Annotated in this window: 16 protein-coding genes (1 of these 16 cut by a window edge); 7 read left to right on the top strand and 9 right to left on the bottom strand. The window is 44.0% G+C overall.

Annotated elements, in window-relative coordinates:
• Window positions 1-1,478, top strand: the 3' portion of a protein-coding gene (locus tag NG796_RS16575) for an AMIN domain-containing protein (RefSeq protein ID WP_261207950.1). The gene continues 34 nt to the left of window position 1, outside the view; the window shows 1,478 of its 1,512 coding nt (coding positions 35-1,512); its start codon lies off the left edge, out of view; it ends in the stop codon at window positions 1,476-1,478.
• Window positions 1,479-1,650: 172 nt separating this feature from the next.
• Here the strand turns inward: NG796_RS16575 and NG796_RS16580 are convergent, their stop codons facing one another.
• Together NG796_RS16580 and NG796_RS16585 are read right to left on the bottom strand one after the other, a co-directional pair.
• A complete protein-coding gene (locus tag NG796_RS16580) occupies window positions 1,651-3,357 on the bottom strand; it encodes a SulP family inorganic anion transporter (RefSeq protein ID WP_261207952.1) in 1,707 nt (568 codons plus the stop codon).
• Between the two features lie 577 nt (window positions 3,358-3,934).
• Window positions 3,935-4,429, bottom strand: coding sequence for a DUF3172 domain-containing protein (locus NG796_RS16585; protein ID WP_261207953.1), 495 nt, complete (start codon window positions 4,427-4,429; stop codon window positions 3,935-3,937).
• Window positions 4,430-5,035: 606 nt separating this feature from the next.
• Between NG796_RS16585 and NG796_RS16590 the strand changes: the two genes are divergently transcribed.
• The 4 genes from NG796_RS16590 (at window position 5,036) to NG796_RS16605 (ending at window position 9,795) form a co-directional block, all read left to right on the top strand.
• Window positions 5,036-5,488, top strand: a complete 453-nt coding sequence (locus tag NG796_RS16590; RefSeq protein WP_261207954.1) for a late competence development ComFB family protein — start codon at window positions 5,036-5,038, stop codon at window positions 5,486-5,488.
• Between the two features lie 245 nt (window positions 5,489-5,733).
• On the top strand, window positions 5,734-5,943 hold the full coding sequence (locus NG796_RS16595) for a hypothetical protein (RefSeq protein WP_261207955.1): 210 nt from the start codon (window positions 5,734-5,736) through the stop codon (window positions 5,941-5,943).
• Between the two features lie 91 nt (window positions 5,944-6,034).
• Window positions 6,035-8,083 (top strand): serine/threonine-protein kinase, encoded by a 2,049-nt coding sequence (locus NG796_RS16600; RefSeq protein WP_261207956.1) that lies wholly within the window; start codon window positions 6,035-6,037, stop codon window positions 8,081-8,083.
• Between the two features lie 380 nt (window positions 8,084-8,463).
• Entirely contained in the window at window positions 8,464-9,795 is a 1,332-nt protein-coding gene (locus NG796_RS16605; protein WP_261207957.1) for a response regulator, read from the top strand.
• A gap of 34 nt (window positions 9,796-9,829) precedes the next feature.
• On the opposite strand, the gene NG796_RS16610 is transcribed toward NG796_RS16605, so the two are convergent.
• The 4 genes from NG796_RS16610 to NG796_RS16625 all read right to left on the bottom strand — a co-directional run bounded on the left by NG796_RS16610 (window position 9,830) and on the right by NG796_RS16625 (window position 33,476).
• On the bottom strand, window positions 9,830-10,903 hold the full coding sequence (locus NG796_RS16610) for an adenylate/guanylate cyclase domain-containing protein (protein WP_261207958.1): 1,074 nt from the start codon (window positions 10,901-10,903) through the stop codon (window positions 9,830-9,832).
• Entirely contained in the window at window positions 10,896-18,779 is a 7,884-nt protein-coding gene (locus tag NG796_RS16615) for a PAS domain-containing protein (protein WP_261207959.1), read from the bottom strand. The genes NG796_RS16610 and NG796_RS16615 overlap by 8 nt, the downstream gene beginning before the upstream one ends.
• A 198-nt stretch (window positions 18,780-18,977) precedes the next feature.
• Window positions 18,978-26,135 (bottom strand): PAS domain S-box protein, encoded by a 7,158-nt coding sequence (locus NG796_RS16620; protein ID WP_261207960.1) that lies wholly within the window; start codon window positions 26,133-26,135, stop codon window positions 18,978-18,980.
• 75 nt (window positions 26,136-26,210) lie between these two features.
• Window positions 26,211-33,476, bottom strand: coding sequence for an AAA family ATPase (locus NG796_RS16625; protein ID WP_261207961.1), 7,266 nt, complete (start codon window positions 33,474-33,476; stop codon window positions 26,211-26,213).
• A 696-nt stretch (window positions 33,477-34,172) separates the two neighbouring features.
• On the opposite strand from NG796_RS16625, the gene NG796_RS16630 reads away from it, so the two are divergent.
• On the top strand, window positions 34,173-35,558 hold the full coding sequence (locus NG796_RS16630; protein ID WP_261207962.1) for a DUF4157 domain-containing protein: 1,386 nt from the start codon (window positions 34,173-34,175) through the stop codon (window positions 35,556-35,558).
• 24 nt (window positions 35,559-35,582) lie between these two features.
• Window positions 35,583-35,966, top strand: a complete 384-nt coding sequence (locus NG796_RS16635) for a hypothetical protein (protein ID WP_261207964.1) — start codon at window positions 35,583-35,585, stop codon at window positions 35,964-35,966.
• 95 nt (window positions 35,967-36,061) lie between these two features.
• On the opposite strand, the gene NG796_RS16640 is transcribed toward NG796_RS16635, so the two are convergent.
• The 3 genes from NG796_RS16640 to urtA all read right to left on the bottom strand — a co-directional run bounded on the left by NG796_RS16640 (window position 36,062) and on the right by urtA (window position 44,388).
• Window positions 36,062-39,235, bottom strand: coding sequence for an EAL domain-containing protein (locus NG796_RS16640; RefSeq protein ID WP_261207966.1), 3,174 nt, complete (start codon window positions 39,233-39,235; stop codon window positions 36,062-36,064).
• A gap of 360 nt (window positions 39,236-39,595) precedes the next feature.
• Window positions 39,596-41,146: an ATP-binding protein gene (locus NG796_RS16645; protein ID WP_261207967.1), complete on the bottom strand. Its 1,551-nt coding sequence runs from the start codon at window positions 41,144-41,146 to the stop codon at window positions 39,596-39,598.
• Window positions 41,147-41,466: 320 nt separating this feature from the next.
• Window positions 41,467-44,388, bottom strand: a complete 2,922-nt coding sequence (gene urtA, locus NG796_RS16650; protein WP_261207968.1) for an urea ABC transporter substrate-binding protein — start codon at window positions 44,386-44,388, stop codon at window positions 41,467-41,469.
• Window positions 44,389-45,051: the final 663 nt, after the last annotated feature.

The raw sequence follows: 45,051 nt of genomic DNA on the forward strand, positions 1-45,051 counted from the left end.
TAATCCTGTTAGCGACAACCTTCTGTAGTTCCATGCCGAGGGCAGTCGGGGCGATCGCCTCCGAACCCCTCTCAACTTCTCCCATCCCGGCGATCTCCTCCGCGCCGGAACTGAGAATCTGGGAATTTGACCCCTATACCAACGAACTGCAAATTACCGTCCCCGAGGGCGTCACCCCAGACTATTCCATCCTCACCGACCCTCTGCGGATTGCGATCGATATCCCCAATGGCGACAATCCCGTACAATCCAGCGCCGAAAATTATCAAGGGACTGTCCGTGAAATTCGGATTGCTCAACTGGAATCGGGGATCACCCGGATTGTCATGGAATTTGCACCGGGAGTTACCCTCGACTCCAATGCCGTCACCCTCACCCCGATCGGACAAAGTAATCGCTGGGTGATTCGTCCATCAGTACAACTGGCCGAGTCCCTCCCTACTACGGTAACGGTCACGGAATCGACTGGGGACATTCGCACTCTGCCTATGTTACCGCCATCGGCAGCGAATCAGCCTCCAGCGATTTCCTTGCCCTCACCCACCCTAGAATCAGGGGAATTTAACCCCAACTCAGAACTGGAGCAAATGCCCATTCTGAATGTGCCACCCCCGCCACCGCCACCGCAACTGTCAGAATTAAACATCCCCGTTGAAGATGCCCGATCGCTGGAAGTAACCGACGCGTTAGACTTTGAATTGCCGGTGGAAACCCCAACTGTAGCCAATAGTAGCCCCACCGTCACCGTTCCTCCCGTGGAAAGTGCGTCCGTTGAGGAGGCGATCGCCCAGAGTACCCCAGTTCCGGTGACTGTGGAACCAGAAATTGCACCCCCCGCACCCTCCCCCACCCTGGAAACACCCAGGGCCCGGAATCCCGAGACGGATAGTATCCTCGCCTTTGGACAACCCCTGCCGACAACCGGGGCGATCGCGACGGGTCCCGCACCTGTAAGCGCTGAAACTCCCCCATCCCTACCCGAGGAAGTCGCCGCAAATATCCCTTCTGATGTGTTGCTCTCTTCTGGAACGGTCCTGGTTCTGAGCTATCCTGGTTCCGTGGCGATCGCCCTAGAAGATAACCTCCCCAGACAAGAAGTCTTGATTGTCTATTCCGACATTTACGATCGCACCGGCCAATTAATGGCCCCGGTTGGTACTCCAGTGATTGGCAGTTTCGTACGCGATCGGGGCAACATCCGCTTTCAAACCCAATCTATCATCCTCAAAGGTCGTGCTATCCCCTTCCTGGCGGAATCCGAACCCCTTGACGGCAATCGAGATATTTCCCAGAGAAGAACCATTAGTTATTCCGCAGTAGGGGCCGTTGCTGGTGCGGTCCTTGGGGGTTTAGCCGGAGGTCCTTTATTAGGCGGGGCCGCTGCTGGTGCCGTCACCTCACTTCTGCGTTCTGATATTGCCGCCATTGTCGAGCCCGGACAACTTCTCCCGGTGCGTTTAAGTGAACATTGGCGGTAATCCTTACAGAACAATAGGCGAACCGTTTTTACAGCTACCCCTAGATTTACTGCGATCGTCCCAAAACAGACAAGGGGAGAATCGATGCGCATCGATTCTCCCCTTGTCTGTCCATAAATATGGACAACTGACACCCAATCCCGTTCCTCAAGAACACTTGAGGCTGTTTAATTCAAGAGGGTTGCATCCTTGTTTCTGGATTACCTGGGATTAAAATATCGTTCATCTCCCGGGAATCCACTGAAATCAAAGCGACTGCTTGTTGGAGGGCCTCAACCCGAGTCGCCGTCATGTGGTGAGGGGGTAACAGTTGCACAATTCCAAACCGTTCTAATCGACGTTTAATCTGACCGGCAGCACCGACGATAAAGACATGACGACCTTTATCTATGGCATCTTTAATGGCATTTTCGATCGCCAGAGAAGAAGTCACCCCTAACATGGGCACCTCACTCAGGTCCAAAATCAGCACGTCAAAATTCTCCACTGCCGACTGTTCCCGAGCGATCGCTTTGGAGACTCCAAAAATCATCGGTCCACTGATATGGAACAGCAGAATCCGGCCATTCCCTTCTTGGAGTAACAGTTTTTCTTCATCCGTCATCCGAATTTCATCATCGGCATCGGTAATCGCTTTGACATCCTGTCCATGAAGATCGCTCATCCGTTGGATCGTCAGGATATTAGCAATAAACACCCCTACTCCAACCGCCACGATTAAATCGACAAAGACTGTCAGCGCAATCACTGCATACATAATCAGTGCTGCTTTCACCGAGACGCGGTGAGCCCGTTTGAGGAAGGCCCAATCGATAATATCAACCCCAACCTTGAGGGCGATCGCGGCCAACACTGCCATTGGAATATTTTCCGTTAGACGCGCTGCCCACAAAATCACCACCAGCAAAATCGCGGAACGGGTTAAACCAGACAAAGCACTTCGGCCACCCGCTTGGATATTCACCACCGTTCCCATTGTCGCACCGGCACCGGGAAGTCCTCCGCAGAGTCCTGAAACGATATTCCCAATCCCTTGTCCGATTAATTCTTTATCTGAATCGTGGTGAGTCCGGGTCAAACTATCAGCAATCACAGAAGTCAGCAGGGAGTCAATACAACCGAGCATCCCCAACACAATGCCATCAATCAGCATTTCCCGAAATGCCGTGACGGTAAACACCGGCATATTTAATTGGGGCAGTCCCATTGGAATGACACCAATCGTCCGAATATCCGCAGTCGAGAAAAACACCAGGGCAAAAACTGTCCCAACAATTAATGCCACCAATTGCGGGGGTACAATCCGCTTAAATTTGGAGGGCATGAAGAACAGAATCCCTAAAGTCAAAGCCGCTAAAATTGCTTCAGGTACGTCAATATTGCTCAAAAACATTGGCAGATTGCGCAGGGTTCCGAGTACCCCTCCTTTACTAGGATGACCTAAAAAAGGTCCTAGCTGCAGGATAATCATAATCAAGCCAATTCCAGACATAAAGCCCGAAATTACCGTGTAAGGCATCAGGGTAATGTATTTACCCAATTTGAAGATGCCGAAGATAATTTGAAACAGTCCCGCCAGCATGACCACGGTAAAGGCCATTGCTAATCCGTTCTCTGGATTTTTGGCAATCATGGAGGTCACGATCGCTGTCATGACCACGGTCATCGGTCCCGTGGGTTCAGACATCAGGGCAGGAGTTCCGCCAAACAAGGCCGCAAAAAAGCCTACGCAAACCGCACCATAAAGACCCGCTACGGGTCCGGCACCCGAGGAGACCCCGAATGCTAAGGCCATTGGCAGAGAGACGATCGCCGCCGTGACACCCCCAAAGGCATCCCCGCGTATGTTCTTCAAATCGATCTGATTAAAAATACTCATGATTAGACTATAAATTAGAGGCTTTAATCGCCCTGCAACGAATTGGATTGTCTAATCATATAGGAACCGGAATCCTTAGCAACAGTTTGAAAGCCTAAAAACCTTCAAAGTTTTTTATGACTATGATTACAACGACCCTTATCTAGTTCAAAAAAAGCTGCAACCTCTCTCCAGGAATCGGTTCGGGGATCAATGACTCGCGACGTATCCCGCGCGATCGCCTAGCTCTCTTGCAGTGGATTGATTGTTTTCTAGGGGGGGTATAAAGAATAATCAATGGTTAAAACTTTAACTAGCATAAATACTCAGTAGACCTCTCGCTTTCATTGTAGAGTGTTCCCTTAAAAAGAGGGTGGGGGATCAATCCGGTATTTGGTCAGATGTCTATTCCTGATGCCTACAAATAACGCTCAATAAACTCAGTTTAACTTGCCCATAACCTATCCCCGGACTCAAACCCATGAGGAGGCATCACCACAAGACCGATCAGGAACCCTAAAAATGCAAAAGGACGCGGAGGTTAATCCGCGTCCAGATATAAATGCAATATTCAAGGGGATAACGAATCCCCTGCGCCTTAAAAGCGTTCAGTTTCTGCCGGTGTGCCTCCAGATCCCTGGAAGAACAGATTTCCAGCGGCGTCATTCTGATAAATGCAACTAATGTTTGGGGTATTTTCCAAAGCGCCGGTGAATCCAAAGGTGTTCATCCGATTTTTGCAATCGCGCACTTGATCATTGGTGACCAGTTTGCGTTGCTCTAAAATATTCCAGGTATTGGTTCGCAGGACACATCCCGGCTGCATTTTCGGCTGGGATATATAGACATTGAAGGGATTAAGGGTGACGAAAATGCGAGTATCCATCACCATCGCACTGGCTCCATATTGAATGCAGAGTTCCGGGTTAGGGGCGCTGCGATCGATGACTTCCCGGGATGCCACGTTTTCTGGACTAAAGTTGGCGGTAGAGCTAAAGGCAATACCGATCCCGATTCCCAGCACGAACACCCCAGCTAAAATCGCCAGGGAGGTGTAGTTAAAGGGGGATGAGGATTTTGGTTTTCGATACATGGTCTTTGGGGGTTTTGAGACGTTGGTTTGGGAGGGGTTGGAAGATCTCTATCTATTAGTATGCCGAATCTGATTCCCAGATGGCTGTTCCTCAAGGGGGCGATCGCTAGGATATTCTTCTCTTCTCTCTGCTTCAATACGGTAATCCCACCCTTTTAGAACCTGAAATCAAGCGCCAACACCTCCCAGGAACCCCGACTCCTAAGCCGCTGTATTTTTTGACCCTAGGTCAACTCGTGGTAAAATTTTAAAGCCTGTGGGCTAATTGGAAGTCTCTTAAAAAAAGATTAAGGTTTAATGAAAAAATTGGATTAACGCTAAATTTTTATTTTATTTTTACAATTTTTCAGGGTAAATGCAAGATAAAAAATGGCAAAATAGGCTTAAGGGATTAGAGGGTTCATTTCAGGGATTTCACGGTCATCTACAAAAGAGCTGCTCCGGTGAAGCCTTGACTGGGAAAGGGTGAAAGATTTCTGAGCTTTGACTCCGCCTCGTCAATTGGGTGAGATTTGGGCTGAAGAGTTCGGAAAATCGATCAAGTTCGGTAAAATTTTAAATGAGGAAAATTACAGGCTGTCAATTGATGAATTGACAGGTTTAATTATGGAAAAACACTTGGTAAATTTAACCTTAAAATTAGTTTCTGATCGAGTTGATTACGTTTTAAAAACTTATCCTTACTCTCTTTATAAAAACGTACTCGACGACTCAGATTTTCAGTTAGAACTCATTGCCTATATTTTAAATCGAGTCCCTAGTCTGTATGTGGTCACCGGGGACGATCGCCCGGGGATTCGATTCTGCTTAGGGTCCTCCGAACAATTCCATTTGGAAGGGTTAATTCATGAAGGTATCCATGTGATTCTCCCCAAGGTCTTGAAAACCCCCCCCCAAGAATTTTGTGACCTGCTTAAACCCCGTCCCTACACCAGTACAGAAAAAGGTAAATCTCAACCAACCCCAGGGGAAGCGAGTCAGGTATCCTGTCAGTGGGATGAACTAGCAATTTATGCTCGAACCAAGTGGGTTGAACAGAATGGGATGCCTATGCAATAACCCCATCACCGTTTGATTATACTCGCATAGTCTACCGTCCTAGGGAAGACAAAAATCCCATGAAACTGGGGATGCCAGAACTTCGTCTTGACTTCAAAGACAAGGCACTGCTAATTTTGGAGGACCGGAATCAAAGATTCAGGTCAATGGGCTGATTATGCAACATTTCTTAACAAAATAAAGCAACCTCTTGCGTTTTCCCAGGCATGACCTGCGGTGAAAAGTCACCCGAATGAGGGAGGCGATTGAATAGAAACGAGCATAAAGTAACGGGATATTCCGGATGGGGCATCCGCAAAGGGCGAAGGTATTCCCTCGTCAATCGCGATCGCCCTCCCCATCACAGAAAACAGACCAACGGAAATCCCTTTTGGATGAAGTGGAGTGAAATCGCTTCCAGGGTGCATGACTTGTGGATTAAGACCGGGATCGAGGGACTCATTCCTCAAATCTAGGGATTTAATTCGAGCCCGGGCAGACACCGGAAACGCAGGTTATGCTTGGGAAGATTTATTATAGATTAAATGTGCTAAGGGCTTGCGAATTATGACTCATTGCATCAATCCCGATTGCCAAAATTCAGAAAATACCCATTACGCTGACCAGTGTTCTAGCTGTGGGCAACCATTGCTTTTAAAAAGCCGCTACCGCTGCTTGGAACTCCTGGGTCAGGGAAAATATGGCCGCACCTTCTTAGCGGTGGATGAAGACAAACCCTCAAAACCTCGTTGCGCGATTAAACAGTTTTTCTCCGGAAAAACTGACAAGGCGATCGCCCGATTCCGAGGGGCTACTCCTGGATCCCCAAAAGCATTGACCTCAGAACTCATGCTTTTGGATGAATTAACCCAGCATCCGCTCATTCCCGAACTCTATGCTTCTTTTGAAGAGAATGGCAGTCACTATTTAATCCAAGAATATGTTGAAGGCCAAAATTTAGCCGCTGAACTCGCTGAAAGCGGCCCCTTTAATGAGAAAAAAATTCGTCAAATTCTCACCGATGTTCTGCCGGTGTTGAAATTTGTTCATAGCAGTTTGTTGATTCATCGGGATATTAAACCTGAGAATCTCATTCGCCGCCGCAGGGATGACAAAATTATTCTCGTTGATTTTGGTACCATCGAACATCCCACGGGGATGAGTTCGATGACCTCTGCCACGGCCCTGGGTTCGGCAGAATATGCCGCCCCTGAACAAACCAAAGGCCAAGCGGTTCAAGGGAGTGACCTGTACAGTCTAGGTGTCACCTGCTTACATCTGTTAACTGGACTGCCGCCCTTTGATTTGTACAGCATTAAAACGGAAAGTTGGGTCTGGTCTGAGTATCTCACTCAACCTGTCAGCCAGCAGTTAAGCCGGGTTCTTGATACCCTGGTGCAGCGAGACGTCAAACAGCGCTATTCCTCCAGTGCGGAAGCCCTCAAAGCGCTAAATGCTCCCAATTTTGAAGCGGTATTACCTCCCCCTAACAAGCGGGTAGCAACCTTCGTGGGCGGGGCAGCGATCGCCGTCTTGTCCATGACCCTCGGCTATCGGGCACCGACTTCCGTCCCGGTGAGTTTCCAGCAGGAACCCTCGGAACCGCCATTGGCACCGCCTCAGATGATGTATCGGGTTAAACATCCGGAACTGTCTTACAAACTCCCAGCCTTCCGCGAAGAGTCTAGCTATCCGATTTCCACCGTTGAACCCATGCGGACCTTGGCGATCGCCTCGGGACCTGTCTGGTCTGTGGCGGTCAGTCCTGATGGCAGTACGATCGCCTCCGGCAGCACCGATGGCACCATTCAACTTTGGCAAGTTAGCACCGACAACGTTCGCGTTCCCCTCCGCATTCTCAGCGGTCATTCCGACCCGGTATGGACCCTAGCGGTCAGTCCCAATGGGAACCTCCTCGCCTCCGGCAGTGCAGATAAAACCATCAAGCTTTGGGACCTCAGAACCGGGGAATTACTCGGAACCCTGAAGGGCCATAAAGCTGGGGTCTTCTCCATTGCCTTCAGTCCCGATAGCCAAAGTCTCGCCTCTGGCAGCTTCGATAAAAGCATCAAAGTTTGGCGACTCCATGCCAATAACTACTCCGGAATCGCCGGTTCTGAAGTTCGCAGTTTCATCGGTCATTCCCAAGAGGTTCAGTCTGTCGCCTTTAGTGCTGATGGTCAAACCCTCGCCTCTGGCAGTACCGATGGCACAGTCAAACTCTGGAACTGGCAAACTGGCAAACTGATCCGCACCCTGTTGGGACATTCTGATGCCGTCTGGTCTGTCGCCTTCAGTCCCGATGGCAATACCATCGCCTCGGGAAGTTGGGATAAAACCATCAAACTCTGGGATTTCAGCAGTGGCCTCCCCATCCGGACCCTCAAGGGTCATTCGGAACAGGTCCATTCCGTCGCCTTTAACCCCGATGGACAAACCCTCGCCTCGGGAGACCTGGGTGGCACGATTAAGCTGTGGAAAATGGACACAGGTTCCCAAGTCGGAACTCTCAAAGGACATACCGATTGGGTGGGGGTCGCCTTTAGCAAAAGCGGCAAAACCCTAGTCAGTGGCAGCTTTGATGACACGATCAAACTGTGGAAAGTCAATCCGTAGTCCAATCTCAGGGCGTAGCTTCCTGTTTGAATTCTTAAAAAACGCGATCGGGTTTGTTTTGGACACCCGATCGCGTTTTTTCTCTCGGGTGTTCTCGCCAATCAAAGGGCGCAACCCAGTTTCAGGTTTTTCCAGGGAAGATAAATCCGGTTTCTGGTCCTTTGGATCTAATTTTGGAGCATTGCACAGCGCGATCGCCGGGTTACAAATCACAGCCTCCAGTCCCCAAATCCTATACAATCGATAAAACCCCATTCCGATCCGGTGAGCGCATCCCGGTTTTAGGCCGGTAAAACTCTATTGTTCAGTTTATATTGTTTTTATATTGAGTCTTGAGTTTCAACCCCAAATCACTTTGAATAGCAAGGTAGGCAAGCGTGATGACCCCTGATAAAATAGGGTTAGTGTTAGTAATTGACGATTCCTCCACTAACCTAGAATTGCTCTATGATATTTTGACTGAAGTGGGCTATGAGGTCCTTCTGGCAAAACAAGGAAAAAAAGGCATTGAACTTGCCCAAAGTCATCCGGTTGATCTGATTTTACTGGATGTCATCATGCCAGAACTGGATGGATTTCAAACTTGTAAACTTCTGCAAACTACTCCCGAAACCCATCATATTCCGATTATTTTCATGACGGGCATTTCTGATAATTTAGAAAAAGCCAAAGGATTAGGACTTGGGGCGGTAGATTATATTACTAAACCTTTTTATAAAGAGGAAGTTTTAGCTCGAATTAAAATTCATATTAAATTACGTCGATTAACCCGGGAATTAATTCATGAGAAAGAATCCCTCGAACAACGGGTTGAAGAAAGAACCGCTGAACTTTCTCAAATCTTGGCGGAACTCCAACAAACTCAACTCCAATTGGTCCGGGGGGAAAAACTTTCTTCCATCGGCCAATTAGTGGCGGGGGTGGCTCATGAAATTAAAAATCCCTTGGGGTTTATTGCTGGGAACATTGATTTAGCCACTGAAGCGGTGGATCATTTAATTGAATATGTCGAACTGTATCGATCGCAGTTTCCGAATACCGGAGAAGAAATTCAGCGCAAAGGGGTGGAAATTGATATTGAGTATCTGTTAAAAGATTTACCCAAAATGTTGGCTTCCATGAAGGTGGGGACCGATCGCATTTGTAATCTCAGCACTTCTCTGGGAACCTTTTGCCGTTCTGATACCAGTGTTAAAGTGTTGGCAGATATTCATGAAGGACTCGATAGCACCTTAATGATTTTACAGCATCGGCTCAAACCTACTCCTCACCGGAGAGAGATTAAAATCGTTAAAAACTATGGTAAAATTCCTCCAGTTCACTGTTATCTCGGCCAGCTTAATCAAGTATTTATGAATATTATTTCTAACGGAATTGATGCGTTAGAAGAGGTCCTAGGAAATTCTGCTTTCCCTGAAAATTTTGGGCCACAAATCACCATTAATACCCAACTAAGCACTGATCAGCAACAGATTATGATTCAGATTGCTGATAATGGTCAGGGAATGACTCCCGAAGTAAAATCCCAAATTTTTGATTATTTATTTACCACAAAACCTGTGGGAAAAGGGACCGGATTAGGGCTATCTATTTCCCTTCAAATTATTAAAGAAGCTCACAATGGTAATTTAATCTGCTATTCTGAATTAGGGAAAGGAACTGTATTTGAGATTCAGATTCCTATTAATGATTCCCCGGCGATCGCGGGCTGATGGATGGCATGGGCGAGCCAACATTGACCCGATTTTATGACCCTTTTCCTGTCAGCCAATAGGTAACCATTTCTCCTTTGCCTCGAATTGAAACCGTTCCCCGTTCTGTCAATACATAGTGGCTTTTTAATCGCTGGTACGTTTCGGCGGTGACTTGAATTTGACCCGGCAATCCTTGAGATTCCATGCGCGATGCAATATTCACCGTATCTCCCCAGAGATCGTAAATAAATTTTGTAGTGCCAATCACCCCGGCGACGACAGGACCTGTGGCAATCCCGCAGCGAATTTGAAACGGATCGCCGGTTTGGGTTTGAAATTGCCCGATCGCCTGCTGCATATCCAATGCCATCTCGGCGATCGCTTCAGCATGATTATATTGGGGGATGGGAACGCCACCGACTACCATATAGGAATCCCCGATGGTTTTAATTTTTTCTAATCCATGTTGAGTGGCGAGTTTATCAAATTCAGAAAAAATTTGATTGAGTAACGAGACTAATTCTGATGCTGACATTTGAGCTGACAGCGGCGTAAATCCCACTATATCCGCAAATAAAATACTAGCTTCATCAAATTGTTCAGCGATGGCAGTAGAGCTTTCTTTTAACTGCGCCGCGATCGCCTTGGGTAAAATATTCAGTAATAATCGCTCCGATTTCTCCCGTTCTAACCGCAACAAGGCATTTTGTTCTTCTAATTCTTGTTGCAATCGACAAATTTTTAAATGATTCTCAACTCGGGCCAAAACTTCTTCAAATTGAAACGGTTTGGTGATATAATCTACTGCCCCCACTCTAAAGGCATTGACTTTATCCAACACATCATCAAGGGCACTTAAAAAAATTACCGGAATATCCCGAGTTTTTTCTTCAGCTTTTAATTTTTCACAAACCTCATAGCCACTGATATCAGGCATATTAATATCTAGCAAAATTAGGTCCGGAGGCGATGCCTGAACCCCCATTAATGCCATTTGACCATTCAAAGCTTTACGAACCTTATAGCCCGAATCGGTCAACATTTTAGAGAGCAGATTCACATTGTCCAGGGTATCATCAACGACTAAAATTTTACAGTTGGGTTCATGAATAGGTTGGCTAGTCATTAGTCTGGATTAACTCAATAATTTTATCAAATCGCAGTTGAGTCACCAAATTGGTGAGGGGAGTTGCTAACGCGGTATGGGAATCGGGAATTTGGGTAATTAAGCTGGCGATCGCCTCATCATCCAATTCACTAGCCGCCTGATAGAGTTGGGTTTTCCACTCCGGCGACATTCCCTGCAAACATTCGCTGACTGTTAAGCATTCGCCTGGAACCGAGGGAGAGTGACTGCTCACATCCGCAGGCAGAATTTCTTCATAAAGATAACGCACCCCTAAATGTTCCGCCATTTTTTGAAAAATCACGTCTTCGCGAAACGGCTTACTCGCAAAATCATCGCATCCTGCCTCCAAAACCATTGCCCGATTTTCGTCAAATGCACTGGCCGTTAATCCAATAATAACCGGAATTGGTCCATTAGTCATCCGTTTAATTTGCCGCGTCGCTTCATAACCGTCCATCACCGGCATTTGCATATCCATCCAAATCAAATCGGGTTGCCAACTCCGCCACATCGTCACTCCATCTTGTCCATTCACCGCTTCGCGCACTTCAAATCCCAGGGGTGACAATAGATTCTTTAATAATAGGCGGCTTTCCCATTTATCCTCAACCACCAGAATTCGATAGGTAGGTTGATTCGGCGCTAACCCAATCACGCGCTGACGAGGTACTTCAGTCCCCTCAGTCATTGCCTCTACCGGATTAATTTGGATGTCAAATTTAAAAATTGTGCCGTTTCCTCGGGTAGAATGGACAGTAATTTCACCTCCCATTAATTGCACGAATTGACGGCTAATGGGAAGACCCAAGCCTGTCCCTGATTGCGATTTTCGGCCCGTTTCCGTTTGCACAAAGGGGTCAAATAAGCTATCTAGTTCTTCTTCACTAATTCCCGGTCCCGTATCTTCAATTTCACAGACCAAATAGGGGACTAATTCTCCCGCCACTCCTTCCGTTAACAAAGCCTGGGTTTCGAGGGTAACCCGAACGGCGATTCCCCCTTTTTCTGTAAATTTGATTGCATTTCCCAGGAGATTAATAAAAACTTGCCGCAATTTGCTTTCATCAGTTTTGATAAACGGCGGCAGATTGGAAGTCCGTTCAAAAATGAGTTGTAAGCCTTTAGATTCCGCTTTAAGCCGAAACATTTCTTCGAGGGAGTTTAATAAGCGATACAGATCGAAGCTGGTTTCATTCAGAGAAATTCGACCGGCTTCAATTTTAGACATTTCTAAGACATCATTAATCAAACTCAGTAAATGTTCTCCCGCCCGAGAGATAATACCGAGATACTCTTGCTGCTGAGGTTTGAGGGTATTATCCCGGTTCAGAATTTGGGTAAACCCGAGAATGGCATTCAGGGGCGTTCGCAATTCATGGCTCATTTTTGAAAGAAATTCCCCTTTCGCTTGACTCGCAGCATCCGCCGCTTTCTTCGCTTCTTGCAAGGCTAATTCAACTCGTTTACGCTCAGTAATTTCAAAAATAATCCCATACCAAATAATTTCTCCATTTTCTTGTTTTTCAGGTGTGGAATTTCCTTGTAACCAGTTAACTTCTCCCAATGGGTTGATAAACTTTCCTTCCCAGTTCCAAGGTTGTAAGGTTTTACCCGATTCGGCCACGGTGTCATAAAACCGCTGTAAATCGTCAGGATGAATGGTATTAATAATTAAATAAACATCATCAATAATCTCTTGGGGGTTCTTATTATAGATGGCTTTGCACCCTTCACTGACAAATGAAAAATTCATGCGGCCATCCCCTTGCAGATGAAATTGATAGACCATACCTGGTACATTGGCGGTGATTTTTTGCAGTTTTGCTTCACTTTGAAGCAGGGCTTCTTCCGCTTGCTTGCGTTTAGTGATATCGCTGGCAGTCCCCGTCGTTCCGATCATGTTTCCTTCTAAATCTCGGATGATAATTATATTAAATAGAAAATTAATCGGATTTCCAGCTTTACTAAGATGAATAGTTTCATATTGATATAAGGATCCGGTTTTCAAAACCTCTTGAAACACTTCGATATCTTTGGCAGCTTGTTCAGGAGACTGAAAATCGGTGAAGGGACGACCAATCATTTCTTCCGGTTCATAGCCATGAATCTGTTTGACGGCTTGGTTAACAAAGGTAAAATAACCAGCTTGGTCAGTGGAAAAAATGATATCCTGAGAGGTTTCAACTAAATGGCGATATTTTTGTTCACTTTTAGCGAGGTATTCTTCAGCCAGCTTGCGATCGGTGACATCAAAAATGACCCCGCTCAGATACGTTATTTCTTCTGTTTCCCCTCGGATAGCTTGGCCTTTTTCATACATCCAGCGGGTACTCCCATCGACATGAATAATTCGATACTCTACAATAAAAGGCTGGTTACTTGTAGTTGCTTCTAGTATAGCTGTTTCGCATTTTTCTCGGTCTTCAGGATGAATAATATTTCCAAAGCTTTGGGATTTATTGTTGATAAATGATTCGCTAGAGTAGCCCGTAATTACTTCCACAAAATCGCTAACATACTGCATGGTCCAATCCTGATCACATAAGCAGTGATAAACAGCACCGGGAATATTAGAAACTAGGGTACGGAATTGTTCTTCGCTTTGGCGGAGTGCTTCTTCGGCTAATTTGCGATCGCTAATATCGGTATTTGAACCGGCCATTCTAACCGGGTTACCCGCTTCATCCCAGAGGGCCTGTCCCCGATCTAAGATCCATTTGTAAGCTCCATCTTTACACTGTAAGCGATATTCAGTGCTATAAAAGGCAATTTTTCCCTGGAGATGATCTTGGAATAATTGGAAGACGCGGCTGTAATCCTCGGGATGAACTCGTTGCAACCATTCATTAAAATCATTGGGAAGTTCAGGGTCCTCATATCCCAGAATTTGCTTCCATCGTGGGGAGAAAAATACTTCATTGGTTGCTAGATTCCAGTCCCAAATGCCATCATTGTTACCTTTTAAGGCTAACTGCCAGCGTTCTTCACTTTTTCGTAATTCTTCCTCTGCCTGTTTGCGCGCAGTGATATCAACAATTAACCCATCCCATAGAATACTTCCATCCGCTTGTTGTTCTGGGTTGGCGTCCCCTTGCAGCCATTTAATTTGACCCGATATGATAATTCTCCAGATGGAATGCCACGGTTCTAAAGTGGTGGCTGAACGGGCGATCGAGTCTGCCTGTCTCTCGCGATCATCTGGATGAATGGGTTCAAAAAATAAAGTAGCTTCTTCCATCGCAGCTTCAGCTTCAAACCCATAAATTTTGCGGCAACCCGGACTGACATAAGGCGCAGTAAATCTCCCATCAGGATGTAATATAAATTGATAAATCATCCCGGGAATGTTGGCGGCAAGATTATAATAGCGAGTGTGACTTTGTTCCAATTGCTGAGTCCGCTGTTGCACGGTTTGTTCAAGCTGGCGTGCATACTCTTTTTGAGCTTCATACAGTTGAGCATTTTCTAAGGCGATCGCGGCTTGAGAACAGAGCAATTTCAGCAGTTCCACTCGCGCTGGATTAAAGGCAGCGACAATAAGGTTATTTTCCAGATAAAGAATACCGAGGAGTTTTCCCTGACCTAAAATGGGGCTACATAAAACCGACTTCGGCTGATTTGTTAAAATATAAGGGTCACTAGCAAATTCTTCCTCTTGACTCGCATGGTTGAGGACGATATCTTCTTGGGTACGGCTGACATAGTTAATGATTGAAAGGGGCAGAATTAAGCTAGTTTCCACGGCGATCGCTTGGCGGATAGAGACTTCAGTTGCTTCAACTTGCCCCGAAGCTTGTATCACAAAATTGCCTTTTTGGTTCAGGAGCAAATATCCCGTTTGTGCACCCGCATTTTCTATAGCAAGGCGCATTAACTTAGCTAATAACTTATCTAAAGATACTTCACCAATGAGCGCTTGGGCAGCTTGAATGACCGTATTGAAATCTAAAGAAACTGTAGGAGAGCTACTGGTTGATTGATGATAATCCGTGTTATAAGATTGCAGAAAATAGGTTTGTTTAATTTTTGAGGTGAAGTCGGGATAGAGTTGTTCTAACTGATTAGTTTTCCCTTTTGCTCCCCAGCGGGTATAGCAATAATACGCTTCATTCAAGTAGGTTTCAGCGATTTTGGGTTTCCCCCAATTACTATAAAATTGGGCTGCCAGTTCATCGGCAAGCGCTTCTTCTTGCAGATATCCAGCCTCTTTTGCTCCCGCTATGGCCCCGTCATACAGGTCCATTGCTTGCATCCGTTCACCCAGCACTTTGGCTCGTTCTGCCGCTACTAACTCATACTTATGTTGAAAGTTTATGGGAGCATGAACTGCCCAATTTTGCAATTGAATTTGATTCAAATCCACCTGTTCTAAATAGCTGGGGCGATTGCTTGCAGATAGGTTTGGATAAACGGCCAAAAGGCTTAAAGATTCGTAAAAATTGAGAATAGCAACGTGGAGATACCCTAATGCTGATCGGCTTTGTTCTTTCGCTAAACCCGCAAATCTTACGGCTTCAGGATAGTCTTTAAAGTGGTACAGTAAAATAGTTTTACATAAATAGACCATAAACAAAACCGTTCCACTTTTAGAAGCAATCAGCTTGGGCAGCATCTGCTTTTCATCAAAGCTGGCCCCTATTAAATCAGTGGGGTTTGAGGCTTCTCCTAATAAATTTAACCCAAGCTGCCTCCACACACTTCCATAATATATGGCGGTTTCTATTTTGCTGTTTTGGGCTAGATTAATATATTTTTCTTGTTGTTCTACGACAACCTCTAACCTATTTTCAGTCAAAACCGCAAATGCACAATAGTTCCCCGCACAATAACAAGCCCATTCTATATCCCCGGTTTCCAAGCCAGTTTGTACCCCTTCTATAAATTGAGGTAAACTATTTTTTCCATGTTCTTTCCAGGGTCGGTTATGAGCATTGAACAGATTATAAACTTTAGCTGCTAATTCTTTATTATTAAATTTTTCTAGTAGTTTTAAAGCGATTTTTCCCGACTGATATCCCGCTTCAATCTCTCCTAAACCGGATAAGAACAAGCCATAAAATCCATAAGCAAAAGCGGCTAATCCCGAGTTTCCTTCTCGAATACAAAACTGAATCATCGTTAAAATTATTTGAGGAAACATCTCGGGTTTAGCAAAAAATACGGGGGCGCACAGGGTGGTTAAAATCCGTAATGCTGAGAGTTTGTCGGGGTCTGTGAGGGTGGGGATATATTCTAGTTCACTCAGAGAGGGAAGGGGAATTACTAGATTCTCTATGGAGTCGATAGGGAGGAGTTCTATCCTCAATTCTTTTAAAATTTGGAGTCCCTGGTTGATCGCTGGGAGAATTTTTAGTTGCGCGCTATAAACTTGCATTTGCAGTTCGCCAAGTTTGACCCGATCGCGGGGTGACATAGAATGTTGAAACGCCAAATCAAGGAGGGTCAATGCTGAGTCAAAGTTAGCGTTTAAATATTCTATTTCGATGGCTTCAAGATACAAAGAAAATGTCAGCACATAGTCTGTTTCCCAACTATTTGCGGTTAAGATTTTTAGGCCAATCGTGACATAGTTGAGGGCCGCTTCGTAAGCGATCGCCGCTTTGGCTTTTTTGGTGGCGATCAGGTTAAGTTGAGCAATCCGATTGAGGCAATGGCGATCGGTGATTTGCTCTATAGCTATATTCAAATGATTAACCCGTTCAAAAACAACGGCTTCCATCTCTTCTTCCGCAGTTGCCTCTAGTAAGAGTTGACCGATTTTAAGATGGGTTTCTTTTCGGGATTCTTCAGGAATTAAAGAATAGGCAGCTTGTTGGACGCGATCGTGCAGAAATTGGTAGGCGATCGGTACATTTTCTCCTTCTTCCTGAATCATGGGAATTGGGTCCAGGGCTGAACCCGGTAAAATTAAACCCGCTTGCAATGCTGACTCCAATTGAGCGGCGGTGACTAAAGCAGATTTTTGATTAAGAATTCCGAGAATCTCTACAGTAAAAGTGTTACCCATACAAGCCGCAAGACTGAGAAGATTTTGGGTATCTTCAGGCAGCCTTTGGATTCTTTTTATGATTAATTCCCCTACACTGCAATCACAGAGACCCATGCCCTGAATTTGTTTTATATCCCACTGCCAACTTTGGGACGACCAATCATAAAATAACGCGGATTCTCGATAAAAAGTTGTCAAAATTTGGGTTGCAAAAAATGGATTGCCTCCTGCCTGCTTAAATATAATTTCGGCTAAACTTTTAGAATTTACTGCTTCTTGTAACGTATCGGCAATCATTTTTTCAATTTCAGCCAGTTGTAACGGCTGTAAATTTAGATGAGTCACTCTCACCCCTGTTTCTGCCAGTCTTTCTAAGGTCTGAATGGTTGGATGTAAAGGAGAAACTTCGTTATTTCGGTAGGCTGCAATCAACAATAAATTTTGACGATCTGAATCGCTCATTAACCCTTCAATTAACTTGAGGGAAGCCCAATCAGCCCACTGTAAGTCATCTAAAAATAAAACGAGGGGTTTTTCACCTTGAGTAAAAACGGTAATAAACTGGTGAAATAAGCGGTTAAATCGGTTTTTAGATTCGGTAAATCCCAAGTCCGGCACGGGAGGCTGTTTGCCGATAATTAATTCTAATGCGGGAATTACATCGATTATAATTTGTCCGTTACTCCCCAAAGCCTCCAGCAGCTTTTTTTGCCATTGGTGAATTTGAGCAGCGGATTCTTTCAGGAGTTGCCGAATTAATGAATCAAAGGCTTGAATCAATGAATCATAGGGAATATTTTGCTTAAATAGGTCAAACTTGCCACTAATAAAATAGCCGTGATGTCGCACCCATTGTTTTTGAGTTTCTTGGACTAAGGCCGATTTACCTATTCCGGAATAACCGGCAACGGTTACCAGTTCAGCCGCACCTTCACAGATTCGCTCAAAAGCGGCCAATAATTGGGCTTGTTCGGTTTCTCGTCCATAGAGTTTTTGGGAAATTTGTAATTCTCCCGAATAATCTTTTTGGCCTAATTTAAATTCGTTAATCTTCCCCTGGTGTTCCCATTGATTCAAACAATATTCCAAATCATACTTTAAGCCAAACCCACTTTGATAACGCTCTTCAGCAGTCTTTGACAATAATTTTATCACCAGGTTAGAAACCGCTACCGGAATCTCAGAAATGAGGTCTCTGGGTGGAACGGGCACGCGGGCAATATGGCAATGAATTAATGCGATCGCCTCCTGGACTTGATAGGGTAATTCTCCCGTGAGCATTTCATAAAAAGTCACCCCTAATGAATAAAAATCGGTACGATAATCGATCGCCCGATTCATCCGCCCAGTTTGTTCGGGAGACATATAAGCCAGGGTGCCTTCCAGATGATTCGGATGGACTGCCGTAGAAGTTTCTCTCGACAATTTGGAGGCGATCGCAAAGTCAATTAATTTTACCTCTAAATTTTCTGGATTGATAATAATATTGCTAGGTTTAATATCTTTATGAATAATTTGATGTTGATGAATTTCACCTAAGGTTTGGGCCAGTTGAATAGCTACTGTTAAAAAATCTTTGACCTCTAACTGGCGTTGCTGGAGGAATGTTTTTAAAGAAATCCCGCCTGAGTCGGGTAAAATTAACACCGGCAGGTGATTGCTGATCTCCAGACTTAACGGCAGAATGATTCCCCCAGAGGTTAAAGTCTTGGTAATCTCATATTCATGATGGAGTTGAGCAATATCTGTTGGGTTTGGATAGTCAGTGCCTAGGGCTTTTAAAATAACCGGGAACCCATCCGCTTCTCGAATACCTCGATACACCACCCGCCTACTGTTTCGGTAAATTTCTTGTCTAATCTGATAGCCGCTCAGTTCAATCATATTTTTTCACCTCCTGTCCTATTTTTTTTAATTAATTAAGGGTAACTACCGACAAATAACCGGGTTAATTCAGGGAATTTATCCATTAATTTAAGTTGTTTATCCTGGATAATTTAGAACGCTTTTAATTTCTCATCTACTCCTGAGCTTTTTCTAAAAGTTATACAAAAATTTTACTATAACTTATAAAAACCTGGATTATTCATTATTTTGAATTAACTCGATAATTTTGTCAAACCGCAGATGAGTTACAAAATTAGTAATCTGGTTAGCTAACGCCTGATTGCAGTCAGGAATTTGGGCAGTTAAACTGGCGATCGCCTCATCATCCAATTCTCTCGCTGCTTGATGGAGTTGAGTTGTCCACTCTGGCGACATTCGCTGTAAACATTCGGCGATAACGGCTGCTTCTGACTGAACCGACGGTTGGGCATTATTTCCATTGGAAGAGCGAACTTCTTCATAGACATAATGCACCCCCAAATGTTCAGCCATTTTTTCAAAAATGACGGGTTCGCGAAACGGCTTACTCGCAAAATCATCACATCCTGCCTCTAAAACTTTAATTCGATTCTCTTCAAATGCACTAGCTGTTAACCCAATAATCACCGGAATTTGTCCGATATTTGCCTGTTTAATTTGCTTCGTAGCTTCGTAGCCATCCATCACCGGCATTTGCATATCCATCCAAATTAGATGGGGTTGCCAACTCTGGGATATCCTCACCGCTTCTGCTCCATTCGTGGCTTCCCGGACTTCAAAACCTACAGGTGAAAGTAGATTGACTAATAATAGACGGCTTTCCCATTTATCCTCAACCACCAGAATCCGATAAGTCGGTTGATTCGCGGCTAAACCGATGACTCGTTGGCTGGATTGTTGAGTGATTTCACTCATGCCCTCTGCCGAACTAATTTTGAGGTTAAATTTAAAAATAGTGCCTTTTTTCACCGTAGAGTTCACCGTAATTTCTCCTCCCATTAATTGCACAAACTGACGGCTAATAGGCAGACCTAATCCCGTTCCTGATTGAGAATTTCTTCCTGTTTCTGTTTGGAAAAAGGGGTCAAATAAATTATCCATTTCTTCGGGACTAATCCCCGGCCCGGTATCTTCGATTTCACAGACTAAATAAGTCTGATTTTCTTCCCCGTGACTGTTGGAATTAGAAGAAAGCTGTCCATTTAATGGGAAAGATGGGGATTTAGTTGTTACCCGAACGATTACTCCACCTTGTTCGGTAAACTTGATGGCATTCCCCAACAAATTAATGAAAACTTGCCGTAATTTACTTTCGTCAGTTTTGATAAACTGAGGAACATCAAAATTCCGTTCAAACATGAGCTGTAAGCCTTGGGATTCAGCTTTAAGTTTAAACATTTCTTCGAGAGAGGTTAACAGCCGATATAGGTCAAAGCTGGTTTCATTTAGAGAAATTCGACCGGCTTCGATTTTAGACATTTCCAACACATCATTAATCAAGGTAAGCAGGTGTTCTCCCGCCCGAGAGATAATACCTAAATAGTCTTGCTGTTGAGGTTTAAGGCTGTTGTCCCGGTTGAGAATTTGCGTAAAGCCGAGAATCGCATTGAGTGGGGTTCGCAATTCGTGGCTCATTTTAGAGAGGAATTCCCCCTTGGCTTTGCTGGCAGCATCCGCCGATTCTTTAGCTTGTTGCAGAGCTAATTCCGCTTGTTTCCGCTGCGTAATATCGCTGGCTGTGCCGGTTAATCCTAATAGGTTTCCCTGAGCATCTTGCCGACTAATGGCATTGATCAACAGATAAATGGGTCGGCCATCTTTTGCAATGTCTATGGTTTCATATTGAGAAAGAGAATGTCCCGCTACAATTTCATCAAACGCTGCTTGATCTGGGTTATTATTCTTATATTCAGAAGGCTTAAATTCGGAAAAATGATGACCGATCATGTCCTCGGGTTCATACCCATAAATCTCTTTAACGGCTTGATTCACAAAAGTAAAATAACCTTGACTATTCATAGAAAATATCATTTCCTGAGAGGTTTCCACTAAGTCGCGATACTTCCGTTCACTTTCCGCTAATGCTTCTTCGGCTAATTTGCGATCGGTGATATCTGTAATTGATCCAACCATTCGGATTGGGTGTCCGGCTACATCCCAGAGTGCCTGACCCCGCGCTAAAACCCACTTGTAGGTATCATTTTTGCACCGCAGGCGATGTTCCGTGGCGAAATAGGATGTTTGACCATAAAAATGTTCTTTAATGGCCTGCATGACCCAACTTCCATCATGGGGATGTATGCGACTGACCCAGGTATTTGAGTGGTTGAGAAGTTCATGATCTTCATAACCGAGGATTTCTTTCCAGCGACTTGAAAAGAACGCTTCATTGGTTTTTAAATTCCAGTCCCAAATGCCATCATTGTTGCCTTGTAAGGCTAATTGCCAGCGTTCTTCACTCTGCCGCAATTCCTCTTCTGCCTGTTTGCGATCGCTGATATCAACTACTAATCCATCCCAGAGAATACTCCCATCCGGTTGCTTTTCTGGGTTGGCATCTCCTTGAACCCATTTAATTTGACCCGCTACGATAATTCTCCAGATGGAATGCCACGGTTCTAAGGTAGTGGCTGAACGGGTGATAGATTCAGTATGTTGCTCGCGATCGCCTAAATGAATTTTCTCAGACAATAAAGAGGTGTCTTCCATCGCAGCTTCGGCTTCAATGCCATAAATTTTGTAGCAACCAGGACTGATGTAAGGACAACTGAATGTCCCATCAGGATGCCTTTTAAATTGATAAATCATCCCCGGAATATTGCCAGCGAGATTATAATATCGGGTATTGCTTTGTTGTAATTGTTGGGTACGCTCTTGTACCGTTTGCTCTAACTTCCGGGAATACTCTTTTTGTTCTTCATAAAGTTGGGCATTTTCTAAAGCGATCGCCGCTTGAGAGGAAAGGAGTTTGAGCAATTCAACTCGCGACGGACTAAAGGCACCGACAATGAGGTTATTTTCTAGGTAGAGAATCCCAATGAGTTTACCTTGACCCAAAATAGGCGTACATAAAACTGACTTTGGCTGCGTTGCTAAAATGTAGGGGTCACTGATAAATTGGTCATTTTCACTGGCATCGTTGAGAACAACATCCTCTTGAGTGCGACTGACATAATTAATTAAAGATAGGGGCAAAAATGAGGAAGATTCAACTGCGATCTCCTGTCGAACTGAAACCTCAGCTTGGTCAATTGTCCCCGCCGCTTCTATCACAAAACTCCCATTTTGGTTTAAGAGTAAATACCCCTGTTGTGCTCCGGCATTTTCGAGAGCAAGACGCATCAATTTTTTCAGTAATATGTCAAGATGTACCTCTCCAATGAGGGCTTGAGATGCTTTGATGACGGTATTTAAGTCTAAAAATAGATCGTAACTGCTACTTTTTGATTCGGTCGAATTATGAGTCTGAAACTCAGTCGTGCTTAGTTCTAGTGTTTTAGAATTTAAGTAAGAAAATCGATGTTCTAAATCCTGAACTTTAGCTAATGCACCCCAACGATAATAGCAGGAATGGGCTTTTTTTCGGTAAAATCCGGCAATGGGGTCTCGTCCAATCTGTTCATAAAATTCTGCTGCTAATTCCCAGGCGATCGCTTCTTCTTGGATATAGTTATTTTTTTGCGCTGTGGCGATCGCCAAATCATACCCATTCATCGCCTCTAACACTTCTCCTTTCACCCGCGCTTTTTCAGCTTCAACTAATTCATACTTCTGTTGAAAATTCGCGGGCGCAAAGCTGGCCCAATTTTTCATTTTATCTTGGTTGGTTTCTACTTTAACCAAAATCTCCTTTTGTTCAGATTCTGACGCTTGGAAATACACCGCCAAAGCGGACAGAGAATCATAAAAATAAAACAGAGGAAGGGGATAAACTGCTGTTAATACATCTAAGTAAGTTTCGGCAATACGAGCATTGAGCACCGCCTGTTTTGGTTGCCGAAATAAATAACTGAGGATGAGTTTATGCAAATACAAACAACACAGGGCATAGTGATCGCTAGATTGTTCATGGAGGGGCAGCATTGTCTCCTCATTATAAACTGCGCCGATAATTTTCAGCGGGTTATCTGATTTATTCATTAAATTTAAGACCACTTGTCCATACATTTGAGAATAACTCAGGGTAGTGGTTTGTTTAAATTTTTTAAGCAAAGAATTATAAGCGACAATTTCTCCTTCCAACTTATAAAGCTCTTTTCCAGTGAAATAAGAATTGATACAGTAATTATAAGCAGAAAGGCCCGCATATTCTAAATCTCCATTTTCCAATCCACTCTCATAAGCCTGTAGCAAAGGGCTAATGATTTGCAGCAGGGGTTCTTTCCAGATATTTATGTTATTATTGACGACCATTAAGGTGCGGCATTTTAGCTCTTTATTGTTAAACTTTTCTAAAATTTTTAATGCTAATTGACCGAATTGATGGCCGGTTTCAATATCTCCCACAATGCCACATAAAATCAGGCCATAACAAGCGTAAGCATAAGCTGATTCATCGGTATTACCATAAGTTAGGGATAACTTAATTTCCTGCAATACAATTAAGGGCAGCAGCAGCGGTGCAACTTGATAGGCTGGCGCGATCGCACTATTGAGAATCCGCATCCCGGCTTTTTGATGAGCCTCGGACATTTCAGGTAAATGGATTAAATCTTGGACATCTTTTCCCATTAATTGGTTTGCTATTTCATTCAGCCCCACTTGAATATCGATGAAGGTTGGCTGTTCAGGTAAATGGATATCTAACAATTGAAGCGCTTTTTGGGTATTCTCTAAGGCTTTCAGTTGTTGACTACAAGAGCTATAAGCTTTAATTCTGATTTCATAAAAATTAGCTTGATGTAGGGTAGATTTGGCTTGGATTAGGCCAATTTTTACCAAATCCTCCATTCGATCAAAATCCGTATTGATGTAAGCTGCATAAGCCGCCTGGATATGTAGCCTTAGCGTGGTTGGATAATCAGTCTCCCAGCTTTTTTCTCCTAAAAGTTTTAAACCGACCTGAAAATAGGTATCAGCTAATTCATAAGCATTGGCTGATAGGGCTTTCTGCCCCGCACTCAAATTTAATTGGACTAACTTAATTTTTTGCTCCGGACTGGTGATTAATTCATAACTATAGTTTAAATGATTGACAATTTCAAAAATATTTTCTGGGATGTTTTCAGCCGGAGTCTTAGATAAAAGGAGATAAGCAATTTGCCAGTGTGTTTCTTTTTTGCGGTTTTCTGGAATCAACGAGTAAGCCGCTTGTTGCACGCGATCGTGTAAAAACTGGTAACAGATTTTTCCGCCATTCCCCGGTTCTCCCCCTGGGGTAAGTTTATGAGTTTTGGTTAAGGGGATAATCAACGCTTGTTGAACGGCTTCTCGCAAGTCTTTAGCGGTTATTTCAGGCGATCGCTCATTGACAATAGATAGCATTTCAATATCAAAGCAATTGCCAATACAAGCCGCTAATTTTAAGGCGATTTGCGTCCTAGGCTGCAAATTTTGAATTTTGCTAACCATTAACTCTACTACATTATCGGTTATTCCAATTTTTTCAATCCGGCTGATTTTCCAGTCCCAACTCCCTTTGCCCCAATTAAATTTTAACAACTGCCCTTGTTCTAAAGATTTTAAAATTTGTGTTAAAAAGAAAGGATTTCCCTGAGTTTTCTTAAAAATTAGCTTGGCTAGACCAAAAGATTTGGCTGTCGTACAATTTAAGGTTTCTGCTAGGAAATCATTCACATGATGAACATTCAAGGGGGTGAGATTGATTTCGGTCATCGGAACCGCCGTATTTTTAATCTCCTGTAATGTCAAACCCACCGGGTGAGTCGCGGTGACTTCATTATCACGATAAGAAACAATCATCAATAAGTGATGATTTTGACGGTCAGTCATGACGCACTTAATTAATTCCAGAGATGCTAAATCGGCCCACTGTAAGTCATCAATGAAAAGAATCAGAGGATGTTCTTTTTGAGTAAAAACGTTGATGAAATTTTGAAAAACCAAATTAAAGCGATTTTGAGATTCCGTCGGAGGTAGAGATACCAACGCCGGTTGAGGACCAATAATCAGTTCTACTTCAGGAATTACCTCGATAATAACCAGCCCATTTTCTCCGATCGCCTCTAATATTTTGGCTTTCCAGGCTTTAATCTCAGCTTCTGGTTCACTCAGCAGTTGCCGGACTAGAGAGGTAAAAGCTTGAATCACCGCAGCATAGGGAATGTTTAACTTAAATTGGTCAAACTTACCGCTAATAAAATAGCCTCGATGTTTAACCAAAGGTTTTTGAGTCTCCTGCACTAAAGCCGATTTACCAACCCCAGAATACCCCGAGATCAGAACGAGTTCCGTTGCTCCTTCACAAACTCGTTCAAATGCTGATAAAAGTTGCACCCTTTCTAGGTCTCGTCCGTACAGTTTTTGGGGGATTTCTAGTTTACCCGAAAAGTCTTTTTGTGCTAACTTAAACTCATCAATTCGTCCCTGATCTTGCCATTGTTTTAGGCAATATTCCAAATCATACTTTAAACCAAATCCACTTTGATAGCGGTTTTCAGGGGTTTTTTCTAATAATTTCATAACCAGGTTAGAAACCGCAACAGGAATCTCTGGAAGCAGTTCAGCGGGAGGAATTGGCATCCGGGCAATATGACAGTGAACTAGCTCAACTGCATCCTCGGCTTGACAAGGTAATTCCCCCGTGAGCATTTCATAAAAAGTTACCCCTAATGAGTAAAAATCGGTGCGATAGTCGATCGCCCGATTCATTCGCCCAGTTTGTTCGGGGGACATATAAGCAAGGGTTCCTTCCAGGCTATTGGGATGAACTGCTGCTGCGGTTTCTCTCGATAACTCAGAGGCGATCGCAAAATCAATTAACTTCACCTCTAAACTCTGAGAATTAATAATAATATTGCTGGGTTTAATATCTTTATGAATAATGTAGCGCTGATGAATTTCTCCTAGGGTCTGGGCCAGTTGAATCCCTAGGTACAAAAAACTTTCAACGTCTAACCGCTGTTGGTTTAAAAACGTTTTTAGGGAAATGCCACCTGTATCCGGTAAAATTAAAATAGGCAAATTGCTAGTAATTTCTAAGTTTAATGGCTCAATAACTCCTGCTAATTTTAAGTCTTGGGTGATCTCATATTCGTGATAAAGTTGAGCGATATCCGTGGAACTTGGATACTCCGTCCCTAGGGCTTTTAAAATCACCGGCAAGCCATCCGCTTCTCGAATCCCTCGATACACAACCCGCTTGCTATTGCGGTAAATTTCCTCCCCAATCTGATAACCCGTTAGTTCAATCATCTTTTTCTGTCCTCCTAGTTTTCTTTAAAAAAATAATAGACTATTTTTATCCTTAAAGACTCGAAAAATCAAAGTTTACGATTTATAAAGGGGTTCATTGCTCTCGATTAACTCGATAATTTTGTCAAACCGCAGATGAGTTACAAAATTAGTAATCTGGTTAGCTAAGGCATGATTGGAGTCAGGAATTTGGGCGGTTAAGTTGGCGATCGCCTCATCATCCAATTCTCTCGCCGCTTGATGGAGTTGAGTTGTCCACTCCGGCGACATTTGCTGTAAACATTCGGCGATAACGGCTGCTTCTGACTGAACCGACGGTTGGGCATTATTTCCATCGGAAGAGCGAACTTCTTCATAGACATAATGCACCCCCAAATGTTCAGCCATTTTTTCAAAAATGACGGGTTCGCGAAACGGCTTACTCGCAAAATCATCACATCCTACCTCTAAAACTTTAATTCGATTCTCTTCAAATGCACTAGCTGTTAACCCAATAATCACCGGAATTTGTCCGCTATTTGCCTGTTTAATTTGCTTCGTAGCTTCGTAGCCATCCATCACCGGCATTTGCATATCCATCCAAATTAGATGGGGTTGCCAACTCTGGGATATCCTCACCGCTTCTGCTCCATTCATGGCTTCCCGGACTTCAAAACCTAAAGGGGAAAGTAGATTGACTAATAATAGACGGCTTTCCCATTTATCCTCAACCACCAGAATCCGATAAGTCGGTTGATTCGCGGCTAAACCGATGACTCGTTGGCTGGATTTTTGAGTGATTTCACTCATGCCCTCTGCGGGACTAATTTTGAGGTTAAACTTAAAAATAGTGCCCTTTTCTAAGGTGGAGCTAACCGTAATTTCACCTCCCATTAATTGCACAAACTGACGGCTAATAGGCAGGCCCAATCCCGTTCCTGATTGTGATTTAATTCCCGTTGCCGTTTGCATGAACGGCTCAAATAAACTATCGAGTTCTTCTGCACTAATTCCCGGTCCTGTATCTTCAATTTCACAAACTAAATAAGATTCTAGTTCCTCCGGTTGCGATGGATAGGGCTCACTCGTTTTTTCTCCGATGGCCGAGATTTTTTGTTGAATGGCGACCCGGACTGCTACCCCACCTTTTTCGGTAAATTTGATGGCATTTCCCAGTAAATTAATGAAAACTTGCCGCAATTTACTTTCATCGGTTTTGATGAACTGTGGCAAATTAGGAGTGCGCTCAAACATCAGTTTTAATCCTTGAGACTCCGCCTTAAGCTGAAACATTTCCTCGATAGAGGTTAACAAACAATATAAGTCAAAGCTGGTTTCATTCAAAGAAATTCGACCGGCTTCAATTTTAGACATTTCCAACACATCATTAATCAGGGTGAGCAGATGTTCCCCCGCCCGAGAGATGATGCCGAGGTAGTCTTGTTGTTGAGATTTCAAGCTGTTGTCGCGGTTGAGAATTTGCGTAAAGCCGAGAATCGCATTGAGTGGGGTTCGCAATTCATGGCTCATTTTGGAGAGGAATTCCCCTTTAGCTTTGCTGGCGGCATCCGCTGCTTCTTTTGCAGCATTGAGCTTACTTTGAGCTTGTTGCCGTTCTAATTCTGCCCCTGCTCTAGCCGCGAAAATTTTTAAAATTGACTCTAAAAGGTAGTTTTTTTCTATAGGCCGTTCGTCCAGAATAGATAAAATTCCAATAATCTTGCCAGTGGAATTATAAAGGGGGGTTCCCCAATAGGCTTCAACTCCCAGGGCTTTTAAATCTGGATTATTGGGAAATAATTGCTGAACCTGAGCCGTATAATAAGAAGCTTGGTTTTGGATTACACATTCGCAGGCGGTTCCGGCTAAATTGTACTCAAAGTTTTGCCCAAAGTCTTCCCCAGTCCAAAAGGCTAGAGTCTGAGCTTTATGTAGAGTTAAATCGGTTTCGGCAAGCACAGCATAACGGGCCTGACTCACCTGCGCAAGGGATTGTACTAAGGATTTAAAAAAGGCACTCCCAATGACGGAGGCGGTTCCCAAAACAATAAGTTCTAAGGCTTCTTCTCGTTGCTTGCGATCGGTGATATCAGTATGGGAACCCACTAATCTCACGGGATTTCCTAATTCATCCCATAGGACCTGTGCTCTCGATAGCATCCATTTATAAGTACCATTTTTGCATTGAAATCGAAACTCGGCACTGTAATAAAGTGTTTTACCCTTAATGTGGTCTTGAAGGGCTTGCCATACCCAGTCTCTATCATCGGGATGGAGCTTTTTAAAAAATTCATCAGTATGATTAACTATTTCATAGTCTTCATATCCAATCATTTCTTTCCAACGAGCTGAAAAGAAGACTTCATTGGTCTGGACATTCCAATCCCAGATGCCATCATTGGTTCCTTTTAAAGCTAACTGCCAGCGTTCTTCACTGGTTCTTAATTCCTTTTCTGCTTCCTTGCGTGCAGTTATATCAATGACTAACCCATCCCAGATGATACTCCCATCAGGTTGCTTTTCGGGTCGAGAATCCCCTTGAACCCATTTAATTTCACCAGATACGATAATTCTCCAGGTCCAATGCCACGGTTCTAGGGTTGTAGCTGAAAGGGCGATCGATTCACTGAATTTCTCGCGATCGTCAGGATGCGTGACCTCGTGAAATAGTGATATATCCTTCATGAACGCTTCAGCTTCTATGCCAAAAATTTCGCGAGATCCTGGACTGACGTAGGGACAACTGGATGTCCCATCGGGATGCATCATCAATTGATAAATCATCCCCGGGATGTTGGCGGCGAGATTATAATACCGGGTGTTACTTTGTTGCAATTCTTGGGTGCGCTCTTGGACGGTTTGCTCTAGCTTTCGAGAATATTCTTTTTGCGCTTCATAGAGTTGAGCATTTTCCAGAGAAAGGGCGGCTTGTGCAGATAACATTCTCAAGACTTCTACCCGTTTTGGGGTAAAGGCATTGGTAATCAGATTATTTTCTAAATAAAGGATACCGATGAGTTTCCCTTGGGAGAGAATGGGACAACAGAGGATAGATTTGGGTTGCGATTCGAGAATATAGCGATCGCCTCGAAACAGTTCCTCCTCCCGTGCATCCGCTAAAATCACATCATTTTGAGTCCGCTTCACATACTGAATTACCGAAATCGGTACATCTAAACTCTCAGACAATGGAATCGATTGGCGAACCCGCAACTCCTGTTTATTCCCACTTGCTTCAATCACCCATTTATCAGCTTGGGATAAAATTAAAACCCCCGTTTCAGCCCCAGCATTTTCTATTAAAATTTTCATTAAATTCTCAAGCAATTGAGGCAAAATAATCTCGCCCGAAATAGTTTGAGCCGCTTTCATGACCGATTCTAGATCAAGAAGACTAGATTCCGTCGTACTGGCACTGGTATTTGTTTCAAAGATTGGAATATTTAGAAGTTGCTTGAGATCTGGCGTCAGTAATTGCGGATAGCGTTCTTCTAAATTCTTTACTTTGGCTTTGGCACCCCAGTGAATATAACAATAGTAAGCATCAGTGAGATAAGTTTTTGCTATTTTTTGCCGACCTAAAGCCAGTTGAAACTTGCCTGCGAGTTCATTTCCTAATGCTTCTTCTTGAATATATCCTTGTGCTTTTGCCCCTTGAATCGCTTGTTCATAATAATCAATTGCTTCTTCCTTATGTCCCATAACTCTGGCTTTTTCAGCCTCGACCAACTGATATTTATGCTGAAAATTTGCCGGGGCATGATCTGCCCAAGTTTTCATTTTTTCTTGATTCGCTTGAATGCGCTCAAGAATTAACACTTGCTCCGATTCCCCGTGGCCTAGATAGACTGATAGTTGGGCCAAGGAATGATAAAAATAGAATACAGGTACAGCCATCCATCCGGTGACCCCATCTAAATATTCTTCAGCCTGGTTACCATTTTTAATGGCTTCTTCAAATTGATAAAATAGATAACATAAAATTAATTTATTTAAGAATATATAATGAAGAACCGTTCGCTCATTAGCCTGAATATGTAATGGTAACCAGTAGCTTTCATTATAAGCTGTCCCTATCAATTGGCACGGATTTTCTGCCTCTCCCATTAAATTTAAAACCCCTTGGTAAAAGGGTTGATGCCACTTAAATGCGGTTTTTTGATTAATTTTAATAATGGCTTTACTATAGGTTGCCATTTCCTCTTTTAGAGTATTGAGTTCAACTCCCATCCAATATAAATGTTGGCATCTATGACTGGCAGAATAGCCAGCATTGGCTACATCTCCATATTCTAATCCACTACAATAAGCCTCAGATAAAAGTCCTAATGTCTCCTTTAGATGATGTTTCCAGTGAATAGTAAATGAAGCTACTTTAAACAAAGTTGCGGTTTTAACCTCTTTAATATCCAAGCGCTTTAACAAGTTTAACGCTAATTGTCCAAATTGATATCCCAGTTGAATATCTTGCATAACCCCAATTAAAATAATGCCATAATCTGCAAAACCACAAGCAGAATAGGCAGAGTTTCCAAATTTATAGGAACAGTTAACGTGCTGACAAACTAATAGAATAAATACAGAAGGAGCCGATAAAAATGCAGCCGGGACCAGGGTTGTAATCAATTGTAAAATTGCCTGTTTAGTCTCATCTTCTACTAGAAACATATCTAGCAACTGAGCCAGACTTTCTTCATTGAGGGTCGCTCGCGTCGTGATTAAAGCCTCTTCTACTTCGGCAGGAGTTGGGGATTCGCTGAGTTCTATCCCAAGACCTTTAAGAATTTGTAAGCCGAGTTTTACCCCTTTGAGCAGTTCCCCTTGCATTTCACAACTCTTCAGGCGAAGTTCATTAATTTTCAGGGTATCCAGTAATGTATTAGCATGGGTCCCCACCACCTCAGCTAAAGCTTCCATAACCTCAAAATGACCATTTAAAAGTGCCGCTTCGGCTGCTTCTTCATGGAGTGCCAAAGTGAGGTGATACTGACGGTCCCAACAGTTTTCTGTGAGCAATCCTAACCCCAAATGAAAATATTTCGATGCAGATTCAAAAGCTGTTGCTGCTTTGGCTTTTTGTCCCGCGATGAGATTGAGTGCTGCGAGTTGATATTTTTCCGCCGGGGACTTCAGTAAATCCGCCCCATGATTCAACTGGTTAACTAGGGAAAAAATATTGTCTTTTTGTTCTTCTTCACTCGTGCTTTGTAAAAGCAATTTACCAAGCTTAAGGTGCGTTTGTTTTTTCTGTTCCTCGGGAATTAGAGCATAGGCTGCTTGTTGTACTCGGTCATGCAAAAACTTATAGTCCAATTTGATATCTTTTAGGGTAGAGTCTGGGGCTTGCGATTGACTCAGCAAAAATAAACTTTTATAGTCATGATTTAAAAGAAAAATCAAACCTGACTCAATAGCTGGCTGCAATTGATGGGCGGTAATCGAGATAATTTCTTCGTTGACGATCGCCAGCAACTCTAAATTAAAGGTATTGCCAATACAAGCGGCTAATGTTAATACCTTTTGTGTCGCTTGGGGCAGTCGGCAAATATTGCGGATCATCAAGTCAACTACGTTATAATCGCTGATGCCGACTGCTTGAATGTGGTTGATATCCCACTGCCATTTTTGAGTTTTCCAGTCATAACTGAGTAAAGATTCTCGATAAATAGTGGTCAGTAGTTGGGTCAAGAAAAAGGGATTGCCTCCGGCTTGATTGAATAAAAGTTTTGCCAATTCTTTTGATTCAATCGATTGATTCAAAGTGTCTCGGACTAATTCTTCAACATGAATCAGTTGTAAAGGTTCCAGGATAATTTGCTTAACGGCTGCCCCCACTTTTTTTAGGGTTTCAAGGGTTTGGATGAGTGGATGAATGGCAGAAACTTCGTTATCTCGATAAGCCCCAATCAACAGTAAATACTCACTATCTGCATCGCTCATCAATCCTTCAATTAATTTCAATGAGGCGGAATCAGCCCATTGTAAGTCATCCAAAAATATCACCAAAGGATGTTTTTTACGGGTAAAAACACTAATAAATTGTTTGAAAACCTGAGTGAAGCGGTTTTGCGATTCTGTGGGTCCTAATTCGGGAAGGGGTGGCTGTTTGCCGATAATGAATTCAACGGTTGGAATGACATCAACGATCGCCTGTCCATTGGGTCCCAAGGCAGCCAGCAATTTTTCTTTCCATCCTTGGATTTGGGCTTCGTTTTCGGTGAAAATTTGCCGAATTAAGGACTGAAAGGCTTGAATCAGAGAATCATAAGGAATATTGCGCTTGAATTGGTCAAATTTCCCACTAATAAAATAGCCGCGATGTTTGACTAAAGGTTTTTGAGTCTCCTGAACTAGGGCTGATTTACCCACCCCGGAATAACCGGCAACGAGAATTAGTTCAGCCGCCCCCCCACAGACTCGTTCAAATGCTACCAATAATTGCGCGAGTTCTCGGTCCCGTCCATACAGTTTTTGGGGAATTTCTAATTTACCCGATACGTCCTGTTGTCCTAAACTAAACTCATCAATTTTGCCCTTTTCTTGCCATTGTTTTAGACAAATTTCTAAATCTCTTTTTAACCCAAATCCACTTTGATAGCGGTTTTCTGCGTTTTTTGATAATAATTTCATGACTAGGTTAGAAACCGCCACAGGAATCTCGGGAATGAGTTCAGTAGGGGGAACTGGCATCCGGGCAATATGACAGTGAACTAGCTCAACTGCATCCTCGGCTTGACAAGGTAATTCCCCTATGAGCATTTCATAAAAGGTCACCCCTAATGAGTAAAAATCTGTGCGATAGTCGATCGCCCGATTCATCCGCCCGGTTTGTTCTGGGGACATATAGGCGAGGGTCCCTTCCAGGCTATTGGGATGAACCGCTGCCGCTGTTTCTTTGGATAATTTCGAGGCGATCGCAAAGTCAATTAACTTCACTTCTAAACTCTCGGGCTGAATAATAATATTGCTGGGTTTAATATCTTTATGAATAATATGATGTTGATGAATCTCCCCTAAAGTTTGGGCGAGTTGAATCCCTAATTTTAAAAAGTTATCAATGCCTAATCGATGTTTATTTAAAAAAATTTTTAGAGAAACTCCCCCTATATCCGGTAAAATCAAAATGGGTAAGTTACTACTTTTTTCCACACTTAAGGGTTCAATGATACCGCCTAATTTTAAGGCTTTGGTTATTTCATATTCGTGATGAAGTTGAACAATATCGGTCGGACTGGGATACTCCGTTCCTAGGGCTTTTAAAATTACCGGCAACCCATCGGCTTCTCGCATCCCTCGATATACCACGCGCTTACTATTGCGGTAAATTTCTTCCGCAATCTGATAGCCACTCAGTTCAATCATGTTTCTCCCCTCCGGGTTTTGTTAATAAATGTTAATTTGTATGAATTGATACAGACAAATTAAAACCCCAAATTTAACCCATTTGTTATGTGGATGAAGTCTCTTTAAAATTTACGCTCAAAAAACGAATTAAGTTCCCACTTTTGGAATAAATTCAGACCAAGCTTGTCCCTTATTTGGGAATGAGGCCACCGGGTCAGATATTTCTATGAGTTTAACATCTGGGAGCAACCGAGTTGAAGCGAGGTCAAATGAAATAATCAGCCCCTGGGTGACTGGATAGGCTGTTGAGTATTTCAACTGGAACAGTCTAGGGAGCAAGACGATCGCCCTGCGTAAATGGACCTAATAACCCTCGGAAACCCTATCATTGCTTATCCTCAATCAGGGCTTGATTTCCGAAGGAGCGGGGAACTGAAAACGGACCACTTAAGTGGAATAAGGCTTTGCAGATTACTCCAGAAGTCAAGCCCCAGGACAAGAACCCTAGGATTATCCAACTATTTCTCCAGATAGAGACAAGCCGGAGAAAAATAGGCATATAACAGATTAAATCGGAAAAAGTCTGAAAATTTATCAAGGCTTGAGTCCTGATTTTTACCGGAACTTAAAGTCTGGTAAAATCAAGACTGGATTGCGGATTAAATAAAAGATTTACATTGACTCTTATCTTCTCATTTAAAAGGAATAATCCAGATGATCCCTAAATTGATTGCACCCAAGTCTAGGGCAAATGTTAATCCCCAAACCAGCCCATTTACTCCTCGTCCTTTTGCGCCGAAAGTACAAGGGAAAATCGAGAGTGCTACAGCCCCTCCCATCCCGCAATTACTCGAAAATCGTCATCTGCTCTCCCGGATGATGCAACCGGAACCTGTGACGCGGACCTTTACAGTTCAATCGGCAGAATTGTCTTCGGATATTGCTGAGAATCAGGGCAATCCAGGGGAGAAAATTCACCGAAAAATCCAGGGGGAGAACTGCCGGGAAAAGGGGTTTGTGATTCCGCCGGGGGTCCCTTCAACACCGCGTTTTCCCATCCAACCCAAACTGACGGTGGGTGCGGTAGGCGATCGCTATGAGCAAGAAGCGGACCAGGTGGCGCGGCAAGTGGTTAACCAAATCCATGCCCCCCGAGTGATTGCTCACAGTAGTGAACCGACGCCGGTACAACGGAAAATCTCGGTTCAGGCATCTGGGGAGGGTGGATCAGTTTCCCAGGAATGGGAAGGGGCGTTGAACCAAGCCCGAACGGGAGGAAATCCCCTGGCGGCAACGGTGAAAGAGCCGATGGAACAAGGGTTTGGGGCAAATTTTAGTGGGGTGCGCGTGCATACCGATGGGAGGGCCGATCGCTTAGCGCGATCGATTCAGGCGAAGGCGTTTACGACAGGGCAGGATCTGTTTTTTCGCCAGGGGGCCTATGATCCGGGGAGTCGGGGAGGACAGGAGTTGATTGCCCATGAGTTGACCCATGTGGTCCAGCAAAGTGGGGGAAAGGTTTATCGATCGCCACAAACGAACTCCTCCTCTACGTCAACCACCGCGACTACAAGTACCCCGCGTTATCCAATCACCCTCGGCATTTCCGGTTCCCTCCAGGCTCTACAGCGTGCTTTTGATGCTAATAATCCCTTAAGTTACGATAACGATGGGGGTCATGGATATGGTGATCATGGCGCACAAACCACTGCAGAACAGCACAAAGAAAGACTCAAGACGGGTAAGACACCCTCTGGACGAGTCGCAGATATTCCAGAGAGTTCGAGTAAGTTTGCATCGGATGCGGTAATGAAAACAGCGATCGCCCAGGCTGTTATGGATGCGGCTAAAGATTCAGTCTCTAAAGGGAAGAAGAGAAGTAAAAAGCGCATCACTTTGGCTTACAATATTCCGGGTGCAGGCATTTCATACAAACTCGATCCATCTGGAACGGATCAGGTGTTAGCAACCTCCGTGGACTGGGTGGTAATTGTTTTGGAACAAACGGGTGCAGGCAAGTGGGATAAAGACTATGATAAAATTATTACGATGTTTCCCCAAGCCAGTCCACCGAAAGAATACGATAATCAAACACCCTAATTCACCCTTCAATTTTTACCGATCATGGAAGATTCTAAACTGTTGGAAATTTTGCAGGCATTGGTACAAGTTACCAGCGGTCATGCTCCTTCTGAAGAAACCCTTGAAGAGTTGCGGGATGTCATCGAAAATAGCGATTTAGATGATTCTGAAAAGGTTCCGAATTGGTTGCTGGATCTCTTGAGCGGGTTAGTCGAACAACGGATGATTCCTCCTTCTCCTCAAACGGCTGCTGCCAAAAGTGGGGGGTCTTCTCATAATTTTTTAGTTGAATTGGCCGATGTAATTGAGATGAATTGGGTAGAGTTTGGGGAGTATTTTCTCATGCAGTTTCCTTCCCTGGGTTTGGAGGCCAAAGTTTCGATTGAAGATAGCACTTACGCCGTTCGTCCGATCGCAGAACCATAAGGGCGATCGCACTTTATCCACCCACTCACCAAGGGCCATTCAAGTTTTAGAGCCAGTCCCGATTTCCAATTAAAATCATACCCCAATTCACCCCATCAAATCGAAACTTCTTGCTGTAAGCTGATTCCTTGCAACAGTTGGGTTGCTTCTTCCGAGGATAAGGGAGGACTGAAGAAATAGCCTTGAATTTCTTCACAGTCTAACATCCGGAGGCAATCTAATTGTTCCTGGGTTTCTACTCCTTCGGCTACAACGTTTAAATGTAACCCATGTCCCAAGGCAATCACCGCCCGTGCGATCGCAATATCTGCCGGTTCTACGGTCAAATCCTTCACAAAAGAGCGGTCTATTTTTAATGTATGGAGGGGAAACTGTTTCAAATAACTCAACGAAGAATATCCCGTCCCAAAATCATCCAGGGCAATATTCACCCCCATCTGTTCTAACTCCCTTAATAACTGCCGGGTAAAATCCACATTGAGCATGGCCGCAGTTTCTGTAATTTCTAGGGTCAAATACTGCGCCTCTAACCCAGTTTCCTCTAAGACTTGAGCAATGTTTTGGACTAATCCGGGTTGTTGGAATTGTCGAACTGAGAGGTTTACTGCTACTGGAATCGCTGATAAACCCGAGTCAATCCAGGCTTTATTTTGACGACAAGCTGTCTTTAAAACCCATTCTCCAATAGGCATGATTAACCCCGTTTCTTCGGCAAGGGGGATAAATTTCGCCGGGGAGACTAAGCCTAATTCGGGATGATTCCACCGCACTAATGCCTCCATTCCCTTAATTTCTCCCGTTTTAATATTCACCTTGGGCTGAAAGTTAAGCAGGAATTCTCCTCGGTCTAATGCCCGGTGTAGCCTATTTTCTAACTCTAATAATTCACTGGCTAGAATATCCAAAGAGGGGGTATAAATTTCATAAGTATTGCGGCCTTTTTCCTTGGCTCGATACAGGGCAGAATCTGCGTGTTTAATCAACGTTTCTCCATCCTCTCCATCTTGGGGATAGAGGGCAATTCCAATACTGGTACTGATATGGAGGTGGTGATTTTCAATGGAAAAAGCGGGCTTTAAAGTTTGAATAATCTGTTCAGCAATCTTCGTCGCAGCAACCCGGGAAGAAACCTGGGGAAGGATGATAGTAAATTCATCCCCGCCCCATCGGGCGATGATATCCGGGTCTCCCAAGGTGGCTTTTAGTCGGGCAGCTACCCCTTGTAATACTTTATCCCCGATCGCATGACCCAGGGTATCATTAATCGTTTTAAACCGATCCAAATCCAGGAACATCACCGCTACCCGAGTGCTACTATTTTTCGCTTCTTCCAAAACCTCCACCAAGCACTCATTTAATAAATTTCTATTAGGTAAATCCGTTAGGGAGTCGTGAAAAGCTTGATAGCGAATATGCTGTTCTGCCCGAGTTGCATCGGTGATATCCCGAAAGCTAAAAACTCGGCCAACGGTAGAATTTCCAACCATTTGAGGGCGAGAATAACATTCTAAAATTCTCCCTTCTTTAAATTCCAAAGTATCCCAAAATTCCAGATTCGGAGAATCCCACCATTTTCTAATTTGACTGAGGCAGTCTTGGGGCTTTTTTAACTGAGGCAATAAAATTTTTAGCCCTTGCTTAAAGGTCCCCTTTTCCAGCCAATACGGGGAAATGTTCAATAATTCAATAAATTTTTGATTATAGCTGGTGATACAACCCTTCTGGTCGATCGCAAAAATTCCATCCGCTGTAGATTCGAGAGTAGCCTGCAATAAAGACAGAGAGTTTTCCAGCCGTTCTTCGGCTTGTTTGCGTTGAGTGATATCCTCGACTGTCCCTTCATAGCCAATAATTTTTCCTTCGGAATTACGAATCACTCTGGCATTTTCTGAGATCCAGATGATGCTCCCATCTTTGCGATAAACTTGCGATTCAAAGTTCCAAAAAGCATTACTTTTCTGGAGGAGGTGAACGAATTGGGTGCGGCGATTTTTGTCTACATAAATTTGATATTCAATATTATTAACTTTGTTGATCAGTTCTTCCGGTCCATCATAGCCGTAGATTTGGGCTAACATGGGATTCACGGTAATATAACGTCCGTTAAGGGTACTTTGAAAAATTCCTTCAACAGCATTTTCAAAGATGCTACGATATTTTTGTTCGGCTTGCTTTTGTTCCGCTTGAGCCTGTTGTAGTTCAATCAGAGTTTTTTGGAGTTCCTCACTGCGTGCAGCGGCGATCGCGCTCAGGTATCGTTCTCGTTCCGCTTGTTCCCGTCTGGCATCCATAATGCTCAGAGTATGCGCATTCCACCCGATCGCCGTGGCTAATAGCAGGGTATTAAATACACTTAACAACGCAATTCCTACCCCGCGATCATAGAGATTTAATTGAGTACCTTGTAGGATTAATCCTCCCAACAGAGGAGGAAGCACTAAAGCGGCGATCGCCAGGGGTTGCATGAGTAGCCGAAGGGTGCGATCGCTGGTCAATAAAGCGACGGGTCCCCGGTCCGGATTCGCTAACAAAATCCCCACAGAAAGTAATATAAACCCGACACTCGTATGCAATGCCATTTCCGTACTGCGTCCGAGTCCATAAAATGCAGAAATACCGTACAAATAGCCCAGTAATCCTAAAAACCCGATCGCCCAAGCTATCACACTCAAATACTGCGCCATTGGGTAGCGTTTTTTTTGAGACAAAACCAGCGCCCAACCCAGTAATATAAAATTAAAAGCGGTATTAGGAGCCATCCGCCCTGGGATGGAAGTTCCTACGGCATTTGCTGTTTCTTCAAAAAGCCATTGGTCTATGCCTAAATTAACATTCAATATATACTGAAATAGGGTCAAGACCCCAATAAAAATTGGGAAATAGGATAAAGTGGACAGGATTGAAACCCCCAAATAAACCAGCGGTTTTAGAAAACCTCTCCCCTTCTTATTCAAGATTCGCTGTCGATTGTGTGGCGATAAATTATTCTGCGATCGCGAATTTTTACGTCCCAATTGCCAGAGAGAAAGACCGCACAGAATAAAACTAATGGCCGTATTTGCTTTCATCGTCACGAGTCCCGGCCAAACACTTTTGAGAGCAGGAATATTGAAAATCCAGCCCAGCAGAACTATCAAACCAATCAGAGTCACTGCAATGCTCATCCGTTGAGACACCGATTGCAGGGATGCGATCGCACTGGAGGTTGTAGGTGGGTTGGAATATCGCTCGACCATTTCTATTTCCCCGCCTCTACATTGAGTCAGCATTCTCTAATTATCCTTATTTTTCAGACGAAATTTACTTGAACTTCAAGAAGTGGCGGTCACCCCTCTCCTGGTTTAGACTCTAACGGATCCAGGCCCCCGCATTTCTGTAGTCTATTTTGCAGTTTTTATATTTTTTTTATGTTTTAGTAAAAACTACAAGGCAAGGTCACCCCTTTAATTAACGTTACCTAGAAGCCACCCGATGACTAAATATCAAGAATACCGGGCGTAGTTGATGACCCTTAAAATGTCAAAATATTGGGCAATTTAGCCCCCCAACTCTCCAGCTAAACATCCCCAATTATCAGTTATAAAATCAAATTTAGTCCGCTGAACCCAACTAAAAAGCCTTGATTAAAATTAAGATTGTAGGACCTTTTCACATGGGCAAGCTTGTTTAACAGGCAGTTCAATCCAAAACTCAGTTCCCTGGCCCGGGGTTGAACTACACTGAATCTGACCCCCATGCTTTTCTACAACGATTTGATGACTAATAGACAACCCCAACCCGGTTCCTTTTCCCACGGGTTTGGTCGTAAAAAAGGGGTCAAATAGAGAGCCGAGTACCTCAGCACTCATGCCTGCACCATTATCGCCAATTTGAATCACCACTCGCTCATCCTCGCTCAGGTGAGTGCGAATATAAATAGTGGGAATAAACTCATCGGAACTGGAAAGGTTTGAGGATAAGACCTGTTCTTGGGCTAATTTCCACCCTTCATTTTCCTCCCCCCAATCTCCCCGCTTCATTTCCAAAGCATCAATCGCATTTCCAATTAAATTCATAAACACTTGATTGAGCTGGCAGGGAAATCCTTCGATTTCCGTAATGTCACCATAGTTTTTGACAATATTAATGGCGTGGCTTTTCCCATTGGCTTTGAGGCGATTTTGTAAAATCAATAGGGTACTTTCGATACCGTCATGAATATCAACTTGTTTCATGACCGCTTCATCTTTTCGAGAAAAATCTCGTAAAGATAGCACTAATTGGTGCATCGAATCTGAACCAATTTTAATGGAAGCTAAGGTTTTAGGTAAATCTTTTTCGAGAAAATTAAAATCAACTTCTTCAAGATATTCACTGATTTGGGGTTCAGGATTTGGATAGTGTTGTTGATACAGTTCGATAATTTCCAACAATTCTTGAACATAGGCGATCGCATGGTTGACGTTGCCATAAATAAAACTCACGGGATTGTTGAGTTCATGGGCAACATTCGCCAAAAGTTGGCCTAAGCTGGACATTTTTTCGCTCTGAATCAGGCGATCTTGGGCGTTTTTTAAGTCCCCGAGGGCTTGGGTTAATTCGGCAGCTTGAGATCGAGCGAGGGTGGCTGCAATCTGGCTTTGACGATAGAGTTCCGCTTGCTGACGAGCCAGGGCCTCTTGTTGGTGGTTACTTTCGAGTTGATATTGACTCACGATCGCATCCAAGTCATCTAGCAAGGGTCCACTCGCTGCCTCTAGGATGTAACATAGATGAGGATTTTCCCAGGTCAATTCCACATCGGCTGTGGCGATCGCCTGATGGACTGCGGCAATATAGGCTTTAATTTTCCGATCTAAATCGATCGGGGGTTCAAAGTACATGGATTTAACCGTTGGAGAGGGATGTCCCGGTAATTGCAAAGCCGCATCCCCATAAACTAGCCCATTGTGGGATTTTTCCATCAAGATGATGGTTTCCTGCAAAGCCGAACGCCATTTGGTTCTCTCTTCTGCTGTCTTAGACCGCTCTAGTTGCAAGGCAAAAAGTGCAGTACGTTGAGACAGCATTCGCTGGCGACCACTGATATTGACTACTGCCGCATTAATTTCTCGCATAGTTTGTATCTCGGCCATCTGAAAACAGTTGGTCAAACCGAACACGGCTTTTGACTCCACATCTAATAAATAGAGTTTTTTCACCTACAGGACTGACGCATTACCTTTATATTGATAGAGGGGATTCGTAAATCGCCCCTACAGTGAGGGTGGGCTCAAAGAATAGGCGTAAGTCCTGCCCTAAATCTTTTTTATGCCGATTCAGGGAATGAGTTTGTAGTTGAAGTTACAGACTTTTCACACTATACTATTTTTTATGTTAATTTATGTATTTTTTACATGACGTTTTTTAAAGTTTTTCAACAAATAAAAAATACTCAAACCGCTCCCAGGCGATCGCACTTAAGTCCGGCTCATTCGCGAAATCACATCGGATTCGGGTCCTCCTGCAACCCTAAGACAGATTAACTGGTTCCCCCCATCAAAGACGGAATTGCATCGATCGCCGGATCCGCTGCTCGCACTTTACCCCCTTGCCGGATGGGAATGACAATCCGAAACTCGGTCCCCTGACCCACCTCAGATATACAAGAAATAGACCCACCATGCCGTTCCACTACAATTTGATAACTAATCGACAGTCCCAAACCCGTTCCTTTGCCTTCCGGTTTGGTCGTGAAAAAGGCTTCAAAGAGTTGTTCTCGGACCTCCGGTGTCATCCCAGGTCCATTATCCGCCACTCGAATAGCAACAGCCTCATCCCGCACGACTTCCGTGCGAATCCAAATGGTGGGCAGGGGTAATTGATACACAGGGAGAGGAGATTGAGACAAATCCTGATCCGATAAGGACACTTCCCCAGTTCCACTTGTGGTTTTCTTCCCCTGGCGATGACTATTCTCTAAGTGATGTCCATTCCCCTCGGCAGAATTAGGGCTGTTCCATTTACCTGTCATTTCTTCTAAAGCATCGATCGCATTCCCGATCGCATTCATAAAGACTTGATTAAGTTGACTCGGGTAACATTCCACCAGGGGAAGATCTCCAAACTGTTCAATGGTGGCGATCGCCCCGCAATAGGGATTAGCTTTAAGGCGGTGATGCAGAATTAACAGGGTACTTTTCAATCCTTCATGAATGTCGGTGACTTTTAGTTCCCCCGTATCAGCCCGGGAGAAGTTCCGCAGCGATCGGGCCAATTCTCCAATCCGTTCCGCACCCACTCGCATAGAGGAAATCATTTGGGGTAGATCTTCAAGGAGGTAGTCCAGTTCGATTTCTTCACTGTAAGCCCGAATTTCCTCCGGGGGTTCCCCATAGTATTTTTCATAGAGTCCCAATAGTTGCATCAACTCTTGTAGATACTTAGTAGCATAAGAGAGATTCCCATAGATAAAATTAACCGGGTTATTGATTTCATGGGCGACCCCCGCGACTAAAGACCCCAAACTGGATATTTTTTCCGTTTGTATCAGTTTGGCTTGAGTCTGTTTGAGTTCGTGCAGGGCCGTTTTCAGCTTAAAGGCTTGGGCGTTAGCGGCAGTCGCGGTAATACAACTTTGGTCATAGAGTTTGGCTTGATCAATGGCGATCGCAATTTGTATCGCCACATCTTGAATCAACTCCACCTCACTTTCGGTCCAAGGATGAGTCGAACTCCCATGTAGACAAACGAGAGCACCTTTTTGTCCCGAATGGGTTTGGACTGCTACCGCCAGTAAGGAACGAATAGAGCGGGTTTGTAAGCGATCGCGACTTTGGGAGTCCAGTTGGCGATCGGCGATGACGTCATCCAGTTGCAGGAGTTGAAACTGTTGCAGAGCCTTTCCCAGAACCGGAATTTCGCCCAGGGGATTATCCGTACAATCCAGGGACTGCGTGGGGTCCCGCGCTTCCTGACTCGGTTCGTAAGTGGGAGGGTTCGAGTCAGTATTGAACCATAGAAACTGACAGCGGTCAATGGAGAGAAGATTGCGAATTTCACTGACTGCGGTTTTTAAAATCGTGTCAATATTGAGTGAGGTATGAATTTGACTAGAGAGGCGGCGCTTGAGGAGTTCCACCCGCGATCGCAGTTCTCGAAACCGCGTTTCCGAAGCCACCAGTTCCGCTTGAGTGCGTTCTAAACGTTCATTTGTCGCTTTGACTTCCGCCATTGCCATCTCCAGTTGACGGGATTTTTCTTCCATTTGGCAACTATATTGAATCGCCTGGGACACCTCCGCCAACATCTCGATCGCCACGGCAGAGACACTCCCACTCACTGTTTCTATGCCCAACCAAGGCAGGGGGGCGATCGCATGAGGCGTTTCCCAGACAATTTTAAACTGTCCATTCGGTAAAATTTCTCCGATTCGACAAGTTTTGCACATATGATTATTTGCCTCAATCCGCACCACCCCCCCAGGTGCTTCAAAAGTTTGATTGTAGGCCGCTTTTCTCACCTGTTCTACATCAAAGGTTCCCGCTGTTTCTACCGATTGTTTCCATAAATAAACTTGTGTATAAGCCGCTTCAATCGGATCACTGGTTACCCGATTTTTTCCATAACGGGCCTGAAAATTTTGGACAAATTTTCGATTTTGGGGGGTATTCACACTTTGAAAATAACTCCAGGTCGCATAATGTCCCGTTGCTGCATCCCCAATCCGGCGTACTTCATCTTCGGCCACACTAACCGCCAGAATCGGCAAATCGGCTGCGCTAATTCCAGCTTTTCGATAGTGGTGATAAAAGGCAATATTGCTATCTCCATTTAACGTGTTAAATACTAAGTCCGGTTGAGTTGCTCGAATTCGCGGGATAATTTCCTGAAAGTCTTGTTCCCCCAACAAAATGTATTCTTCTCCCACAATTTCTCCGCCTTGTTGTTTGAGGTGAGCGCGGATAATTTTGTTAATTGTCCGGGGGAATACATAGTTAGAGCCAATTAAGTAGATGCGCTTGCCTTTATTGGCGATCGCCCAAGTGAGGGCCGGTTCCACTTGCTGATTCGGACAGATCCCCGTATAGAAAATGTGTGGAGAAGATTCAAGACCTTCATATTCTACGGGATACCAGAGTTGGGCATTAAACTCCTCTAAAACAGGTAGAACGGCTTTGCGCGATGCAGAAGACCATCCCCCAAAAATCGTCACTACTTGCTCCTCTTGGATGAGCTTGCGAGCTTTTTGAGCGAATTGGGCCGGTAAAGATGCGCCATCTTCAATCACAGGTTCTATAGGTTTTCCGAGTACACCTCCAGCGGCATTAATTTCAGCGATCGCCATCAACTCCGCATCTTTGAGGGATGCTTCTCCAATTGCCATCGTTCCACTCAGGGAGTGCAATATTCCCACTTTGACAGTGGACTCGCATTGGTTCCCGGTCTCGCTCGTTTTACTCATGGCTGACTCTTCAAACACCTCGATGTTCTGGACTAGGCCGCGACGAATTGGGGCGGCTTTGGTTGGCTTGTTGCGGGCGCTCCATTGACTCAAAATTGGCCGGATTTACTCAGAAAACCTCTTTTTGTTCATCGGAAAATTCCCGTTGGGCTTTGGTTAAATAGTTCTCCCCCCTTGCAATTAGACTCCCTCCTCACCGGCGATCGGTTTGTACACCTGACTTGTTTAAGTTTTATCAACCTATCTTGATAAATTTACTGAATTTGATGTTAACTCTGGGTCAACTTCAATCCACTCCCCTCCACTTCAGACTGAAGGATGCAATCGCTCAACTGAAAATAGTTTAAATACACCTAGAACAGCCCCAAAGGAGAAAAAATCTCAGGCTTATGTTTTTATTTTACATAATTTCATCCAATTTTCCTCCCCAATTTTTGGGGGAGACTCAATTCAGGTCCAGATTTTTTGGCCGCTTTCTTTTCCCCGATATTTTTGGTAATTTTTAACAATTTTTTCAGGTTTTAGACACCGGAAACCGTAACCATTTATACCCTTTATCAAAACTTATAAAAGCCTCACGCACAATGGGAGGATGGGGAGGATGGGGAGGATGGGGAGGATGGGGAGGATGGGGAGGATGGGGAGGATGGGGAGGATGGGGAG

This window comes from Laspinema sp. D2d (assembly GCF_025370755.1).
Classification (GTDB): Bacteria; Cyanobacteriota; Cyanobacteriia; order Cyanobacteriales; family Laspinemataceae; genus Laspinema.

Bases quoted from the DNA above. Each gene is read 5' to 3' on its own strand.
- NG796_RS16580 (WP_261207952.1), bottom strand. From the start codon at position 3,357: ATGAGTATTTTTAATCAGATCGATTTGAAGAACATACGCGGGGATGCC.
- NG796_RS16585 (WP_261207953.1), bottom strand. From the start codon at position 4,429: ATGTATCGAAAACCAAAATCCTCATCCCCCTTTAACTACACCTCCCTG.
- NG796_RS16590 (WP_261207954.1), top strand. From the start codon at position 5,036: ATGGAAAAACACTTGGTAAATTTAACCTTAAAATTAGTTTCTGATCGA.
- NG796_RS16600 (WP_261207956.1), top strand. From the start codon at position 6,035: ATGACTCATTGCATCAATCCCGATTGCCAAAATTCAGAAAATACCCAT.
- NG796_RS16605 (WP_261207957.1), top strand. From the start codon at position 8,464: ATGACCCCTGATAAAATAGGGTTAGTGTTAGTAATTGACGATTCCTCC.
- NG796_RS16610 (WP_261207958.1), bottom strand. From the start codon at position 10,903: ATGACTAGCCAACCTATTCATGAACCCAACTGTAAAATTTTAGTCGTT.
- NG796_RS16615 (WP_261207959.1), bottom strand. From the start codon at position 18,779: ATGATTGAACTGAGCGGCTATCAGATTAGACAAGAAATTTACCGAAAC.
- NG796_RS16620 (WP_261207960.1), bottom strand. From the start codon at position 26,135: ATGATTGAACTAACGGGTTATCAGATTGGGGAGGAAATTTACCGCAAT.
- NG796_RS16625 (WP_261207961.1), bottom strand. From the start codon at position 33,476: ATGATTGAACTGAGTGGCTATCAGATTGCGGAAGAAATTTACCGCAAT.
- NG796_RS16630 (WP_261207962.1), top strand. From the start codon at position 34,173: ATGATCCCTAAATTGATTGCACCCAAGTCTAGGGCAAATGTTAATCCC.
- NG796_RS16635 (WP_261207964.1), top strand. From the start codon at position 35,583: ATGGAAGATTCTAAACTGTTGGAAATTTTGCAGGCATTGGTACAAGTT.
- NG796_RS16640 (WP_261207966.1), bottom strand. From the start codon at position 39,235: ATGCTGACTCAATGTAGAGGCGGGGAAATAGAAATGGTCGAGCGATAT.
- urtA (WP_261207968.1), bottom strand. From the start codon at position 44,388: ATGAGTAAAACGAGCGAGACCGGGAACCAATGCGAGTCCACTGTCAAA.